A 57,671-nucleotide genomic window follows, 5' to 3' on the forward strand; every position below is an offset into this window, starting at 1 on the left:
CTTTCGTCCGCAAGCGGCCGAGTTACTTTCTTTTGGCAGCGCGCCAAAAGAAAGTAACCAAAGAAAAACGCTGGTCTAAGGTCACGAGCCACTAAGTCCAGCGCCGGGCGCGGGGCTGCGCCATAAGGGACATCCTGTCCCATGGCGCACGCGCGCATCCATGCGCGCGCCCTTCGGGGCTGCGGAACATGGTCCCCGGGCGGGGTTGCGTCCGAGCGAACGGCAAAGGCTAACGGCAACGGCAATAGCGATCGCCAGATCGCAATGGAGTCCGGCTCTCGCCGGAACGACGGCCGGGGATTTACGAATTCGAAGCGCCGCGCCCGAACGGCCCGGCCCCGACCACCGTCACCAGCGCAACGGCCGCCCCGCCAACGAACCCGCCAGGCGTTCGTAAAGCCGCCGCGCCTCGTCCACCGGCAGGAACCGGATCCGCAACGGCGGGCTCAACGCGCCGGCCCCGGCCGTGTCCAGCCACAGGGTCGCCGTGCCGCAGCGCCGGTCCAGCGGCGAGCGGGTGAGCTGCAGCGCCTGCAGTTTGTCGAGTTCGGCGAAACGCCAATGCCGGCGCCACCAGCCCTCGCGCACCGCGATCAGTTCGGCGTCCATCGCATAGCCCATGCGCTGCGCGCGCCGCTGCGCCTTGAACGCCGACCACGGCAGCCACAGCAGCGCCAGCAGGCTCCAGCCGCCTAGGTGCCAGTACAGCGCGGACGCCGCCAGCACGGTCCACGGCACATCCGGCAGGAACAGCCGCCACCAGGCCGCGTTCGGCAGCGCGCGCCAGTCCAGCGCGTCCCAGCGCGCGTGCGGCAGCAGGTGCGCGATCAGCCGGTCGCAGGTCTGCGGCGACGCGATCGGCGCCAGTTCCTTGAGCGCGCGGCCTTCGTCGTGTTCGTCCGCGCCGACCGTGTCCACCGCCAGCCGGCGGCGCTTGAGCAGGCGGTGCAGCACGCCTTCTTCCAGGGTCCAGGCCTGGATCCGCCGGCGCGGCACGGTGGTGCGCCAGCGCGCCAGCAGGCCGCGCTCGGCGGTCAGCCGGCGGCCCTGCTCGCTGAGGTCGAAGCCGTAGTAGCGCAGCAGCGCCAGGGTCACCGACAGGGTTTTCAGCGCCACCGCCACCAGCGCGATCGTGGCCGCGGCCAGCAAGGCGTAGCCGGCGGCGTCGAGGTGGTAGCCCTCGACCCGGCCGAACAGCCAGTGCATGCCGCCGCGCAGCACCCGCTCGGGCACGCGGCCGTTGAAGTCGGGCACGGTCTGCAGCGCCGCGGCGATGCCGGCGCCGACCAGCACCAGGCCGCCGTTGGAGACCAGGCCGAGCCGCAGCACTTCGGCGGGCGACAGGCGCAGCAGGGAATCGGCGCGCTCTTCCACCGCCAGCGCCGGGTCGGCGCCGCGGCGGCGCACCAGGGTCTCCAGCGCCATCGCGTCGGCCAGGGTGAGCACGCGCATCTGCGCTTCGGGCTCCTTGCCCGCGGCCGACTCCATGCGCACTTCGGCCACGCCGAACAGCCGGTGCAGCACGGTCTGGTGCACGGCCACGTTCTGGATGCGCACGAACGGGATCACCCGCAGGCTGCGGTTGAGCAGGCCGCTGCGCACCACCAGCCCGTTCGGCCCGACCCCGTAGCGGTAGGTGAAATAGCGCCACAGCGCCGCCAGCACCAGCAGGCCGACGCCGATCAGCGAGTACAGCTCGTTGCGGTCGCCGCGGCCGGCGAAGACCAGGATCAGCAGCGGCACGATGAACTGCTTGAGGTGCTGGATCAGCACGAACAGCCACGACATCGGGTGCAGGCGGCGGTCGGCGACGGGCTCGCCGGTTGCGCCCGGCGTCGTCGTCGCTGCGGCGTCCGCCGCGGCGACGGATGCGGATCGCTGCGGCGGCGCGGGCGCGGGGCCGGGCGCGCTCATCGGGCCTCGTCGTCCTCGTGGTCGAGCTGGCGGCCCAGGCGCTCGCGCAGGCGCTGGGCGTCGCCGGCGTCGAGGTGGTCGATCGCCACCGAGCTGTGGCGGGTGCCGGCGGTGTGCACCACCAGCGTCGCCAGCCGGCGCATGCGCTGCAGCGGGCCGTGCTTGAGGTCCAGGTGCTGGACCCGGGTCAGCGGCACCGTAGTCTCGCGCTGCCAGGCCACGCCGCGGCGCACCGCGAAGCCGTGTTCGTCGAGCCGCCACAGGGTGTTGCGGTAGCGGCGGAAACCGATCCACATGCCGATGCCGGCGCCGAACAGGGCGCCGGTGAGGCCGCTGGCGAGCCCGGCGTGGCGGCCGACGGTCAGCACGCCGCCGATCACCGCGGCGATCGCGAACACCACCGCCAGCGACAGGCTGATGTCGATCGTGCACAGCGGGATCGCGCGCGCCGGCAGGCGCTGCCAGCCGTCGCGCGGCTGCGCCAGCCCGAACGCGTCGGCAGGCGCGGACGCCGCATCGGGTTGGGGTGCGGGCGCCGCCGCGGGCGCCGCATCGGGCTGGGTTGCGGACGGTGCCGCCAGCGCTGCATCGGGCTGCGCGGCGGACGGCGTCGCGGACACCGCATCGGGCGGTGCCGCGGACGTCGCCGCGATGGGCTCGTCGGCGGTCTGGGCCGGCGCGGCGGGCGCGGCCCCGGGGGCCGTGGCCTCGTCGGTGGCCGCGGCCGAGGCGTCGGCGCGATCGGCCCGCGCCGGATCGTCCGCGCCGCCGTCCCCGGCCACGGAATGCGGTTCCTCGCGCTCGCGCGCGCCGTCGGCGGAAGTGGGGGCGGGGAAGGCGGAGCCGGGCGGAATGGGCGTCATCGTGCGGGCAGGGCGAGGTTCTTCCGCAGTGTAGCCGGGCGCGCGCGGTTCGGTCGGTGCGTTCGCAGACGCCGGTGGCGCTGCGCGCGCGAGGTCGCGGCCGCTCAGTGGCGGTCGGTCTCGATCGCGCGGTAGGGGTTGTCGCGCCCGTCGCCGGACGGCCGCAGGGTGTAGCGCTTGTAGGTCCACTGGTACTGCGCCGGATCGCGCCGGGCGATGCGTTCCACCGCCTGGTTGAGCGCGGCGCAGGCGCGGCGCGGGTCGGGATCGGCGATGCCCGGCGGCGCGGCTTCCACGCGCAGGGCGAAGCCGGGGCCGTCGGGGTGCTGGTCGATGCGCTCGCAGTAGCAGAACAGCACCGGCGCGCCGGTGCGTTCGGCGAGCCGGCCGAGCAGGGTCATGGTCAACGCCTCGACCCCGAAGAACGGGGCGAACTCGCCGTCGCCGGCCTTGGGCTGCTGGTCGGGCAGGATGCCGACCACGCCGCCGGCGTTGAGCCGCTTCCACAGCTGGCGCACCGCGGCGCCTTCGGCGCGCACCTGGGTCACGCGCCCGGCGTCGGTGTCGGCGCGCACGAGGTTCAGGAACGCCTCGCCGACCGGCGATTCCGGCGGCTTGTACAGGATCGCCAGCGGGGTGCGCGCGGCCAGCCACTGGTTCAGCAGCTCCCAATTGCCGTAGTGCGGTGCGGCCACGATCAGGCCCTTGCCGGCGGCCAGGGCGGCGTCGAACAGTTCGGTGCCGTGCTGCTCGCGCAGCAGGTTGAGGTTTTCGGCGTGCGGGCGGGTCCACAGGCGCAGGGTCTCGACCGCCTGGCGCGCGGTGGTGCGCACGATCGCCTGCTGCCACTGCTCGCGCTCGGCCGGCAGCAGCTCGGGATAGGCCAGGCGCAGGTTGACCCGGGCGACCCGGGCCTCGCGCCCGTCGCGGCGCTGCCAGGCCGTGGCCACGGCGTCGCCCAGGCGGCGCTGCCAGGCCCCGGGCAGGCGGCCGATCAGGCTGGCGAAGAAGTAGAGGACGCGGGCGGCGAACTGGGTCATGCCGGCGAGTGTAGCCGCGGCCACGGCCGCCGCCGTCGCGTCGCCAGGCCCCGGGCCCGCGCGAACGCCGCCATAGCCGGCATGTTGCAGGCCGTACACTGGCGATCCTCGAAATCGACGCGGTGCGCGATGCTCAGCCTGATCCAGCGGGTGACCCAGGCCAGGGTGACGGTCGACGGCGAAACGGTCGGGGAAATCGGGCCGGGCCTGCTGGCCCTGGTCGGGATCGAGCCCGGCGACGGCGAGGCGCAGATCGCGCGCATGGCCGATCGGCTGCTCGGATACCGTGTATTCGCCGATGAGGCCGGACGCATGAACCGTGGCCTGGCCGACACCGGCGGCGGGTTGCTGCTGGTCAGCCAGTTCACCCTGGCCGCCGATACCAGCAGCGGCATGCGTCCGGGCTTCAGCACCGCGGCCGCGCCGGGGCTGGCTGAACCGCTATTCAACCGTTTGCTCGAAACCTGCCGACAACGCCACGGCGGAGGGGTGGAAACCGGCAGGTTCGGCGCCCATATGGTGGTCAGCCTGGTCAACGACGGCCCGGTCACCTTCCTCCTCCGGTCCTGATCCGGCCCGCCGCCCCGCCTTGTCCGGGTCGGGCGCGCCGGACCTGATATACTGGAGCGTTCCCTACCCTCAATAGCGCGGTGGCGCAGCCCATGGCCAACGAACGTCAGCCCCCTCCGTCCGATATCAAGCTCCTGATCTCCAAGGGCTTGGAGCAGGGCTATCTGACCTATGCCGAGGTCAACGATCACCTGCCCGACGATCTGGTCGACGCCGAACAGATCGAAGACATCATCGGCATGATCAACGGCATGGGCATCGAAGTGCACGAAGTTGCGCCCGATGCCGAAACGCTGCTGCTCGCCGACGGCAACACCGGTAACCGCGAAGTCGACGACACCGCGGCCGAAGAAGCCGCCGCAGCGCTGACCGCGCTCGACGGCGAAGGCGGCCGCACCACCGATCCCGTGCGCATGTACATGCGCGAGATGGGTACGGTCGAGCTGCTCACCCGCGAAGGCGAGATCGCCATCGCCAAGCGCATCGAGGAGGGCCTGAACCAGGTCCAGGCCTCGCTCGCGCTGTACCCGGGCACGATCCAGCTGATCCTCGAAGACTACGAGCAGCACAAGGCCGGCAAGAAGCGCCTGGCCGAGATCGTGGTCGGCTTCAACGACCACCTCGACGAAGAGCCCGAGCCCGCCGCTCCGCCGGCGCCGCCGGCCGACGTCGCCGACGCGGATTCCGACGAGGACGAGGACGAAGAGGCCGCCGGCGACGGCGAGGAGACCGAGGAGACCGTGTCCGGTCCCGATCCGGTCGAAGTCGCCTCGCGCATGGAGACCATCGCCGACCTGCACGGCAAGTTCCTCAAGGCGCATGCGAAGTACGGCTCGGCGCACAAGAACGCGACCAAGCTGCGCGAGGAAATCGCGGCGGTGTTCATCACCCTCAAGCTGCCGCTGGCGCTGACCGACTCGCTGATGCGCAACCTGCGCGAAGTGGTCGGCTCGATCAAGGACCGCGAGCGCAAGATCCTCGATCTGGCCACCCGCGTGGCCAAGATGCCGCGCAAGGACTTCATCCGCGCCTGGGAAGGTAACCAGACCAACCTGGAGTGGGTGGACGAGCTGCTCAAGCGCAAGCAGAAGTGGTCCTCGGGCCTGCGCGACGTCAAGGACCAGATCGTCGCCGAACAGCAGACCACCATCGAGCTGGAAACCCGCTCGCTGCTGACCCTGGACGAGCTCAAGGAAATCAGCCGCGCGGTCGCCTACGGCGAAGCCAAGGCGCGCAAGGCCAAGAAGGAGATGGTCGAGGCCAACCTGCGCCTGGTGATCTCCATCGCCAAGAAGTACACCAACCGCGGCCTGCAGTTCCTCGACCTGATCCAGGAAGGCAACATCGGCCTGATGAAGGCGGTGGACAAGTTCGAGTTCCGCCGCGGCTTCAAGTTCTCGACCTACGCGACGTGGTGGATCCGCCAGGCCATCACCCGTTCGATCGCCGATCAGGCGCGCACCATCCGCATCCCGGTGCACATGATCGAGACGATCAACAAGCTCAACCGTATCTCTCGCCAGATGCTCCAGCAGTACGGCCGCGAGGCCACGCCGGAAGAGCTGGCGAAAGAAATGGACATGCCCGAGGACAAGATCCGCAAGGTCATGAAGATCGCCAAGGAGCCCATCTCGATGGAGACTCCGATCGGCGACGACGAGGACTCGCACCTGGGCGACTTCATCGAGGACACCAACGTGGAGTCCCCGGTGGAAGCGACCACCAACATCAACCTCTCCGAGACGGTCCGCGACGTGCTCGCCGGCCTGACCCCGCGCGAGGCCAAGGTGTTGCGCATGCGCTTCGGCATCGACATGAACACCGATCACACGCTGGAAGAAGTCGGCAAGCAGTTCGACGTCACCCGCGAGCGCATCCGTCAGATCGAAGCCAAGGCGCTGCGCAAGCTGCGTCATCCGAGCCGTTCGGAACAACTGCGCAGCTTCCTCGACATCGACTGATACGTCGGGCGAGTCCGCGCACGCAGAAACAGGCCCCGCTCGCGGGGCCTGTTTCGTTTCCGGCCCGATGCCGCGGATGCCTCCGGCGCGCGATGTCGCGGATGCCCCCTGTAGGAGCGGCGCAAGCCGCGACCGCGAAACCGCGCCTACGACGCAAGCGAGGTTTCGCGGTCGCGACTCGCGCCGCTCTTGGAAGTGGCTCGGGTCGCAGGACGACGAGGCGGCTACGCGCGCTAAGATCGTTGCGACTCCACGCAGGGAAGGCCATGGACGAGGACAACGTCTGGAGCGCGCCCAAGGCCGCGGTCGGCGCGGACCCGCGCCGCGAGGCCTGGTTCGGCCTCGGCGCGATGCTATGGGGTAGCGCGCTGGCCACCACCGTCGCCGGGCTGTTGATGATGGCGATGAACTACCGCGCCCAGGGCCGGCCGCGGCTGGCCTGGGCGGTCGTGGCCGGCATCGTGCTGGTGGTCGTGCCCGGCCTGTGCTGGGCTTTCATCTATCTGCTGATGTCGGTGATGCCACACCCCGTGGGTCAGGTGCTGGCGCTGGTCGGCTGGATCGCGGCGCAACCGTTGGCGACGCTGACCATGCTGGGCACCTCGCACCGTCGCGCGATTGCACAACGCCTGCGCACCGGCCAGCCGATGCGGCCGGCCGCGCACGCGGCGCTGGTGGTGATCGTGGTGTGGATGGCGCCGGTCCTGCTGTTCTTGTTGCTGTCGGCGCTCGCAGGCTTGTTCGTGGTCGGCTGAAGCGCCGCTGCCCTTGTAGGAGCGGCGCGAGCCGAGACCGCGAAACCTCGCTTGCGTCGTAGGTCGGGTTTCGCGGTCGCGGCTTGCGCCGCTCCTACAAAGCGGCGGGCGGCTTAGGCGCCGCGCAGCCAGCGGATCACTTCGTAGCACGCGCCCATGGTGTGGTAATCGGTCTTGCCGGCCGGGCTCTTCTCGTCGCTGTACTTGCCGTTGCGGCGGTCGAGGATGCGGTACCACGCGCCGTAGCGATGATCGACCATGTGCTGCCACGCGTAGGCCCACAGCTTGTCGTACCACTGCCAGTAAAGGTTCTCGCCGGTGCGCACGGCCAGCAGCGCCGCGGTCGCCAGCGATTCGGCCTGGACCCAGAAGTATTTGTCGTCGTCGCAGACCGCGCCGTCGGGGGCGAAGCCGTAGGCGAGGCCGCCGAATTCGTCGTCCCAGGAGCGCGCGATCGCGGTGTCGAACAGGTGGCGCGCGGTCGGCACCAGCCAGGCCGGCGCGTCGCCGCGCGCGGACAGGTGGCGGTCGAGGATCAGCAGCAGCTTGGCCCACTCGGTCTGGTGGCCCGGCTGGAAGCCCCAGGGGCGGAACAGGTGCTTGGGATCGTCGCGGTGGTAGTCCCAGTCGATGTTCCAGTCGCGGTCGTAGTGCTCCCACACCAGGCCGTCGGCCTGCGCCGCCTGGCGCTGGGTCATGTTCTGCGCCAGGGTCAGCGCGCGCTCGAGATAGCGCGCATCGCCCGACGCTTCGTACGCCGCCAGCATCGCCTCGCACATGTGCATGTTGGCGTTCTGGCCGCGGTAGCCGGTGAAGTTCCAGTCGGCATCGGCTTCGTCGCGGTACAGGCCGAACTGCGGTTCCCAGAAGCGCGCTTCGAGCAGGTTCCAGGTTTCGTCCATCCACGCCGCCGCTTCGGCGATGCCGGCCTTGACCCCGCACGAGTACGCCAGCAGCACGAAGGCCACGCCGTAGCAGTGGTTCATGCGGTCGTCCGGGCGGCCGTCGCGGATCGTCCAGGCGTAGCCGCCGGTGTCGGGATTGCGATGCACCTCGCGCAGGTAGCGCAGGCCGTGGCGCGCGCGTTCGCGGTAGTCGTCGCGGCCGAACTCCACCGCCGCCATCGCGTAGTTGAAGACGAAGCGGGTCGAGCTGACCAGGTGCCGGTGCGAGGCGTCGTAGACCGAGCCGTCGTCGCGGAAGTAGTGGAAGAAGCCGCCGTCGGCGTCGAGCGCGACCGGATCGTAGAACGCCAGGGTGTCGCGGATGTGCGCCAGCAGGGTGTCGGCGTCGCGGAAGTCCGGCAGCGGGTTCGAGGGGAGGTTCATGCGGGTTCCTGGGCTTGTTCCTGCATCAGGCGTTCGACGTCCGCGGCGCTGGGCATGGCCGCGAACGCGCCGTGGCGGGTGGTGGCGAGCGCGCCGGCGGCGGCGGCGTAGCGCAGCGCGTCGATGAGTTCGTGTTCGCGCTGGAGGAAGTCGCTGAAGTTCGCCGCGCCGACGCCGAGCGCGACCAGCCGGCGCAGCAGGCCGCCGACGAAGGCGTCGCCGGCGCCGGTGGTGTCGCTGGGCGCGACCTTGTAGGTGGCGACCGAACCGTGGCGGGTGCGCGTGTACCAGCGGATCGGGGTGGCGCCGTCGGTGATCAGCACGCAGGTCGCGTAGCCGTGCCACAGCCGCTGCAGCGCGGCCTCTTCGCCGCCGAGGTGGCGGGCGAGGAATTCGAACTCGCTGCCGCACAGCTTGATCAGGTCCGCTTCCAGCAGCGCCGCCAGCAGCCGCGGCGCCGGGTCGAAGCCGGCCGGCCACAGCGACGGGCGCAGGTTCATGTCCATGCTCACCAGCGCGTCGGCCAGGCGCGCGCGGCGCATGCCGGCCAGCGTCGCCGCGGCGATGGCTTCCTCGGTGAGGCTGTTGGAGCAGACGTGGAACACGCCGGCGTCGGCGAAGCCGTCCGGGCTGAAGTCGGCGTCGCGGAACAGCAGGTCGGCGGCCGGCGGGCGGTAGAAGCTGAAGCTGCGTTCGCCATCGCCGTCGAGCGAGACGAAGGCCAGCGCGGTCTTGGCCGCGTCGGTGCGGCGCACGTCGCGGGTGTCGACGCCGTAGCCGCTGAGCTGGTCGGCGATGAAGTCGCCGAACATGTCGCGGCCGAGCATGCCGACGAAGCGCGCGTGCGCACCCAGGCGCGCGGCGGCGACGGCGACGTTGGCTGGCGCGCCGCCGGCGTATTCGACGAAGTGGCGCGGTTCGCCCGGGCTCGCGGCCGGACGCGCGAGGAAGTCGATCAAGGCTTCGCCGAAGCAGACGATCGCGGCGTTCGCGCCGCTGGCGCCGGACGAAAGGGGTACGGCGGACATCAATGCATCACTCCCGAAGCTTGCGCGCTGGCGTGCTGGCCTTGGCCGGCGCGGATGCGCGAACCGGACAGGCCGTACCAGACGATGAAGGCGTAGCACACCGCCGGAATCACGAACGAATGCTGGATGCCGATGTTGTCGGACAACAGGCCCTGCAGCAGCGGCACCACCGCGCCGCCGACGATGGCCATGATCAGCAGGCTCGAGGCTTTGCTGGTCATCGGCCCGAGCCGCTCGATGGCGATGGTGAAGATGGTCGGGAACATCACCGAGTTGAACAGGCCGATCGCCAGCACCGTCCACATCGCCACCGTGCCCTGGGTGCTCATGGTCAGCGCCAGCAGCGCGATCGCCGCGACCGCGGCCAGCGCCAGCAGCTTGCGCGCGTCGACGCTGCGCAGCAGCGCCGCGCCGATGAAGCGCCCGACCATCGCGCCGCCCCAGTAGTAGCCAAGGTAGGTGCTGGCGGTGGCATGGTCGAAGCCGGCGATGTTCGGCTCGGACAGGTAGTTGACCAGGAAGCTGCCGATCGAGACCTCGGCGCCGACGTAGACGAAGATCGCGATCACGCCGAACAGCAGATGGCGCTGGCCCAGCACCTCGGCGAAGCTGTGGCGGGTCGGGTCGGCGCTTTCGGTGGACTCGGTCAGCGGCGGGATGCGCATGGCGTAGACGAACACCGCCAGCAGCACCAGACAGCCGGCGATGACCATGTACGGCATCTGCACCGCCGCGGCTTCGTGGGCGCGGTAGGCGGCTTTTTCGGCGACCGACATCGCGCCCAGCTGGGCGTCGGTGAGCACCGCCGCGGACAGGATCAGCGGGCCGATGAAGGTCGGGAACACCGTGGTGCCCAGCGAGTTCAGCGCCTGCGCCAGGTTGAGCCGGCTCGGCGCGCCGGCCGGGTCGCCGAGCAGGCTGATGTAGGGATTGGCCGAGACCTGCAGCACGGTGATGCCGCTGGCGAGCACGAACAGCGCGCCGAGGAACAGCGGGTACGAGGGCACGCGCGCGGCCGGGAAGAACATCGCCGCGCCGATCGCCGCGACGATCAGGCCGATGACGATGCTGTTCTTGTAGCCGAACTTCGCCACCACCCGGCTGGCCGGCAGCGACATCAGGAAGTAAGCGCCGAAGAAGGTCGACTGAATCAGCATCGACTGGGCGTAGTTCATCTCGAACACGGCCTTGAGATGCGGGATCAGCACGTCGTTGAGGCTGGTCAGGCCGCCCCAGGTGAAGAAGATCGTGGTCACCACCGCCAGCGCGGCGGTGTAGGACATGACGCTGCGGCTCATGCGGGCTCTCCGGGCGGGGTCAGGTGCACCTCGCTGCTGCTGCGGGCCAGCAGGCGCACGGGAGCGATGGTGTGGGCCGGCGCCAGCTCGGGCTCGCGCAGGCGCTTGAGGATCAGTTCGGCGGCCTGGCGGCCGCGCGCGCGCGGATCGACCGCGATCGTGGTCAGCGGCGGCGAGGCGACCGCGGCTTCGGGAATGTCGTCGAAGCCGACCACGGCGAAATCGCCGCCGGCGCGGCGGCCGCGCGCGACCAGCCCGGCCATCAGGCCGAGCGCGACCGCGTCGTTGTAGCAGACCGCCGCGGTCGGCGCGGGGTCGCGCACGAACAGCGCGCCGGTCTGCTGCGCCGCTTCCAGGCGGGTCGGCGCGCATTCGATCAGCCACTGCGGCTCCGGCTCGATCCCGGCCTCGGCCAGCGCCTCGCGGTAGCCCTGGCGGCGCTGCCGGCACGAGGACGAATCGCGGTGGCCGCCGAAGAAGGCGATGCGGCGGTGGCCGCGGTCGAGCAGGTGGCGGGTGGCCAGGCGCGCGCCGTGGGTGTTGTCCAGGGCCAGGAAATCCCAGGCGGTGCCGTCGAGCTCGCGGTTGAACACCAGCACCGGCGTGCGCTCGCCGACCTGCGCGCGGACCCGCGCGCCGTCGCTGCCTTCGGCCGGCGACAGGATGATCCCGGCCGGGTCGTGCTCCATCAGCGAGTTGAGCACTGCCTGCTGGCGCTCGACCGATTCGTTGGTGCTGCCCAGCAGGGTGACGAAGCCGGCGGTGGCCAGCCATTCGTCCACGCCGGCGGCGAATTCGGCGAAGAACGGGTTGGACAGGTCGTTGATGACCAGGGCCACGCCGGTGGACACCTTGCGCCGCAGGTTGGCCGCGCCGCGGTGGTAGACGTAGCCTTGGCGCTTGAGCTCGGCCTCGACCCGGGCGCGGGTGTCGGCGTGGACCAGCGGGCTGCCGCGCAGCACCAGCGACACGGTCGCGCGCGACAGGCCGCAGGCGCGGGCGATATCGGCCAGGGTGACCCGGCCGCGGGGAGCGGGCGCGTCGTTCATCTTGGGCACCTCGCGGAGAGTGGACAGGCGGAACTCATGGCCGGGTTACGGAGGGATGGAAGGCTTTTGGATCGTTCTAAATGCCGCCATCCTGCGGCCTGGGCCCCGCCGCTGCATTCTGCAATGCAGCATGAACGGGTCTGGGCCGCGTGTTAGCTTGCCGATATTTAGAACGATCTAAAAGTGGCGCCCGGCCTCGCGGCCGACCGCCGTCCCCATCGAGCCATTCCCGCCGCACCGGTTCGAACGCGCCAGGGCGCGAACGTTCCGGTCCGGCCCCAGACGGAGTACCCCGGATGACCCGGCCGGTCCAGTCCCGCACGTCCCGTTCCCGTCCCGCCTGGCCGCTGGCCGCCGTCGCCGTGGCGCTGGCCGCGGGCGTCCTCGTCGCCCCGGCCGCGGCCGCGGCCGGTACCGACGCCGGCCGCCGCGCGTTCGAGGCGGTCGACCCGTTCATCGGCACCGGCGGCGAGGGCCACACCTTCCCCGGCGCGACGGTGCCGTTCGGCATGATCCAGCTCAGCCCCGACACCGAGATCAAGCCGCGCAAGGAGGCCTACGGCTGGGCCGCCGGCTATCGCCACGGCGACAAGACCATCGTCGGCTTCTCCCACACCCACTTCTCCGGCACCGGCCATTCCGACCTCGGCGACGTGCTGGTGATGCCGATCGCCGGCGAGGTCAAGCTCGAACGCGGCGACTCGACGATCCCGCGCAGCGGTTACCGCTCGGCGTTCGGCCACGACGACGAAGTGGCCCAGCCGGGCTATTACGCGGTCACCCTCGACGACTACAAGATCCGCGCCGAACTGACCGCGAGCGAGCGCGTCGGCGTGCACCGCTACCGTTTTCCCAAGGGCCAGTCCGCGCACGTGCTGCTGGACCTGCGCACCAGCCTGTACGACTACCCCGGCAAGGTGCTGTGGTCGCGCGTGCGCCTGCGTCCCGACGGCACCGTCACCGGCTTTCGCGAGACCCGCGGCTGGGCGCCGGGCCGGCAGCTGTACTTCGCAATGCGCTTCTCGCGCCCGGTCAGCGGCCATGCCTTCCACGACACCGAGGCCGACGTGGCCTACAAGGGCTTCCCGCCGCCGGGCGAGAAGGACCCGACCCGGCGCGCGCAGATCGAAGGCCGCCAGCTCGTCGCCAGCCTCGACTTCAAGGACGCGCCGGGCCAGGAGCTGATCGTCAAGGTCGCGATCTCGCCGGTCGGCGAAGACAGCGCCATCGCCAACCTCGACGCCGAAGTGCCCGGCTTCGATTTCGACGGCGTGCGCGCGCAGGCGCGCGAGCGCTGGAGCCAGGCGCTGTCGGCGATCGACGCCGACGGCGACGAGGCCGCGCGCAAGAGCTTCTACACCGCGCTCTACCACACGCTGATGGGGCCGAGCCTGTTCATGGACAGCGACGGCCGCTATCGCGGTCCGGACAACGCGGTGCACGAGGCCAAGGGTTTTCGCTATCACTCCACGTTCTCGCTGTGGGACACCTACCGCGCGTTGCATCCGTTGCTGACCCTGGTGCAGCCGGAGCAGCGCAACAACGACTTCGTCAATTCGCTGCTTGCCTCGCGCAAGCACAGCCCGTACGGCGTGCTGCCGGTGTGGGCGTTCCACGGCCAGGAGACGTGGTGCATGATCGGCTACCACGCGGTGCCGGTGATCGCGGACGCCTATATGAAGGGCATTCGCGGCTTCGATGCGGACGAAGCGCTGGAGGCGATGGTCGCCAGCGCCGACTACGGCCCCTACGACGGCATCGCCCAGTACAAGGAACTGGGCTACGTGCCGATCGACGAGGAAGGCGAGGCGGCGTCGAAGACGCTTGAATACGCGTTCGACGACTGGACCATCGCGCGCATGGCCGGGGCGATGGGGCGCAAGGACGTCGCCGCGCGCTTCGAAAAACGTGCCGGCAACTGGAAGCACGCGTTCGACGCGAAGACCGGATTCATGCGCGCACGCAAGCGCGACGGCAGCTTCCGCGAACCGTTCGACCCCAGCGCCAGCGGCTACGGCAGCGACTACACCGAAGGCAATGCCTGGCAGTACTCGTGGTACGTGCCGCAGGACGTAGCGGGATTGGCCAAGGCGCACGGCGGCGGCGACAAGCTGATCGCGCGGCTCGACCAGGTGTTCGAGGCCAAGGTCGATCCGAAGATCTTCGCCCACATGGAAGACATCACCGGCCTGATCGGCTGGTACGCGCACGGCAACGAACCCAGCCACCACGTCGCCTACCTGTACGGCTACGCCGGCCAGCCCTGGCGCACCCAGGAGCGGCTCAAGCAGATCATGGCCAGCCAGTACGCGCCGCGGCCCGACGGCCTGGCCGGCAACGACGACCTCGGCCAGATGTCGGCCTGGTACGTGTTCACTGCGCTGGGCTTCTATCCGGTGGCGCCGGCCAGCAACGAATACATCATCGGCCGGCCGTTCCTGCCCAAGGCCACGCTCAACCTGCCCAACGGCAAGCGCTTCAGCGTGATCGCCGACGGGCTCGACGAGGCGCACACCTACATCGGCAGCGCCACGCTCAACGGCCAGCCGCTGGATCGCGCGTTCCTGCGCCACGAGGAGATCCTTGCCGGCGGCGAGCTGCGCTTCGTCATGCAGGCGCAGCCGAACCGCGAATGGGCGAGCCATCCCAAGCAGTTGCCGTATTCGATGAGCGCCGCGCGCTGAGCACGGCACCGCGTGCGTCGGCGCCTGCGCCGACGCACGCCGGGCGCGATCAGGATCAGAAGTCGTCGCGCCCGTGGGTCGCCGCCGACCAGCCGATGAACTCGGCGGCGTTGCCGTCCGGCCGCCCACGCTTGGTCGCGTTCTGGAAATTCGGAATCGGCGTACCGCGATTCATGTAGCCGTTGACCGCGATTTCGCTATAGCCCGGATACAGCCCGTTGGAACGGCAATCGCGCACGCCCTCGCCGTACAGGATCGACTTGGCCATGTACTCCAGCCCGCGCGAGAACCGCGGCTGCGGCTCGTTGCCGACCTTGAGCAGCCACACGCTGGTGTCGCCCTGGATCGTCGCCATCTCCGCCGCCTGGGCGATGCCGGCCAGCGAATACTGCGGATGGTGGCAATCGCGCGCCGCCAGCTCCTGCACTTCGCCGCTGCTGTAGACGATCAGCGGGATCAACTGCTTCATCCGGTTGAGCCCGGCGTTGTAGCGATTGGCGTCGTCCTGGTAGACGCCGGTCGCCATGGTCGCCAACGCGCCCGACACGCCCCAGTTGTTGGTCCGTGCGGAGGCTTGGTTCGCATACCCGTAAAGCCGGTTGAGATACCCGTTGAACCGATCCTGCGACGCCTGCGGCCAGCCGGCCGCGCCGCCGTCGTGATGGCGCAGGATCTCCGCCGCGCTGGCCCACACCGGCAGCCCCCACGCCGCCTCCAGCCACGCCTGCGGCGCGTCCGTGCCCGGCGCCAAAGTGAATCCGGTGAACTTCGCCGACCACGCATCGATGATCTGGATCGCCTTGTCGCGATTGCGCGTATCGCCGGTCACCGCCCAGCGCAGCGCGTTCAAGTACGCCGCGAACCCGTCGTTCTTCCAGCGCCCCTCCTGCGGCCCGCCGGCCGCGCGCACCACGTCCACCGTCGTCAGCGCCTGATGCGCGTAGGTGTGCGAACCGCGGCCGTCCTGCAGCAGACGGTTGAAGCCGGTCTTCATCGCGCCGGCGTTGCCCGATTGCACCGCGGCGCGGATCGAGGCGAGGCGGTTCTGGGTCATCAGCAGGCCGGGGTGTTTGAACGGCGGCACGGCGGCCGGCGCGGCGGCGGCCGCAACATCGGGAGCGGCGGCGCCGTATTCGGCGGCTCGAACGGAACCGGCGGCACCGGCCAGCAACGCCAAGGCCAGGACATGGAAGCGGAACGCAGTCGTGCGCAGCATAGAAACCTCGTTGAAGGGTGAGGCGGCACCGGACGCCCGCCGACACCGCGGCGAGTCCGGAACGTGAGCCCCCATCAGTGCGCGGCGCGCCGGCGCTGCCGCCGCCGCGTTCCGCAACGCCGGGCGGCCTGGAAAGCCGCCGGCGCAGGCACGCGTCTGGCGCGCGTGTCGAGGTCATGCTGCCCGAGGTCGGTGCGCGAAAAATGCGACTGGCGCTAGGCAAGTCGGGTGGCGGGAATCGTATAAAGGCGAGCGGATTCGCAGTTCTGCGGGGCAGGGTGCGAACCGCCGGGTTGGCTTGGCCGAGGCGATTGGGGCCTCGAGCGGCCGCGGGACGACGACGGCCCGGGCTGACTGGACCGCGGCGCTGCATTAGAATCGCGGCTCTCGCGGGCCTATAGCTCAATGGTTAGAGCAGAGGACTCATAATCGGCCTCGGCGGCGTTTCCGGCGGTTTCCACGGAATGCAGGAGTGCCGAAAAACAGGCGCTTCCATGCCTCTCCGCCGTTGTCAGTTTTTCTCCTGATCGTCGGATTTTCCCCTGTTTTTCCGTCACGCTTACACCGGAATTACACAGAAGCCTTGAGGGCGCAGCTTGCGGCTCATGACACCTAACGCCTGGGCCGAAAAGTACTTCGCTGATGGCAGCCGTCCTTCCGAAGCGACCCTTCGCCGTTGGCTGAGCAGCGGGCAGGTGCCTGGCCGAAAGGTTGGCGGCTCTTGGTACGTCGACGAGCATGCATGGCTCGCTGATGGAGACCCACTGGTTGAGCATGCCCTGCGTACCTTCGACCTGCAGTGATGCTCCTGATTCTGAGCAAGCCAAAGGGGGTGTTGGCATTCGTGTTCAATTCTGATGCCAACGCAATTGTGCGTCATCTGCTCCCGTGTACCGGCCCGGTTCCTGTCCCGCCACTCGACGACATCTCCTGCCTTCCAGGTCGCCGGCTTCCGGGTGACGCGAACCGGGAAGTCTGGCTTGCACGCGATCGCCGCAAGAAAATGCTCAGGCGAGAGGCCCATCGCTCAGCGCAGTCCGCGGCACGGAGGTAAGCTGGCTAGAGTAGGTGGTCGCACATCTTCGGCGCCTGGAAGATGACATGATGAGACAATCTGGCTGGCCACGCAGAGCACCTCCTGACCTGCATCCTTACGAACTTGCTCTGGCGAGGCGATCAGCTACCGAGTTGGGAACTCTCCATTCTTCTCATAGTTGAGTTCGGCACTGGCCAAATTCCGGTGGAACGTTGCACTCACTATTTTGGCTTGGGCGAGCATCAGGCAAAGCAGGCTGCATCCAAGCAGCAATTGCCCGTGCCGGCGTTTCGCCTTGGGTCTCAGAAATCGCCCTGGCTCATCTCTGCAATTGAGCTGGCGGCGTTGATCGACAAACGGGCCGGACGGGCCCGTAAGGAATGGGCGCGCTTGCAGAACGTTCCTTAGCCAGCCGCATTGGCCTTGTCGCTTGGCCCTCAGCAGTGTCTGCCCTCAATGCACGTGATCTGAGGGCCTGCGACATTCGGACCGCGGCTAGTCGTGCTGGATGCAGGAGCCAGCGCAATCATGCGTCGGTTGTTCCCGTGTGCCGGCTGGGTTCTCAGCCTGTTGGCGCTGCGCAATCTTACGCAGTGCTTCTGGGGCAGGGCATATCAACTATTCTCCGGTGGCCTCCGGCCGTCTGCCTCTCCGTTTTCCCATGAACTACAGGAGGGATAGATATGGCTGGCAAACCGCACTTTGAGATCTATCGGGAAGGCTTGAAGGTTGGTGAAACCGAGTTCGGCGTTAACGCACTTCTGGTCGCTGGTACGTCACGCACGCATGGTCAGTGGCGCTGGCGACTGGTGGGAGGAAACGGCGAGCCAATGGCGTATGGCGAGGCCTACACTACCCGTGCAGCCATGATGGAAACTCTAGAGGCAATCGTGAGTCTCGGGCCCACCGAGTTCCGTGAAGTCAATGGCCGATAAAGTGCCGGTTCGAAAATGTGCGCTCACCTGGTTCAGACTTGGCTATCAATCCATGCCCCGGCGTGAGACGCCAAGCGGAATTCACGTAGCGAGCCGGGTTTATCTAGGGGCAGTCGGCCGTTTGACGCATCGTTGCCAGTTCCTGGCTAACCACTTGAGGCGCTCCACCTGTCCGGCTTCCTGCTCGCTCCTCGATGACAGCCGCGATTCGACTAGCCCTAACAGTCCGATGAGTCGTAGGCCGTAAGCACCCTGGTCATGGATGGCCGGATCAGCACCTTTTTTGCGTTGTGGGACGCTGGGCATTGCTGTTCATCGCATGCTTAGACAGCATTAGGCTGGCACATGCTCTACACAACCGCAGGACGCGAGAATGGCAGATAATCAAAAAACTGTTGATCGATTCGCTCACGCAAAGCGAGTTCGATTCAAGGATCGGCTAAAGAAGGCGATAGTCGTCTACCCTCCCATTGAATCTCTCCTGCTGGAAATCATGGAGAACGCACCGCAATGGAAGGACCGGATTGTCCCAACCTATTCAGACGAAAATAGTCATCCGCCCGGTACTGTATGCGCCTACCTCCGGAGCGCGCGTCCGCGAGTGGGCAAAGACGGCAAAGGCGTCTACTTCGAAATCGGCACCTATACGGTTCAGGCTGCGCACGATGTGACAGTGCTCAACTATACAGCGCCTGTCCCGGACACGCTCACAGCTACGCTTCCCAAAAGAGACGATAACGATCAGGCACTTACAGCAACCATCCGCGGCGTCGCGCTTGGCGAGACGGTCTTGCTCGAAAGTTCCCGTGGCACGGGAGGATACAAGTTGGCGGAAATCGTGCTGGGGCGATTAATCAGCCGATGGTGCCCACGACCAGCGCCAAAGGCCGGCGAAAAGCCACTCGCAAGTCCGAATTGGCCATCGATCGAATTAATGGATGTAGTCTCTCAAGGGCTTAAAGATGCAATTCAGAGTGGCGGCGGCGTAACTAGAATATCCCTTCGCGTTTCGGCCGGCTCTGAAAATGAAGATGAAGATTCGTTTGAGTTCAGGCTTCGCGACCAACTCGGTGAGTTTCAAAACTCAATAAAATTTCATGCTCGTTGGGACGCTGGAACTGATCCGCTCGATGAAGAATCTATTCTTGCGGTCGCAATGGAGGCCCTGGAAGATGGTTCAGGTATTGATCAAATAGTTCTTGATCTTAAAAATGCCACCAAGATCACTTCTCTCAGTAAGTATAAAATGCGAGATGTTCTGAAGGTTAGGGTCGACAAGTCAAATGGGACGCTCTACGCAACTGATGTTGTGGACGGATTGTGGGGCTACTTGGACGATCTGCGAGTGGCAAATAAGGCGATGTGGAGACTGATCAATGACGACGGTTACTTCACAAACAATGGAACGGTTTCTCTCAAAATTAAGTCATAGCCCTCGTCTTCGCCGGATCATGCCGGCGGAGTGGGTTGGGGCGGCTGACATTTTGGAGGAGATGGCCGAGCTTGACACCAAGCGCCCGCGGGAAACCAGAAACTCGAGGGTCTTCACCTTTGCGCAGTTTCTGCTGGGTATGATGCCGGGAAGCTATCTCGCGTTTTTGATGGCAAAGCTCGACGCGTCGATACCCGGCATGTTCATTGCGGCAATCCTTGCGATGAGCGCAATTCTAACTGGGTTTGTAGTCACTTTGATGCTCTTTGCAGGCACAGTGGGAAAGCCAGAGCTACTACCGTTAGAAAAGCTCAAGTCTCATATCTCAAGGCTGAAGTATCTGCTTTCATCTCAAACTACCACGCTTATGGCGTCTGTTTTGATGGCGGTTGCGTCAGTTGCGTGGATGGCTCTTTATATATTGAAAGTGGACGGAATATACCAGGGGATGGTTGGGGGTGTCTGCCTAGGGCTGTTGGTAATTAGCCTCATTAGATCCGTTCTTCTTCCTTTTCAGATTTTCGAGCTGCATAACGCGGTATTTTTTGATTTGCTTAAAGCGGCTGCAGAGCGAACTCGCGAATATCGCGAGTAGCAAAGGATGGAGTTAGGCGCTCCTTGGGGAAATCAAGGACAGAATAGTTTTGCACCGGTTGAGTGTAGGCCCGGGGGAGCTATTGATTTACTGTTGATCCTCTGCGTAGATGCCCGCCGAAAGGATCGCGCCGCCAGTCCACACGCCCTTGCCGTCGTGGCCGGGGCCGTACAGCAGCGGCACGGCCGCGCCCTGCGCCTGCGTGTTCACGATGCCGCTGAACATGTAGCTGGGCTGGTTCTCCGGCCGCTCCCTAGTATTCAGGCCTTTGGGCTGCGGCGACAGCAACTGCACCACGCCGCCGGCGATCATTGACCAGCCGAACTTTCCCAGCATGAGGGATGCGCCACCGGTGAACGGGGCCAAGGCGTAACCGGCGGCGATCAGCGCGGCGCCCGCTATGATCTGGACCAAGCCGCCCCGCTTGGACCCGATAAGGATTGGCGCGATCCGGATTGCCTGATCACCAGGCGGGTCGTTGAGCTGAGATTCCGCCAGGTTGCGCCGGCCCAGGAACACCGCGAATCCCAGGCCCCGCGCCTTGGCCTCCTGCAGGTAGGCTCGGAAGCCGGGGATCTGGATGCTGAGCGCCTGGATCGCCTCCGCGGCGTTTGATACCACCATGCGGTACTCGCGGCCGAACCGGGCACCCAGTGACCCGTACAGGCGGATGGTGCGGAGCTTGTCAGTCATGACTGTCCTTGGGGTTGTTTGTGGCGGCGCCTGCGTTGCGAGCGCCGCCATTCGGCGAGGTGGGCGAGCAGCGCGCGTACATCGCCCGATTTGGCCCGTTCGCAGAGAGAGTCGAGCCGCACATCCTGATCCGCGCGGCGCGCTGCTGGTCGGTGCTGGCGCAGGCGATGAACTCGTCATGGCTCTCTGGCGCTGCCAATGCAGCGCAGATGTGCCCGGATTTGGCTAGACGGGAAGCAGCCTGCGCAGCGATGTGTGGGCTATAGCCGGCGTCCACGGCCGTGGCTTTGTCACTCAGGCCCGGGCGTACGGCGCCGGACGCAGCGACGATCCAGGAAATGGGTGGGTGGAAGACGAGAGCGATGGCCGAGCGATATACTCACGCCGCTTCGATGCGGGTCGCGATGTCGGCGCTGCAGAAGCGCTTGGAGCCCAAGAAGGCCCGCCGAGTTACACTGAAATTACACGGGCGATCTCGGGAAAAGCGCTGAAACCCCTTAAGGGCCTATAGCTCAATGGTTAGAGCAGAGGACTCATAATCCTTTGGTTCCAGGTTCGAGTCCTGGTGGGCCCACCATAAAACAAGGAGTTTCGTGATACCCTGCGCGATCCAGCCATGTTTGGCCAATTCGGCCAAACCTCGATGGATGTCCAGCAAGTTTGGCCATTTTGCGAACGCGAGTGTTTAGGCAGGAAACCTTGCGGGTGAAGGCCGGTGTGGAGTGGCAGAGAGCTTGTCTAGATGGACGCTTTTCGGCGTCGGGTGGCTTCCCGTCTGCCGAATTGCTTTTTGAGGGCGACGCCCACGGCAATTCTGGCTATCCGTACCCCAACTCCAAGCTCCTGTACCGCCGCCTCGGCCAGATGGTCGAGGCTTGGGAACTTGCCAGAGGGGTACTGCGCGATGGGGCCGCTAAGTAGAAAATGGGTGGAGCGCTCAATTTCGGCCCCGGCTTTTTTGTTCCTGCATCCAGTGCGATGGCGTGCATACTTTGCGCAAAGGTCGCCATGGTGGTAGTTCAAGAAGCCTTTGGATACACCAAGCTGGTGCGCGATCTCAGTCAGTGATGGAAGCTGGTCATAGTCGGATTTAGAGAGTTCCGACTGCAGGCGATCCAGCGCTAATCCAACTAGTTCGACCGACTTCCGTGGCTTGATGTCAGCGGGAAGATCTAGTCGCGCAAATTCCAGTAAGCATGCGGATTTCGCCGCCCCGACGGGATCCAGGAAAAGATCCGAAGGATCGATACCGAATGCCACGCATCTTCTCAACAATGTCATGAACCTCGGGCGAGTGACCTCTCTGGCGTTCTGAGGTCGCCTGGGAGCACGGTAGGTATGTCGACTAATCTTCAACCCAATGGGAGAAAGATAGTCAGCAAAGTCCTTGATAAACACTCCATACGCGTCATCGACCGCAGATGTAAGGTCTCCAGCCGAAATTTGTTTCACCAGCCGAATGCATTCCTTTTCATAAGGGGCTGGATGAAATGCGACTTCCCACCTGGAAGGTTCGCTGAGCAATGGCCTTTTGCACACGCAGCACAGCTCCATGTGCCCAAGATGGTGATAGTGGGCCTGCGAGTATCCGCACTGGGGACACTTTGACTCCAACGCAACTTTGTGTGCGGGACAATTCTTAATGGCTGGGATTGCCCAAATAAGACGGTCGTAGAACGGGCTTTTGCTCTCCATACTCTCTGCCATGCAGGCAGGGCACCAGGCACGGCCCTTACGAACCAGGGCGTGGCCATTCTGGGATATGGCGGGCCTGAGTGACAGCAGGGTGGTTCTCTCGAGAATAGTGCATCCAGTTGCATCGCCGACAATGTTTGTGAAGGTCGCAACATTTGGACCTATGCTGCGAAGCATGGGGTTCATAGCGTTCGTGACATTCTTCTTTGCACTGTCGTCATCTGGGTGCTTCTGCCTCCACCAAGTGCGTAGATGAGTGGTCAGGACATAGATGGATACCGAGTGCGCGCGAGCCATGCGGCAATAAAAAGATCCAAACGCTTCAATTTCCCAGTTTCCGACACCAATCGGCGAAAGAGGAAAATACTCAGTCATCGTCATGGAGGACGATCTCCACAGCAACATTTCGATTGGGCTTGCGCTGGAACGGCGGGGTTCCCTGTTTATGGCCATCCTTGCTTACGTCAGGCTGATCTTTCTTCTGCGGCGGCTGTGACGCAGGAGGAACGGCGAACTGCGAACTTGGTTGGAGGGCTTCTTTGCCCTTCCTGATGTCCTCTGCGACTGCCTTTCTTTCTTTTTCGGGAGGGGCACACGCTCGAAGAATCGTCTTATCTATTGGTTGATGGCGGGCTTTGGCTTGAATGCTGCAGGACCAGAGGTGCTTGTCGAGTAAGCCAACCGTTCCATTGTTCCAGTGCAGAAGGTTGATAGCCTCGTCCAAGAGTAGGGACTTGGGCTTCAGGTCAAGCTTGCTGCTGTAGGTTTTAAGTATGCGCGCCCATGATTTGATGTCATCCGGGCTACTCACGGAGTAGTGACCAAAATCGAAGCTGATCACGCGCCCGCAGAAGTGGGCAGACTCGAATAGTCCCTTGTAGGCCATCTCGTAGCCCCCGCAAGCAATGAGAGACCGATCTATTGCGCATGTTGATTTGATGGACTCAAGGATCGCAGCGCGGAGTTCTGGATCTTTGGTTCGAGTAAGGAGGTGCGCTTCATCCAAACAGGTGCGACGAGTGAACCTATTAGTAAACGCCTCTTTCAGCGCAATGCGAATTGTGGATTCATCTCTGCCCTTTGATGGGAAGTAGTGCTCATTCTCCTCGAAGCTTCCTATGTGCTTGTATATCGGATGGTTCAGGGCCTTCAGTAGCTCAATCCCAATCCATTTCGGCTTTGTCCGCCCCTCGCTCACCGTCTCAATTTGCAAATCAACGATAGGGATCGCGCCGGGACGCTTGTCTTGGAAGGAATTCTTCAGTATTGGGACGATCTCGTGGAAGATTATTGACTTGGCGCACTGCGTCGGTCCTAGGAGAAGCAATACAATTCCGTCGGTTGCATCGCGACAGAGGGGGATGAACATGTCCCTTGCTCTTTCAAGAAGTGGGTGTTTGATTACGCCGTTGGTAACTCGCGATACGCGATTCATTTATGGCGTCTCATTCTCGTAAGGTTCGATATCATCGAAATTGAAGGGCACGAAAGTAGATAGCTCCGGCGAATCGTCGGAATTGACATCAGGGCCGGTCGGCTGAGAACTGCCCGACTCCTTGCGTCCTGCAATCTCGCGAAGCTTCTCGTTGACGATTTCGGCTACGCAACGATTCATGTCGTTAGTAAGTTCCGCCCGGAGTGCAGAAAGATCGTGGCGTTCAGCACTTCTGAACAGCAAGCTGGTTTCGCTCATGGCTAGCTGCAGGGGCGCTTCGGAATTCCTGCATTCCAGCCATTTGCCCTCGATGCAAACGTAGATGACGGAATCTGCGTAGGGTTCAAGTCGCACAGAGATGTCCTTCTTGTACCCGCGGTACACCAACAGTCGCGGCGAGCTATACCACTTGTCATATACGTGGATGCCCCTGCCAGTCCAAAGCTTGTAGTGGTCGTCGGGCGATTCGATTGATGTCGCGATTAGGAATTTAATATCCCACGAGACCTTGCGGCCGCCGTGCGGATACGACCTCTCGGCCTTCTGGCGGATGGCGTAGCGTGACGATGTCTCGCCAGGTTTTGGGCTATTGTTATAGCCATGGAACGCAAATGCCTCTATGGCTTCAAAGGCCTCAAGGAGCGTCAAGCTGGAGCTCTCAGCAGCTTTGAATGCAGCTGAAACTGCGCGAGAACGTTCGATACTGATGCCAAATCCTGGAAGGCCCCGCGCGAACCGGTCTTTGAAATCCTTGAAGAGACGTTCGACTTGCTGTCCGAAGCGGGGGTCTTCTGGCGGCCGTTCACAGCGCACGACCTTCAACGTTGCAAGCATGACGAAGAAGTGGCTACTTCTGAAGTCGCTACTGCCATCGACGATGATCATCTCAGGCAACCGGCCATGACGCCGGGCGCAGTCACGAATCACCATCGTGCAAGACTTTTTGCTCGGATCAGCGAAAGAAAGCCAGATCGCAAGTACTTCGCCATTAAAGGCGTCGACCATGGCAGTCAGCCAAGCGCGTTTGGTGATTTTCGCTCCATTGATGTAGCCGACCACTAGGTGTAGATCGGTCTTCCAGTGATCGATATGGGCAACCGCGAAAGGTCTGGTTGCAATGATCGTCTTCTTTTCCGGGTCAAACGAGTCCGCCTGCTGATTCTCCAAGCGACGGCCGCCCTTATTGAATGAGTCTTCATTCTTTAGCGATATGCGATCCCAGTACGTGTAGAAGGTGGATCGGCACACGGGTCGGTCATCGAAGAACCCAAGATCAACTTTGGCCTGTGGAAACGCCTTTTCGTAGGCGATAAAGCATGAGCTGGTGGAGGGGTCGTTTTTGTCGCCTTTCCTTGCGCGGATAAAAACCTCCAGAAAAGACAGGTGGACCGTTCCGATCAGGGGGTCTTTGTTTCCGCAGTTTCCCCACAGCGGAACTAGACCGCGCGGATCACCATCGGCTTCTCGAAAAGCCTTGCGATACCGGCGGATGGTTCGCTCTGAGACTTCCTCTCCATTGCTATTCGTGCGCTTAGTTCCTTGGATAATCGCGAGCCGAGTTGCAACTTCAAGCTCGTATCGAGGATCAATGACATCGTTGGTATCGATCGCAGTAGAGCGGAGCAAGTTTGCAAGATTGCTGCTTGCTTCTTGAGCAATCTTGGCGAATTCCGGACGAGTTGAAATCCAAACACTACTTGGATCAGAGAGCGTTACGCGGTCCAGATCGGCAAATACTTCTCCCGAATCTAGGAGCTGAAGAATTGGGGTTTCATCAAATTCTCCGATTCGTTCAAGCAGGTCGGAGACGCGCATGGTTGACTCATGCTTGAGCAGGTCTCGGATACCTCGGCGTGCTTTCCGGTACTTCTTAGTGTCCGGTGCCTCCCGAGCGCTGGTGAGCAGTCGCAGATTGTCAGCGCGGAGCGAGGTCAATGAACTGATCGGAACGATGACATGTTCTATACCCATCGAATTGAAATGCTTCGATACCGGGAGATAGTGATAGCCATCTTTGTCGAGGATCCAATCCTCAGGTCGTTCGCGGATCAGCCTCTCGAGTTCGGAGTCCGCTTTGATCTCGTAGACGCAAAATCTTTGCCGGTCGATCGCCAGATAGTCAGCGGTGTAAGTGGTTCGGGTGCGACGTCCTATGTTGTCTGTGATCCCAACTTTGATGGTGATCGGTTGGTCAAAGACCGCAAGCAGATCACTGCGTCGATCGAGTTCGACGAGGAAATTGAATTCCCCTGTCATTGACTCGGCTTGGAGTACCACGCCCGGGATGCTTTTTAGAGGAACGTCGAAGATCAGATTTCGGCGCTGCTTGCGCCCTACCTTCCTGGCTGGCGGCGAAATTCCGGTCTCAATAACGTATGAGAGCCCTTCGGGCGAGAGGCCGTGGCGTGTAAGAGCCTCTTCCGTCAGCCTTTGAGCGGCCGGCCCTGCTTCGGCGAGGGCCTCGTACAACTCTGATGACGTCTGAGCCATGGCAAAGTGGGCTCCGAGTCGGGGATTCTTTAAAATTTAAGGCAATGAGCGAAAAAAGACAAGAAAATCGACTTTTTGGAAAGAATCTCAAGATTGAGAGGCTTCGTCTTGGGCTCAATCAGTCTGAGCTCGCCCAGATTGGCGGGGTCAGCAAGGCCACCCAGGTCGCTTACGAAGCTGACAGCACCCGGCCGGACGCTGCCTATTTGGCCCGGGTATCCGAAGCAGGGGTCGATGTGCATTGGCTGTTGACCGGGCGTCGTGCGGCGCCTGGTGTGCAGTGGGAACTACTATTCGAGATCTCGGCCTTGGTCGATGAATGGATAGGCGAGCGAGGTAAGCCCACCCCTCCAGCGGAGCGAAACGATCTGCTTCGCAATCTCTACGCGCAATTTTGCGCTGACAACCGCATCGATATCGAGCAGATGCGAGCAACTTTTCGGTTAGTCAAATGAGCAAAAGCCAGAAAGCTGGACTTACCAAGGAACAGGTTCAGCAGATTCGTAAGCAGTTGCGTGAGCTGAATGATGAGCCGGAGTCTTTGAGTGCCCGAATCGGTAGGATCATCTCTTATCCACCGACCCCAACCGGCAACGTGAAGCGCTACAGGTTTGGCATAGCGCTAATGCTGCTGGCAGTTTTCCTGATGCTGCTCGTTATCGTGCTGCCTGACGACGACCGTCGCTGGATATTTGCAGGCTTTGCCTTTTTGATGGTGGCGGTCGCCGCATGGCAGATAGATCTCGCGAAGAAAAGGTAGGCGAGGGATTCTCTGAAGGATGTAGGGAATAGAGTCGGCATTGGGGGGACGGGGATGGAAGTTTTTTCGCTACGGGAACAGCTGATCGCGGATTACAGTCGGTTCGCTCGGTCCTTCACGACAATCTTGGCCGATGATCTGCGAAGTTGCGTCCATGATGCCCATTCCAATGGCCGGCAACCAATGAATGCTCAGGGGGAGCAAGGCAAGTGACTACTGGAACCAGCGAAGCTAATTCGGCGGAAAGAATTTCTTTTCCAGCGATTGCGTGGGTAAGGTTCCTGCGTAGCTATGGCCCAACGCCGCAAAACCTGACGATGTTCGACGAGTATGTATCCGGTGCCGTTGGCCGGGCCAAAGTCCAGCCGATCAGGCTCGCGACGCCGCTGCTCGAAGATATGGTCAAGCACATCGAGTCTAAGGCGCCGGGCTCGATGCTAATCGCCGGGACTGCGGGCGACGGCAAGACCTACCACTGCCGGGCCCTGTGGCTGCGTCTGGGCGGCGATCCCAAGGCTTGGACTGCCAAGGGCAACGTCAAGGAACTGCGGCTCGCTGACGGTCGCTTGGCCGTCTTCATCAAGGACCTCTCTGAGTTCAACGGTCAAGAAAGTGACCTTCCGCTGCAGCGGTTAGAAAGGTCGGTGCTGGGCGGCGACGATTCCGAGGTGCTTATCATTGCGGCCAATCATGGCCAGATCCTCGATCGCCTGCGCGACCTCGGCAAACGCCAAGGCCTCCGGCATCCGCTGCGCACGCCGCTCCAGGAGTGCTTCTTGCAGGCCGGCCCGGCTCCTGATCGCTTGGCGGTGTTCGACCTTAGCCGCACGACGACGCGCAAGACTCTTGAAGAGGTCGCCAGGGCGGTGGCAGGGCACCCCGAATGGGACAACTGCTCCCGCTGCTCACTTAATGCTGACGGGAAGGTCTGCCCGATCGACGAGAACCGTCGCCGGCTGCTCGGCGATGCCGACGGTGGCCAGCTCGCGAGCCGAATTGGTGACCTGGTAGAGATCGCCCGTCTCAACGGTCTGCATCTGCCGGTGCGCGACCTGCTTGCACTGTGCGCGAACATGGTCCTCGGGTATTCCGACGCCAAGGAGGCGAAGGAGAACCTCATGACCTGCGCCGATGTGGCGAAGATCCAAGAGGCGGATCACGTCAGCAAAGCCAACATCTACGCCAACGCCTTCGGGGCGAACCTTCCCAAGCGCAGAGCGTCCGACCGGCCGGTTTTCAAGGCCATGGCAAGCTTCGGCGTCGGCGAGGAGACCACCAATGGGGCCGATGGCCTGTTGGTCTACGGCAAAGACGATTCGAGACTGCAAGCCGACTTCCAGCGCTTAGTGGCGAGCGACCCCATCTACGGCGGAACGGCGAGCTATCTCGCGGCCCAAAACGACTACCTGGAAGGGCATGAGGGCGCTCGGCTTGAGGCCGCCGCGGGGTTCACGGAGATGCTGGAGGACCAGCGTCGCAGACTCTATTTCACGCTGCCCAAGGACGAGCTCGGCTATTCGCGCTGGGCCATGACGGTCTTCCGCTACGCGGGCGACTACCTCGGGATCATCGACACATTGACCGAGAAGAAGACGCAGGTCAGCGAGGCCGTCCGCGCGCGGATCGCCAAGGGTCTCAACCGCGTTTTGACGGGGCTTCTGTTGGAGAACTCAGACCGGATCTTCATCGCGAGTTCCGGCGGTTTTACGCAGAGCCGCGTGAGCGTGCTTTGCGACCACGAAACTGCTGCACGGCGGCAGCAGGGGGTCGGAATGGCAATCAAGCTCAACACCATGACGGGGCGACCCTTCTTGGAGGTTCAGCTCGCCCCGGGCGCGGCCAACAGGGTGATTTTCGATTTAACGCCCATCCGCCATGAGTTCCTCTCTCGGGTCGCGGAAGGATCGCTGCCAGCTAGCTTCTCCAACGAATGCCTCGAAGACTTGATGGCGTTCAAGGCCAAGCTTCTGCGTAAAGCGGAGACCGTCCGGAAGGACGGCATCGCCGATGATGACGAGGTCAGCGGCGAAGACTCGGCCATGACGCTCAACTTCATTGATATCGAACCAGGCGGGCGCGGCTCCACCCGCCCCGTTACTGTGAGGGCCCCGGCATGAGCGAGGTCATCAAGCGGCCCGAGATCAGGAGCGTCGACTTCTGCGTGGATGAGAACATCTGGGGGCACCGCCTCTACGACGAGCAGCTGCCGCATCTGACTGTGCTGGAGTTCCTAGGCGTCTTGGGCTCGAACCTGGACAAGCCATTGCGACCCCACGACAGCCTTGGGGGCGCAGTCAAATTCAAGCCGCAGCGCCAGATGCGCTTGCGAGGGCTTCTCTTCAACAACCCCTACGTCGAGTCAATCGCCGAAAGCAAACTCGCCGACGAAGAGAAATGGCGCCAGTGGTTCGAAAAGTTCGACCACGGGAAGACCGGCAATGGCGATTCGGCCAGCGACGTGGCCTACCTGCGCCAGTCTTTCACCAGCTTCGACGACTTCTCCAAGGCAATAGAACTGCTTCGCTCCTCATCGTTCGAGTCGCGTAGCAACAAACGTTGGAGCTCGAAGTTCGTCTTCCCCTTCGGCCCTGACGCCCTCTACGAGGACTTACAGATCAATGCCAAGGGCAACATGAGCAACGATCGGCGTTTTTTCGCGCGCACTGGTGAGTTGCTCTACTTAATGCTCACCCGTGCCAAGCGCGGCGCAGAGCTTGGAGACCTATTAGCCAATCGCTTGTTCGAGCGCTCCGCCCCGATGAATCGGTTGGCCCATGCGCTGCAGGGCACGCCACAATTGCCAGAAGAAGCGCGCCTGTCCGGCTACCTACCGGAGGTATCCAACCCGCGATTTGACCAGATTTGCGAGGACTGGCTTGCGATTCTGTCGAGAGACATGCCGGTCTATGACGCGTTAGAACACCTGATCGCTATCACGGGCCTCAACATGTTGCTCTACTTCCTGGAGCGCGCGAAGCGCGTCGCGGGGCATGACGAGCCGGTCGAGTTCGTTTGCGAGATCGTCTCAAAGGATGGGCGCAAGGTGAGGGCGCTATCCGGAGACAGCTACTTGGCGAATCAGGGTTACCCCGAAAAGGCAATACGGGCGCACATCGAATCGATCCGTAGCGAGAAGGCGTGGTTTGACGCAGCCGAAGTGGAATTTCCCGACGCCGAGCGCGTGACGCTCTTGAGGGAGGCTTTCCAGTGGCCTCCTGCCGATGACAAGGACGACGAGGGTTATTCGAGCCGCAACCCCGACGACTTGGTCTCCAAGCTGGTGGACCTCGCGCTGCCTCGGCATGCCCAGCATGTCGGCAAGATCCATGCATCGTGGTCGCGCGCGATCGGCCTGAGCTCCCGCAGGCTCTCGCGGCGGTATCGCTATGCGCCCAACGACCGGCTGCTCAAATCCATCGTGATCGCAATCGTCGGCGACCGCATGCAGTTCGATGAGTTCCTCCTCGAGGCCAAGCGCCGTTATGGCTTGGTGATCGGCGACGCCGAAGGCTCGCGCCTGGTGGAGGCCAAGTCCATCGACCAAGCCGAGCTCAGCGAAAACCGCGACAACCTGGAAGCCCGGCTTGTCGGCCTGGGTTTAGTGCGCCGGCTCTCAGATTCCTGCTCCTTTGTTGAAAACCCGTTTGCGTTTGAGGTGGAGGCCGCGTGCTGACCGATCGCATCATCGGGCGCGTCGGCGCGGACATCCTCGCCAAGCGCCTCGCCAACCCTTCCCAAGCGGGGGATTCCGTCGCGCTCTTCCGGCTCGACAAGCTCTCGGCTGGCCAGATCGCCGCTGTCGCGCGCTCGGTCATGGGGAAGCCCGACCTCTCCGCTCGGATGGATCTGATGATCCCCGAGGCACTCGTGGAGGGTCAAGACTTACCGCCGGAAATCCTGATCCAGCAGAACGCCGGCTACGTGCGCAACAACGCCGAGACCGACAAGGAGGCGATTCTCACGGCCAGTGGTAGCGAGCACAACCTCTCGGACACACTTGCGCACGTCACGCCCATAGGTGCCAAGGAGATGCGCTCCGATGCTCAGTCTTGGGTGGACGCGGCACTCCATACCGGTGGCCTCTCACCCGTGGTGGACGATCGCGCGGTCTTTCAAGCCGCCATCGGTGGCCTGCTCAACGCATCCGAGCTCTCCCTCGTGCAGCTCGGCGAGTTCTGCTCCGAGATCGTCGAGGCCATCTCCACGCGCGGTCTGCCGATTCGCGATGCAGTGGGCTATGCGCTGCCGAGGGCGGGGCTGCCCAGGGACAGTGGATATTTCTCGAACGCGAGGACGTTCGGGACAGTGCGCGGCCCATGGCAGAAGGCCTTCGCGAAACTTTTCGCCCAGCGGGCGCCGCTGCTCAAGAAGCTCCGTCAGAACGGTCAACCGCTCGACGCGGAGGAATTGATTGAGCGAATCGAGGCCAACGCCGCTGAGATCGACGAAGGCGTGCGACAAGCGTTGCAGGCCTTCGCGGTGGCGCCGTTGGGCGACCAAGTGACCGCGGCATCGCTTGCCCAGTTCGAATGGGAGTCGGAGGGTGTCTATCTGGCCTTCGACAAGCCTAAGGAGAAGCAGCAGGGCTTGGCGGAAACGACACTGCGCTTCTTCGACCACGATTGCGACGAAGAAGACGCGCTGGAGCCGGAGGGCCGTAAGCTTCTTGAAGACTTGAAATCGCGCGAGCGGCGCGCCGAGTTCACCCCCGAGGACGAAGAGTTCTTCGCCACGCACCGCCGCTTTCTGGAGCGCGACGCCAAGCTCATGTCGCGGTGGGAGAAGGCGCTATTCGGCAAACCCATCGAATGTAACGACTTCTTCGATGGGTTCGCGCGGGTGGTCAACAATCTGCATGCGGGTCTCGAAGATGCCTCAGGCGAGCGAATCCTGCGCTTCACCGTCAATAAGGGCCGGACCGAATGGCGCGAGCGTTTCAACCACGACGCCGGCTGCTTCTTCTCTGCCATGTATCGCGGACTGCGGGACCTGATGGGGGCAAAGGTGGATTGGAAGGTCACGCGTATGACCGCGGCCGATCTTCCAGATCCTCTGTTTGACTTCGAACGCTTCATCGCCAAAGAGCGCGAGATAGCCGAGAGTCGGAACAAGAAGTTCAAGGCCGTCACATCACTCGGGCGCCAGGCTTTGCAGATCAAGTTCGATGTCGAGCTGCTGAAAGTGGCTTCCGGCACCGAGATCAAGGTCAGCAAGACGCAGCTCCTATGGAGCTACAGGCCCGCGTCGATCGGCCTGTCGATGGTCGCGGACATGCGCCGCCTCTTGGACAAGGGCGCGGTCGGCTGCTCGGAAGTGCCGCGGCGCTTGGTCAGCAAGAAGGGAGGGGTGCAAAACGTGTCGCTGCTGGACACTGGCACCTTGGAGGCAACCTACTCCACCGACGCCGGCTCGCTCATTCCTGCGGTCAACAAGCTCCGCAGCTTGCGGCATGAGATCAAGTCGCGGATCAAGGACCTCGCGGACGAGGGCCGGCTGAGCCCGACGCAGCGCGATGAAGTCAGGGGGGCGTGGGACTCGTTCGAACTGGACTATATCAAGGCGATGGAGGACTTTGTCTCCACCGGGCTGCATGGCGAGGCCGTCATGCGGCAGGCCGAGTCCTTCAGCGCGTTGCTGAACACGCTGATGGCGCATGCCCGTGGCGATGTCTGCCGTTCGCGCTTGGTCTCCGAAGTTCTATCGGTCGGCACGGCCCGAGTAGCTGGCGACAACCCGACGCTGATCATCCCGCCCTGGCACCCCGAGCGCATGAAGGCGCTGGCGGTGAAGACCCGCCGCGTTGCGGGTTTCGCCACCCACTTGCTCTCCAGCGGCAGCATCCTCTACGGCGACCGCGAGATCTTCATGCGCGAGCTCTCCGACGAGATCGCCCATCCGTTCTATCCAGAGATCGCGGTCCTGAACAAGGGCGGTTCGCCGAAGTTGGTCAGTGAGAGCAGCACCGTCAACGGCTACAGCCTCTTGGAGGCACCCATCCGCGGCGACGAAGACGCGATGAGCGACGTGGATCCCGCCGCCGCGGCCAAGCAGGCGAGAGAGCTTTTGGAGCGCTACGTCGGCTTGCAGCCCCATGAGGCGTCGAACCTCAGTGTCGTGCTCTACGACGCCGACGCGGCCGAGCTACCGCTGGCGACGGTGCGCGAGCTGTCTTCGATCCAGGAGGGCGGCAAGTTCCAATGCAGCGTGTCGGTGCGCCACGCCGACCAGGCGAAGCTTCGCAGCGTCTACGGCGAGCTGGTCAACAAGGCCGGCGATGATCCGGATCTGCCCGTGGTCAGTGAGACCAGCGACAACTTCATCTCGAAGCTGCGAATCGCCGTCACGCCTATCTCGTCGACTCCCAGCGAGAGCGCGCATGGTTTCAAAGCGTTCGATGTGGCCTTCCTGCATGACGTGGTCGCCCGCTCCGCCAAGGAGGAGTGGCTGCCTGTCGCCTGGACCAACGATCGCCCAAGCCTTGAGCACGCGCCTTCGCGCTGGTCCTATCGCAGCGTGTCAGGCGAAGACGAGCTCAAATCAACCACGTTCCTGACCTGCCCATGGCAAACCGCATCGGGATGGGCCTATGTGACCGCCGTGGCCGCGGTCTGCAACCAGACCGATGCGGTCCCCGACAAGCGATTCTTGCCCGCCCGGCGCATCTCCCTGCAAAGTCAGGAGCTGGCCGCGTTGATCAAGGACGCACACGAGCTGGCGGAATGGGTCGCCACCTACGACGAGCTACTCGACAAGCGGCAGCTGCAGCACAACGGCATCACCGTCGTCCGCTACCGTCGCGGCTCCACCAACGGCCGCAACATGATCGTGAGCTCCACCTCCGAGCTTCGACTTCTAGGCGTATTGGTGCGCCGCCGGCTCGACGAGCTCAAGCTCCAGCTCACCCCGGACGAGATCAACGCTACCGCTGACAAGGCCAAACGCGATGCGCTCTCTGTCTCTGGCGACATCGTCCTGCGCGCGGCCAAGCGTGGCGTCTCCACCGGTGAAATGATTGGCCTGGTGCTCAGCCGCCATCTGCTGGCCGAGGAGTTCAAGGCGCTCGCCAGCAGTGGCCAAGTATTGACGGCTTACTTCTTGCTCGACGACTACGCGAGCTGGCTTTCGCAGCCGGAGAGCCGTATCGCCGACATTCTTGCCATCAATGTAGAAGAGAGAGAAGAGGGGATCCGTGTTGCCATTTCGATCGTCGAGTCGAAATATGTCGGTGCCGACGGCCTAGCCGCGGCGCGCCGCAGCTCAAAGGACCAGTTGCTGCAGACGCTGGACAAATTCCGGGAAGCGCTCTTTGGTGACCCCGGCCGGCTCGACCGCGACGTGTGGCTCGCTCGGCTTGCTGACATGCTCATCGATGCCGATATCCCGCCGGGTATGGCCAGCCTGATGGAGCGTGCCCGCTCGAAGCTTCGCGAGGGAGATGTGGAGATCTCACTGCGTGGCTACTCTCAGGTCTACGTCCATACTTCGGATGCAGGCTTTGGATCAGCCTCCGAGCAGGAGCTCCTGTTGGACGAGAGCGGCGTCAAGGCTTGGCAAGAAGTCTTCGATCGGGAGGATCTGAGAAAGCTTGCCGAAGCCTACGCCAAGAACGCGGGAAGCCTGGCGGCGCGAGCCGGCCTCGGCCCCCACGAGCCCTGGATGGGCCACAGTTTCAAGAAGCCCGCCCCTCGCGTACCGTGGCTTTCGTCGGTGGATCAGCTCGCCAATAGTGCGGGTGAGGCCACGATGGAGGTTGTTGCGGAGGAATCCCTAGTTTTGGGAGAGGCCGATGCCCCGGCTCAACAGCCTCCGACTTCTGCGCAAAGCCTGCCTAAGGACAATGCCGAGCCAACAGCTGCAGCCCCAGCTCCTGCGCCCGCTGCATACCTCGACTCCGCTCTTGCTGAACTCGTCGCTTCCAAGTTCGCAGTTGGCGCGCAATCCGATGCCGAACGGGAGGAGTGGGCCCAGGATGTCACCAAGAAGCTCAAGGCCGCTCTCAACAGCTATGGTCTGCAGGCGGCGGTCCTCGGCACGCGTCTGACGCCCAATGGCTGTCTGGTGCGCCTGGCTGGTTCCGACCGGCTGCGCGTTGAGGACATCGAGAACAAGCGCACGCAGCTTCTGACCACTCACGCGATCAATCTCGTCACGGTACAGCCCAAGCCCGGTGAGATCGTGGTGACGGTCGCCGGCTCCAAGCGCCAAGCAGTGTCGCTCTGGGAGCTCTGGTCGCGCCGTGAGCTCAATCGCAATGTCGCCGGCATCAACACCTCTTTTCTCTTGGGCCTCCAAGAGATCAACGGTGCGCTGCTGTACCTCAACCTGGGTGCGGAGTTTGGCGGGCTTTCGTCCCACGAGCCGCATTCGCTGGTGGCTGGCGCCACCGGCAGTGGCAAGTCAGTACTGATTCAAGCCTTGCTTCTGGACATCGCAGCGACCAACCCCAAGGACTTGGCGCAGATCATCTTAATCGACCCCAAGATGGGCGTTGACTACGCTCCTTTGGCGGACTTGCCGCACATGCGCGACGAGATCGTCACTACTAAGGAGAAGGCCAGCGAGGTTCTCGAAGCGTTGGTGCAGGAAATGGAGGATCGCTATCGTGCGTTCGCCAAAGCCCGCGCCCGCGACCTTCCCACCTACAACTCCAAAGTTTCGGCAGAAGAGCGCTTGCCGATGGTGTTCCTGATTCACGACGAGTTCGCGGACTGGATGCTCGATGACGCCTATAAGGGCGCTGTGGGCGCGGCAGTGCAGCGCTTGGGCGTGAAAGCCCGTGCGGCCGGTATCCACTTGATCTTTGCTGCTCAGCGCCCCGACAAGGACGTGATGCCGATGCAGCTTCGCGAGAACCTGGGAAACCGCCTGATCTTGAAGGTATCCAGCGAGGCGACTTCCAAGATCGCTCTCGACCGGCCCGGAGCCGAGCTGCTGCTAGGCCGTGGGCACTTGGCAGCCAAGCTCAATGGCGAGCAGGGCCTAGTCTTCGCGCAGGCTCCGTTCCTGTCGGATCAGGACATCGAAGCCGCAGTGGCTGCAATCGCCACTGACATCGCGGATGGAGGCACTCAATGAAGGTTGAAGAAGCGGCAGACACGATAGCCAAGTTTTTTAACGACTTGATCGGCGCGTGGGTGCCCGGCGCTGTCTTGGCGGTCGGCTTGGCGCTCATGCATCTAGGCCCAGTTCAACTGCAATCGATGTTTAAGCTCGGCGATACGATCTCGGCTTCCCTCACATTCGCCGGCGTCCTCTTCGCGGTCGGGCACGCGCTGCTTGCTCTTCACGAGCAGATCTTGAAGAAGCTGCTCTCTAAATTCGGACTCGCCACACCCTTCGATGAGGCGGGGGCGAAGATGCGACAGTCTTATGAGTGGTTCGCCGAGCTAGTCAAAGTCCACCAGACAGGGGCTGGCGCGAAGGACTGGGAGTACAAAGACCTGCGGAGCGTGGCCCTCTCGGTTTCAACAGAGGCTGCCTCGTTGGGCCGTAGGTTCATGTTCATCTCGCTGCTTTGCAATGGCGTGGGGACTGCCCTAGCGATCCTTGCGTTCGACTTTGCAGCTTGCTCCTTGCTCTTTCCCCAGTTGCTGTTTGCTTACGATCACGCGGCCCCTTGGCTCATTCAGGCAATTTTGCTCTTGGGCATTGCGTTGGCGCTCTTCAAGCACGGCGAAGTATTCTACAGTCGCGCGATGGCGACTCCCTTTTCGGTCGCGGCCGCTGAGTTGAAATTCAAGAGGGACGCCAATGCTAACTGAGCCGTTGCTTAGAAAGATTTATCTGGCCGGCGGGTTCAGATCGAATTGGCAGGCTCAGGTTATGGCGCGCTTGGCCGGAGCGTTTGAGCTGCTCGACCCGAGCGCACACAACATCCAAGATCCCGCCGAGTACACGCGATGGGACTTGGAGGCCGTTCGCCAATCCGACATCGTTTTGGCGAACATGGAGGCCTCCAATCCGGGCGGCTATTCGCTGGCGTTGGAAGTCGGATTTGCGAAGGCCTTGGGCAAGAGGGTCTTTATGGTCGATCAGGTCGAAGATCCGTCGGTGAAGCACTACTTTGAAATGGTCCGCCAGTGCTCCGAGCGCACTTTCCCGACGCTCGATGAAGCCCTCGATCACTTGTTGTTACTGGAGTAAGGAGATTCGTTGATGTCCTGCTACTCCCGAAAACTAGGAATCGCGCCCCCGCTAGGTCCGTAGGTCGGATGCCCCAATGACTAAACGCCGCGGCGAAAGGGCATCCACTTCGTCTCACTCCGTGCGATATTGACCCGATAAGCTGAGCGCTTAAGTTAGAGTGATCGGCTTAAGTGTCTGATTTTTCAGAAAATTCAGTGTGACGCTCCAATCGGTGTCAACTGCGCCAACTGGACAGCTTGTCCAGCCCGGGGTAGCCGCTGGTGGACCTCGCCAGTTAGAATGTTTCATGGCTACCGCTCGGCTACCGGACAAGCTCCAATTTTCAGGTCATGAGACCTTTCCGCTGCGACAGCTTTGGCTTCGCAAGGCTTATTTCGCAGTTGCCGAGGGCACCTCAGGGAACGTCTTCGGCGAAGAGGCCGCCATACGCCGCTTTGGTGTGGGCAAGAACATGGTGTCGGCGATCCGGCATTGGGCACTTGCCTCCGAGGTGCTCGAAGAGGGCGCCGGTAATACTGTGCAGACGGCGCCGCTCGGCGAGATGCTCTTCGGCAAGCATGCCGTAGACCCCTACCTTGAACGACCTGCCACCGCTTGGCTTGTGCATTGGATGCTGGCAGGCATGGCTACGCGCTCCACGACGTGGTATTGGGTCTTCAACCGCATCACTTCGCAGAGCTTCGATCGCAACGCGATCGTGCTCGCTTTGTCAGAGGTTGTGAGCGAGAAGCGGAGCCGGGTCTCACTGATAACGCTCAAGCGCGATGTTGAAGTGTGTCTGCGTTGCTATCTCACGCGGCGGGACGGCAAAGAGGTCGATGATGCTGCTGAGCCACTATTGGCCGAGCTCTCATTGATCACCGAAGGGCCCACCGGCACCTTCCAATTCCGCCGCGGACCCAAGCCCAACTTGCCCGACGCCTTGTTCGCTTTCGCGTTGAGTCAGTTCTGGGATCGCTGGGAAGAGACGACGGGGTCGTCGCAGAACACGCTATCATTTGAAGCCATCGCGCACGACTTCGGCTCGCCGGGGCGGGTTTTCAAGTTGGATGAAGCCGCGGTCGCAGAGCGACTGATGGGCCTCGAAGAAGTGTCTGATGGCGCGATGATCTGGACAGACAGTGCAGGCTTGCGTCAAGTCAGTCGTCCGCATGGTCGCTTGGATCCGCGTTCCGCTATGAAGTTGCTGCGGAGGGCGTATGTACGCTGATCTGGCCGCACAGGTTCGAGTTAAAGCAAAATTCCAGCGCTCGGTGCGCCTGGATACGGACTTCGATCAATCCGATGCTCTCGATGGTTACGTCTTGCAGGCGAGTCCGCGTCATGCATTGGAAGTAGTGGCAAAGCACGTTGCCCAGACTCAGCAGCGGGCTTTTACCTGGACGGGTCCTTATGGCGGCGGCAAGTCCTCCTTGGCCTTGGCCGTGGCGGCGCTTGCGGGTGGTGATACCTCCGGACGCCGCAAAGCAAAAGAGATCCTTCGGGTCCATCCCAACGAGCCAATTGCACACGTCTTTGGCAGCCGCAAGCCCTGGCTGGTGCTTCCCGTCGTCGGTCGCCGTGCCTCAGTAGAAGACGCTATTGGTAATGCTCTGGACACGCACGCGCCCGTGCGTGGTCGACGCCCTATGCGCGATGGTCGGCGCGACGTCATCGCTGAGCTGGCACGGCGCGCAGAGACAGGCGAGCATGGCGGCGTGCTGCTGATCCTCGATGAACTGGGAAAGTTCTTGGAGGCGGCCGCTTCAGCGGGCGATGACATCTTCTTCTATCAGGAGTTAGCCGAAGCGGCGAGCCGAAGCGACGGCAGGCTCGTAGTCGTAGGCGTGCTCCATCAAGCCTTCGAGCAGTATGCCTCTCGGCTGGGACGTGAGGTGCGCGAAGAGTGGGCCAAGGTCCAAGGTCGCTATGTTGATATCCCGATTGTAGCGGGCACTGATGAAGTGCTGGATCTGATTGGGCGCGCGATCGAGACAAAAGTTGCGCATCCGAAAACGCAGCGAGTGTCCAAACACATCGCCGCTTCCATCCAGCACCGCCGCCCCTCTTCACCGCCCAATCTGGCTGAGGCTCTGGATAAGTGCTGGCCGCTGCACCCAATCACGGCTGCGTTGCTGGGGCCCAGTTCGCGTCGCAAGTTCGGCCAGAACGAGCGCAGTGTTTTCGGCTTCCTCACTTCCGCTGAACCTCTTGGATTTCGTGAATTCCTAGCTAGTGGGGAGGGGGATATCGCCGAGGTCTATTACACCCCCGCGATGTTCTGGAATTACCTACGAGCCAACCTCGAAAGCGCAATTCTGAATTCGCCTGACGGACATCGTTGGGCGATTACTGCCGAGGCAGTTGAGCGCGTCGAAGCACGTTTTGATGAGCCGCATGTTTCGTTGGTCAAAACCGCTGGACTCATCGAGTTGTTCCGTAATGGGTCCGGTGTCGCGGCTGATACGGACGTCCTGGCCGACTGCGTGCCTGGTTGGACCAAGAAGGAAGTTGAAAGCGCGCTGGATGAGCTGGCCCGAGCGAGTGTGCTGATCTACCGCAAGCACACTGGTGCTTGGGGCGTATTCGCGGGTAGTGATTTCGACATCGAGGCCTCTGTCTCTGCGGCACTGCAAACGATTGGCTCAGTTGACTTCGAGCAGCTCAAAGCCATTGCTCCGCTTCCTGCGGTTTCGGCTCGTCGCCACTACGTCGAGACGGGCACTCTCAGATGGTTTGAGCGAGAAGTCGTGCCGGCATCTGACGCAAAACGCTTTATGCGCGATCGCAAGAGTAGCGCGCGGGCTGGTCGGTTCGTGCTGCTCCTCCCCACAGCAGAGATGTCCGATGTCAAGGCCGGCAAGCTTGCGGCAGAGCTCTCGCAGCAAGCCGATAACGGAGAGATCATCTTCTACGGCGTTCCGCATGGTCAGAGCGGCATCATGGAGCGTGCCGCGGAATTGGCCGCATTAGAGCACGTAGCCAAGAACAAGCCTGAGCTGGAAGGCGACTCTGTGGCTCGCCGTGAAGTCGAGGCACGCCTGCGGCAGGTGCGTTCCGACCTGGCCGGCGACCTGTCCGAGGCCTTCGGAGACGCGCACTGGTATTGCGCTGGTCGTCGCTTCAAGTCGGATGCTTCGCACGGGCTCTCGCCATTGGCCAGTGCAGTGTGTGGTGAGGTGTTCGGGGAAACCCCGGTCATCCACAGCGAATTGGTCAACCGCGACGTGCTCTCGTCCAGCGCAGCCAAGGCGCAGCGGAACTTGCTCCACCGCATGCTGGACTTCGGCTCCGAAGCGCGGCTGGGATATGAAGGCTTCCCAGCGGATGCGGGTCTTTACTACACCATCGTGGCTGAGCTTGGTATGCATGCCAAGGTGGGCGCGAATTGGGGCTTCCACTCGCCTGAGCGAAATAAGGGCACTCGTTCGGAGTCGCTCGTTGCGCTCTGGGCGGCCACCAATGAAATGCTTGAGCAGACAAGTGATGCTATATCGCTTGCTGACATCTATTCGCTATGGCGCAAGGCACCCTTTGGCTTAAAACATGGCGTGATGCCCATCATCGCGCTGAGCTTTTTATTGGCCAATCGCAGCCGGGTTGCGGTCTATGTCGAAGGCACGTTCACGGCCGAGCTGACCGATGCCAATGTGGATGAGTGGTTGCAAGATCCCAAGCGCATTTCCTGGAAATGGGTGCGGATAGATGCATCGGCCAAGCGCTTGCTTGTGCGGCTGGCTGATCAGCTCGAAGTTGCCGTGGGTCGCTCCGTGGCGGCTGATCCATTGGACTCGGCGCGCGCGCTGGTATCCCAGGCCCTTGCGTTGCCGGCCTGGACTCAACGCACTGCACGCGTGTCAGAGCGGGCGCGCGCGGTCCGCACGCTGCTGTTGCGTGCTTCTGACCCGATCAAGGTCATCTTCTCTGACCTGCCTGAGATGCTGGGGACACGTGATGCCGATTTGCTCGTCTCTCGCATCGGCGAAGTGGTTAAGGAGTTGGAGGGTGCTTATCCGACGTCGCTACGCACATTGGAAGGGCAACTGTTCACCTCCCTCGATCACCAGGGTGACTTGAAGCACCTGGCACAGCGGGCTTCTGTCGTGCAAGGCATAACGGGTAACTTCCAGCTCGACGCCTTTGCGGGACGCTTGAAGACCTACAACGGCACCTTGCCTGACATCGAAGGAATGATCTCGCTTGCCGTGAGCAAGCCGCCCATGGGTTTCACCGATCACGATCTGGACGGTGCTGTTATTCAGCTCGCCAAGTGGGCATTCGAGTTCCGACAGGTCGAAGCGCTCGCCATGGTGCAAGGACGTGATGCGTCCCGCCAGGCGCTCGCCGTGGTCCTCGGTGGTGGCCAGACGGTCTCGCATGTTTTTGATGTGAGCGTGCAGGAGAAGAAGGAGGTCTCAGCACTGGCCAAGAGGCTGTTGGAAGCCTCAGACGGCAAAATCAAGCCCGACATCTTCCTGGCGGCGTTGGTGGAGGCAGGCACAGAGTTGCTTCGGCAGCGGGGAGGCAGTCATGACTGAGCGGCACGTATTGGGCCTGTCAGGTGGCAAAGACAGCGCGGCGTTGGCTGTCTATATGCGACTGCATCGCCCTGAGTTGGACATCCAGTATTTCTTCACCGACACCGGCAAGGAACTCAAAGAGGTTCATGAGTTCCTTGGAAAGCTCGAAGGCTTTCTGGGACGTCCCATCCAGCGCCTCAACCCGGATCGAGACTTTGATTTCTGGCTGCGGGAGTATGGGAATTTCCTGCCATCTCCCCGCACCCGTTGGTGCACTCGGCAGCTCAAACTGGCGCCCTTCCGGGACTGGATCAAGCCTTGGCTAGCTGCGGGCGACACGGTGCATAGCTATGTCGCTATCCGTGCGGATGAGCCTCATCGCGAGGGCTATGACTCAGGTCACGACAACCTAACGGTGCATCTGCCATTCCGTGCTGCGGCGATCGACCATGCGGGCGTCATTGAGCTCCTAGAAGGTGCGGGCATTGGGTTGCCTCGTTATTACGACTGGCGTTCGCGTAGTGGCTGCACCTTCTGCTTTTTCCAGCAAAAAATCGAATGGGTCAGGCTCAAAGAGCGGCATCCAGAGGCGTTTGAAGAAGCCAAGCGCTATGAGAAGAGTGCCTTAGAGCACGGATCACCGTTCACTTGGAGTGACCGGGAGTCGCTGACCGAGTTGGAACAACCTGAGCGCATTGCGGCCATCGAAAAAGAGCATGAGCGCCGCAAGGCGCGGGCAAGAGCGCGCGTGAAGCCCAATCCGTTGCGGCCTGCTGGATGTCAGCCCGAGGGCTTGGAGTTTGAAGAAACGTTCTCGGCCAGCAAGGCTTGCTTGGTGTGCCACAAGTGAATACCTAAGTCGAGAAATTTACCTGGAGGCAGTGTGGGCGGTCGACGTCCCCTATATCTCGATCACAATGCAAGCACGCCTCCCTACCCAGAAGTTGTGGAGGCGATGTTGCCCTGGCTTCGAGACCAGCACGCCAACCCCCATTCGGATCACTTCCACGGGCGCCTAGCTGCGAATGCAGTCGAGCAAGCCAGGCACTCTGTCGCTCAGCTCATTGGGGCTTCGCCGGAGGAGATCATCTTCACCTCGGGGGCGACGGAGGCAAGCAATCTTGCATTGCAGGGATATCTACGCGAGCACGGGGACGTGGGCGCGCTCATTTACAGCGCGATAGAGCATCCTTGCGTCAGAGAAGTCGCGCTCGCCCTGGGTGGGCTTGGCACGCGGCTTCGAGAGGTTGAGGTCGACCGTCAAGGGCAGATCGATCCTTTGGCGATTGGCCAGGCGATCATAGTGGCGAGGCGAATGCGCTCGCTGGTATCAGTCATCCACGCCAGCAATGAAATTGGCACAGTTCAAGCGATTGCGCCTCTGGCCGCCGCAGCGCATGCGAATAGCGCACGGTTCCACCTGGACGTCAGCCAGAGCTTGGCATGGGTCGACATCGATGTGGGCGAGGGGATAGACCTCGCCACGCTCTCCTCCCATAAGATCGGTGGGCCAGCAGGTATCGGTGCGCTGTTCGTAGCCGATGGCTTGAAGAATGAGCTGACTCCGCTTGTCCGTGGCGGTGGTCAGCAAGGCGGGCTACGCCCAGGCACCATTCCGGTCTTCCTAGCGGTGGGCTTTGGCGCGGCGTGCGACCTGGTGTCCGTTGAACGAGCGAAGCGCACCTTGGCTGCAGAGAACGCTGCTAACGCCTTCTTGCGTGTGCTGGCTGACAGCGGAGCGGCTTTCGAGATAATGGGATCAACGCAGAGCAGCCTACCAGGGCTCAGGAGCATCCGCTTTCCTGGCACAGAGGCGCGGGATCTTCTGGATCGCCTGCAAACCGATGTCTCTGCATCGCCCTCCTCAGCTTGTGCCTCTGGCGACTTCAAGGCGTCTCATGTGCTGAGGGCAATTGGTCTTAATGAGGTAGAAGCGATGCAGGTCGTGCGCTTTGGGTTTGGCGGCGCGACGTCGGTTCAAGATGCCGAGCTAGCCGCTCAGCATGTCAGCAGTGCTTTGATGTCTGCGTCCGGGGCCGAAGCCGATAGATATTCTCAGCCTTCTTCGTGAGACGCGACAATTGACGTGCAGTTGCCATATGCCGTTCGAACCAGCACACGGCCGCGACGCCCAGCGATGACTGCACGGGCAGGGTCTGGTCAACGAATCTGCGGGCGTTCTCCAAGTCGTTTCCTCGCCGCTTGACAGCCATAGCAGCCGAATCAGCTGACTATCCAGGGCATCGGCAGGGAACTCGGTCCAAGAAAGGGCTGTCCCGTCAAAGGTCAGCCCTGTTCGTTTCTGCGGGTAATTGATGGCAGTGCGGCGGGGTCTGTCGATCACTTCTTCTGTGCTCGTTGGCGAAAATCGGCTTCCGTCGCGGGGTGCAAGCGAATGAAGTCGGCTTCAGGAAGTGAGTGGAATTCTTCTGTGAATGGCAAGTAGACGCGGATTCGCCAGCCCTCGGCAGCAGGCTCGGCAGCAAATGGGTGCAGGATCTCGCCGGCGGTGTCCACCCGGTCGAATCGGAACAGGCGTCGATACGGATATCGAGATGAAGGGCTTTCAATTTCCGCTTGAATTATGGTCGAGACGACTTCGTTGGGGAAACCAGGATGCGGATCGCCATCAACTACCTTAAGCCTCGACAATATGGCTTCTTCGGTCGACCTGTAAGCCCGCTCGATTTCGATTTCGTCGAAGACTACTTCTGGCACGACAAACGGCGGGCCGGCCAGCCATGCTTCGTCTAGGTGCGGGTCGAATTCGATGGCCAGAATTGTTCGGCGGCCGATATCGGTGCAGCGCCAGCGCTGCCCGGTATTTATCTGGAATTCCGTGCCAATGTCGAAGTCGTTGATGTTCACGTGACCAGTCCTCTTCCTGCTCAATAGAAGTCGGCGGAGCCGCGCCGGTAGGTCTCGAAAGCCTGGCGGTAGGCCGCATCGTTGATTTCGGCTGCAGTAACAAATCCATGCTTGGCGATTTTCAGCGCGACGAGATACCAGGCGCGGAACTCGCCATAGGTCAGGCCACCGCAGTTCCGGGCTGCGTCGTGCTCGGGACCAGAGAAGGCAGTGTCATCGGGGTTCAACGCCCGAAGTTCGAGAACAGTCTTGTCGGCCTGCCGCGCCGCTTCCCTGACTTTCCCCATGGAGCGGGTGAAGGCTGCGCTCCACACGTGTTGCTCGCGGCCGGTCATCTGATGTCACGGAATGTATTCGCTCATGTCGATGATCTCCTCGCCGCCGAGATGGGGTTATGCAACCTTGCCAAGGCGCAGTTGCGCATACCGCGACAGTTGCGTGAAGGGGGTTGAGGTCAGCGTCGCTCGACCTGTCGCTCGGGCTGCGAACGTTGCCTTGTTTTGAGCCAGGTTATGCTTTCCTGCTGTTGCGGTGGACAATTCATGGTTTCACGCACACAGCTAGCTATCTCGGTTTTAAGGCGTCGGACTGGTTTGGTGTGAATGGCGTCAATTGTCCTCCCGGTCGAGGCTGGTTCGGCCAAACTTTGCTGGATAGGGGCGGTCGAACTTTGCTGGATCGCGCACCTGCGTCCACTGATCTCGGATTATTCCACGCAGTAGGCCGTTATTTTGGTTACTGACGTCCGTGGGTGTCCGCTTGCATCCGTATCTAAGGTCAATAAGAGTGTGAGTACGGTCCCGATGGGATCTATTGATTACTCACAAGACATTACTCACCATGCTGACGGACACCAAGCTACGTTCGCTCAAGCCCAGAGCCAGCGTTTATCGGATGGCCGACTGCACCGGCTTGGCTATCGAAGTGCGCCCTACGGGGTCCAAGCAGTGGCGCTGTCGCTATCGCTTCGCCGGCAAGGCCAACATGGCTGCACTGGGTGAGTACCCGTCCATGTCGCTGCAGCAGGCGCGAGCAGAGCGCGACCGCCTCCGCGCCCTGCTGAAGGGTGGCTGATCCGTCGCAGGTCACCCGTGCCGAGAAGGTCGCCCTGGTTGAGCGTTCGGCCAACACCTTCGGTTTCGTGGCTAATGAACTGCTCGATAAGCGGGCCAAGGAGGGGCTTGGTGCTGGCTCGGTCAAGCGCGAGCGCCGGCTGATCGAGAAGGACTTGGCAGTCATTGCGGATCTGCCGGTAGCCGACATCACGGCGCCGGTCCTCTTGGCTGCCTTACGCAAGATCGAGAAGCGCGGCATCGTGGAAACGGCACACAGGGCTCGATCTCTGTCTGGGCGCGTGTTCCGCTACGCGATCGCGACGGGTCTGCGCGGAGCGCGCCCCCTGCCTGGTATGCCGTCCAGCTTCGTACGAGAGGGCGTGTCGCCCAAATCGCGCCGAGCCCACAAGAAGGATTGAGCCGACCGGTGCCGCAATGGGGGCGGTCGCCGTGCCTCAACATGCAAGGCAATGAGACTCGAGTCGCCGGCTCGGTGAATCAGAGTGACTTAACGGCCAACTGCAAGCTCAGGGACCCCATCAATTTGGCGGACTAGTAGTCGCGCCCCAATTGAGTCCAGAAATCCCCGAATATCGCGCTGCATTCGCTTGACGGATTCGATGTTGTCCAAAGCAGGCTGTAGATCGCCTTGGTGAAGCGAATAAATCGCGTTACCCAGGACCTCTGGTAGGGATATCGAAGCCTTCTTGACGCTGGCGATTCCCAGAGGCGACTGCAGGCGGTGTCGCGATAGTTTCAGGCGGTACGACTTGCCACGGCGTTCGTCCTGAATTTCCATCGAAAATGATGAGGACGAGAAGTACGGGGTCACCGCATTCAAGCGAACGGCCCGGTCGTGGAAATCCAGCAGCGGCAGCCCTGCTGCGTCCACCTTGGCGGCAAGCGTCCTCAATCCAGTGAGGATATGATCGTCTTCGATGAGAACCCAGCCAGTGCCGCTAGCTATCGACACGCCAACCGCCAACTCTTCGATGTCATCCCCACGGCGTACGGCCACAAGCCAGTTCAGAAGGTCGATTTCGTCAGCATCTAGGCCGACATGGACTTGCCGCTCTCGGCCTGTGGTGCCGACAAAAAAAGGTTCCGATGGCTTGCCGGGAGTGTCGATGGGATCCTTCAACGGAGAGGCGGTGCCGATCGGAGTCGTGAATGCATCCGGGTCGAGCGCCGGACCGCCTTGTCGAATGGCATCGACGAAGGCCTTGGCTCCCGCCGCATTGACGCCAGCGGCCAACTCTTCGGACGTAAACCAGGCAAATCGTTCGGGATGTGCAGCCATGCAGCGCAGCAGACCTGTCTTACCTGCATCGTTCAGGGCAACGCTAAAGGGCTGTATGTGATACTCGGTAGCGGAGTACGCACTCTTCGCACCTTCTAGGGCGATGTAGTGGATGGGTTCCCCCAAGGGAATCTCGGCCTCGAAGGCGTTGCCGGAAATCTCAAGTTCTTCTCGTAGCTCCCGCCTCACAGTTTGTGAGAAGGCGTAACGGATGTGACGGGGGTCGATCTCCACGTTGGGATCGAAGAAGTCAAGGCATCGGGAAGCGGTCAGCCTCACTGGCTTAGGCAGATCCTCGTTAGACACGCGACCGCCAGGAAATACGAATTGGCCCCGGCTGCCGTCCCGAAAGAGTGCGGGATCTTCCCGGCGGACCATCAGGAATTTCTCATCCAGTGCGATCCATGCCCAGGAAACCCAGACCCGCCGGATAGGCACCAACCCAGCCGGCAACGCCGCTCGGAACTCCTCTGATTGTTTGATGAGCGCCCGCTGCCGATCCACCAGGTACTCACTGGCATTCCAGAAGCCTGGTTCCAGCAGCCGGAACTCCGCTTCGCCTAAGCCACCCAGCACGCTGCGGGCTAGGAGAGACGCTGGGAAGGAGACGAAGGCCCATACCCCGGTACCCAAACGCGCCTCATCGAGCACAGACAGGGCTTGGAGCAGGCGCCGGACCACGCCGAGTGCGGAGCCGGCCTCCTCCACCACGATGCCCGTGGCGTTGACCAGGCGTTCGAGGAGGTCGGTCTCGGGGATCTCCTCCCGGTCGCTGCTCTCCTCGGCGATCCGGGGGAGGATTCGGGAGACCTCGGCCAGTAATTTGTTGGAAGGGTGCATTCACCTATTGTGACCGCACTTGCCGCGGCGGCACTAATGCTGATCCTCCGCCTCCGCTCCTCCCGGTTGGAAGCCATAGAGGACAAACTGGGCGACTTGGTGGGGTGACCCCTTTAAAGTATTGAGGTTTAGGCGCCAAGGCGCCAAACCCGGGCCCCTGTTCCGGGGACACTCTCCCAACAGCGGAAACTGCCCTAAAGGCATTCAAATGACACGGAACGAGCGACTAACCTGCAAAGAAGTCATCGAGCCCCAATTGGCGGCGCTCGGCTGGGCGCTGCAGGAGCAGCTGCGTATTGGCCCGGGGCGGGTCAATCTCACCGGCGAGGCGATGTACGACGAGACGCAGTCGATCATCGCCGACTACCTGCTGCGCTTCAAAGGCGTGCCTCTGGCTATTGTCGAGGCGAAGTCGGAGGCCGAAAGTGCGGCTGATGGCATGCAGCAGGCGTCTCGCTATGCCCGTCGCCTCTCCCTGCGATTCTCAATTGCCTCAAACGGCAGTGATTGGATCCTGACCGACAATGACACCGGCGAGTTCGAGTCGCGGAGCGCGCCGCCCTCTCCAGAAGAGCTTGTCGCCCGCATGGGGGCTGCTGTCGATTGGTCGCGTTGGGAAGGGGCATTTTCCGCCGGCTACCACATGGATCAGGTGTCGCGCAAGGCCGTGCGTCCCTACCAGGATGTAGCTATCAACAAAGCCTTGTGGCAATTCGCGCAAGGCGACGATCGCGTGTTGCTGCTCATGGCCACGGGCACTGGCAAGACCTTCACCATCTTCCAGCTGGTATGGAAGCTGTTGAATGGCAAGGCCCTTAAGCGCGAGCACGTCCTGTTCCTGACCGACCGGAACAGCCTCAAGGATCAGGCCTACCGCGCCTTCAGCGCCTTTTCCGGTGCCGAGCGCGTGCAGATCGACAAAGACACCGTCGCCCAAGGCCAGCATCTGGTGGGGAAAGTGTTCTTTGCCAACTACCAAAGCCTCGACGAGGAGTTGGAGGGCAAGAAGGTCTACGAACACTACGACCCTGATTTCTTCGATCTTGTTGTTGTTGACGAGTGCCACCGCTCCGGCTTTGGTGACTGGTTCGGCGTGCTCAAGCATTTTGGAGGCGCCCTACAGCTCGGTCTGACAGCTACGCCGCGCGAGCTAGAGGAGGGTGAGCGCGCGCTTACCACCGAGGAGAAGCGCCGCGACACCCAGCACTATTTTGGCGATCCGGTCTTCACCTATACGCTCAAGCAAGCCATCGAGGATGGCTACTTGGTGCCCTACCTGTTGGAAGAGCGCATTACGAATGTCGACGAGGAGGGCTATACCGGCCCAGACGGCAAGCGCTATACCACCGCCAACTTTGAGCGCGACATCCGCATGCCGGACCGTACGCGCGCCATCGCCGAGGATCTCTGGGAGGTGCTGGGCAAGTATGAGCTACGCGACGAGAAGACGATTGTCTTCTGTGTGGATGACACCCACGCGGCGTTCATGGCGCAAGAGCTACGCCGCCTCTCTGGCAACGGCGATTACGCTGCGCGCATCACACGTGCTGAGCGCAACAGCCACCAACTAGAACGCAACTTTGCGGTCGTCGGTCCCAGCAATCCGCGCGTTGCTGTAACCGTCGACCTGCTGACCACGGGATTTGACGCTCCAGACGTCAAGAATGTGGTGTTCATGCGCCCGCTGCGCAGTGCCATCCTCTACAAACAAATGAAGGGGCGAGGCACCCGATTGTGTGAGGACATCAACAAGCGCTACTTCACCATTTTCGACTATTCGGGCGCCAGCGCGCTGGAAGACACCGAGTTCGATGGCCATCCTGCAAACCGCCAAAAGGCCCCTTCCGGCAGCAAGCCCAAGAAGAAGAGTGGAGATGACACCCTGCCTAAGCCGATCGGCGAGGGCGTGTCCGTCATTATCTCCGCCGAGAACCGCTACGTTTGCCTAGCCGATGGCAGCAAGATTCCGTTCGAGGAGTACGCCGAACAGTCGCGCGAGTTCATCCTGGACGTCAGCCATAAGGGCATGGATGAGCTGCTGCGCATCTGGATTGACAAGGGCAGTCGTCAGGAACTTCGCGAAGCGCTGCGCGACCGCGATATCTATCCCTCCGCATTCCGGCATTACCTGGATCTCCCGGATGCCGACGACGTAGACATCCTCGCCAAGATCGGATTCCAGCTACCGCGGGTGCCCAACAGGGCCGATCGCGCCAACCGCCTTTGGGACGAGGATCAGATCTGGTTGCTGGCCCATCTGGGCGAAGCCGCGCTGCCTGAAAGCGAGCGCTTCAAATCCCGTCTGTGGCAGACCGCGCTCGATCACTACCGGCTGTTCGGCATCGACGACCTGGAGCAGGCTCGCACCTACAGCGCTCCGCAGTTTTACGAGCAGTTCGGCAGCTTCACCACGCTTACCAATCGCTACGGCGGTCCGGTTCTGCTGAAAACTGATCTCGAACTGGTGAAGCAGCACCTTTACGTGCCCATGGCTGCTTAACGCGCTGGGGCTCAATAGCAAAAGAAGGACAGAACGTGAATAAGAACAAGGCCGACCACCGCCGCACCGAGGTGCAGCAAATCGTTAAGAACGCCTGCGACCAGCTCAATTCGGAGGGCGTGGACGCCCGCAACTACGTGGAGCAACTCGCCTGGCTCTTCTTTCTGAAGGCCTTTGACGAAACCGAGACACGCAAGGAGCAAGAGGCCGCCTTCGACGACACACCTTACGAGCGTCGCCTAACGGGTGATTACGCCTGGAGCCATTGGGCCAAAGACACCGACCACCCCGACGAGATGCTCGAGTTCGTCGACGGGAAGCTGTGGATCAAGCTCACCAGCCCGGACCCCGCCAAAGGCCTGGGCGACGACGCGCTGGCGCAGCGCTTTCGCCGCATCTTCGACAACGTGCGCAACTACAGCCGCCGGGGCGTGAGCTTTGCCAAGGTAGTGCAGCAGGTGGACAAGCTGCACTTCTCCAGCGAGACCGACGTCATCGTGCTGTCGGAAATCTACGAGGACCTGCTCAAGCGCGTTGCGGCCGACTCGGCCGGCTACGCTGGTGAGTTCTACACCCAGCGCCACATCATTCGCGCCATGGTGCAAGTGGTGCAGCCACAGCCCAGCGAGCATGTGTACGACCCCTGCTTTGGCACGGCCGGGTTCCTGGGTGAAGCTGCGGACTACTTGCGCCACAACAGTACCCTCAGCGGCAAGCAACTCGACGACCTGCAGCATAAGACCCTCTACGGCCTGGAGCTCAAGCCGCTGACCTACCTGCTGGGATCGATGAACATGATCCTGCACGGCATCGAGGGCGCCAGCCTGGAACTGGCCAACACACTGGAAGTGCACAGCCAGAACGTTGCTGAGAAAGACAAATACCAGGTCATCCTTGCCAACCCTCCCTACGGCGGGAAGATGGCGCAGGAACTGCAAACCAACTTCCGTGTCCGCTCCGGCGCCACAGAGTGTCTGTTCCTGCAGCACATCATGGCCAACTTGGCCAAGGGCGGTCGCGCGGCGGTGGTCATTCCCGAAGGCGTGCTGTTCCGTGGCGGCCCGGATCAAAAGGTGCGCAGAGAGCTTCTGGAACAGTTCAAAGTGCACACCATTCTGTCGCTGCCAGCAGGCTGTTTCCTGCCCTACACAGGCGTCAAGACCAACGTGATCTTCTTTGATCGTGCGCAAGACGGTTCGGGTACGGAGTCTGTCTGGTATTACGACCTGACCAACGACGGCTACGAGCTCAAGCAGACGCGCAAGCCGATTGCAGGCAACCAACTGCCCGACTTCCTGGCCAAGTGGCAAGGCCGCGTGGAGAGCGACAACTCCTGGTCCGTACCGCTGGCCGCCATCGTGGCCAAGGGTTACGACCTCTCGGCCAAGAATCCGAACAAGGTGGATGACTACGAGCACCAGCCAGCGCTTGGGTTGGTGCAGGCAATAAAGGCAAAGGAAGCGCGCATCTCTGAGCTCCTGGATGAACTCGAATCTTTGCTGGAAGGTGACAAGTGAAGCCGATAGGTTGGAAAACTAGAAAGCTCGGTGAGCTTCTAGATGTTCAGAATGGCTTCGCCTTCGATTCCGCTCTTTTCTCAGAATCTGCGGGGATGTCGCTTATCCGGATCCGCGACCTGAAGAACGGCTCAGCAACTGTTATCCGCTACAACGGGGCCTATGACGAACGCTTTGTTGTCCGGGAAGGGGACCGCCTTATAGGCATGGATGGCGAGTTCCGCTGCTATGAGTGGCGTGGAGGTGAGGCGCTGTTGAATCAGCGAGTCTGTCGTTTGGTCGATTTCTCCGACGAGATAGACCCTGAGTTCGTTGGATTTGGAATCAACACTCACCTCAAGGAAATCGAAGAAGCCACGCCGTTCGTAACGGTCAAGCACCTGTCTGCCAAGTCGATTCGTGGCATCGAGTTCTCTTATCCAGAGCTTCCAGAGCAGCGACGCATCGTCGCCCGCATTAAGGAATGCATGGAGCGGGTGGGGGAGGTTGAAGAACTGAAGAGTTCCTCACGGGTTCAGCAGCAATGCTTGTCTGCCTCATTGATCGAGTCGGAGTTACATCCCGACGTGACGTGCATCGAAGGCTGGGCAACGCGCACTGTTGGCGAACTTGTCACCACAGTTCGAAATGGAAGATCCATTGCTCAGGATACTGAAGGCCTAGCCGATGGTGCGGTGTTGACCTTGACAGCGGTGCGAGGCATCGACCTGGGGATCGAATTTCAAAAAGCCATCGCGCTGCCCAAGGAGGTTGCCAAGCAGTTCGGCATCGATGCGGGCGACGTTTTTGTGTCGCGTGCGAACACCATCGAGTTGGTAGGGCTATCTGCGGTAGCAATGGATGCGCCGACGGAGCGGCTAATCTATCCAGATTTGCTCATCAAGCTTAAGGTCAACCCTTCGATGATCCTTCCGCGCTATATGGCCTACGCCTTGCGTAGCGCCAGTTCCAGGAAACAGATCAAAGCGCGCGCGCTTGGGTCGAGCCAGACGATGGTGAAGATCTCGGGTGAACGACTCCGGGAAGTGAGTATCCCGGTTCCGTCCTTGGCCGAGCAAGAAAGGATTGTCAGCCGGCTGGACGCAGCACACGATGTGATGCGCCAACTGGCAACCGAGTCTTTGCCCGGTGAGATCGAAGTGCTTCGCAGGGCTGTCCTCCGCAAAGCCTTCGCCGGGGAGCTGTGAGCATCGTGGTGAATAAGTCGCTACGTGACGGTGCCGCACATTGGGTAGCGGCCTTGGATTCGCTCAGAGGTAAGTTGGGCGAGCCCAAGTCGTTCATCCGTGAGGTCTTCGCGGCGTTCCTGCTACTGCGCTTGACCGACCTGCGAGACGCCGAGCAGGAGGCGATGGCGACGTTCGAGGATCGCTCGCACCACCCGTTGTTGCCACTGGCGCTTCAATGGCGCCACTGGTCCCGTCTCGAACAACCGCAGTCCATCGCCGATCGGCTGAGCCAGCTTGCTCGCTACGTAACAGGGTTGCGCGGTGACGCAGGTGATCCGATGGCGGCCTACTTGCACGCCTTAGCAGGCCCTTTGCATCGTGTGCTGAAGGTGGACTTCGTTTATCTACTCGACCTAGTTCGATGGGTGGGCGAAGTCCCCTTCGAGACGCCGAGCGAGCGGCGCGCCCTACTTGAGGTATTTGACCAGGTAATGGCCGAAACGGGTGATGCCCGCGATGGCGAGTTTTCCACGCCAATCGACATTGCCCGCCTGGTTGCGGCGTTAGCGAACCCGCAACCTGGGGACCGTGTGTATGACCCGTGCTTCGGGTCCGGCAATTTTCTGGTGGCCGCCTGGCAGCAAGCCGAGCGCAGCCGCACGGAACTGCGCCGACCGGGTGCTTTGCTGGAGGTGGCGGGGATCGAGAAGAATGCCGGCGCCTTCCTGATTGGCTTGACGCGCATGCTGCTCGCAGGCATTGAAAGCCCGAATCTTGAACTCGGCAACAGCCTGGAACGCGAGTCGCTTAGTAGTCCCAGCCGGCAGGGCTTTAATGTGGTGGTGGCGAATCCGCCCATCGGCGTCAAGATCAGCCGTGAGCCATGGCGCTATCAACACTTTGCAATCCCGACTAGCGACAGCACAGGGCTGTTTGTGCAGCACGCGTTGTCGCAGCTAAGGCCGCATGGCCGCGCCGTCATTGCAGTTCCGGAGGGCTTTTTGTTTCGGAGCGGCGGAGACCGTAACCTCCGGCGCCACTTATTGGAGCGGGGTCACGTAGAGGCAGTAATCGGCCTGCCAGCAGGAGCGATCGCGCCATACACCAGCGTCAAGGGCAGTCTGCTCGTGCTGAGCAAGCAAGGTGGTGCCAGCCGGGTGCGGATGGTCGATGCCAGCGCCTTGTTTGTGCCCGGGTCCGGACACAAGGGGCCGGGACAGCGGTCCGGTCCATTGGGACAAGTGATTCCAAGTCTACTGGCCGAGCAACTGGCCAGCGAAGTGTTTCGCGGCGAGCTGCGTCAGCCGCGTGAGCTGCCTCCCGGCATCTCTGAAGGTGCGCCGGGTACTGGCGTATTGTCACGTTCCGTTTGGGAGGTAAGTGTTGATGAACTCGCCGCCGCCGATTGGGACTTGTCACCCCGGCGACGCGAAAAGGGTGGGCTGGATGAACTGCTGGGCAGCCTCAAAGAGACATCGGGCAGTTCGAGTGCGCTAGTGTCGCTGTCGGAAGTGGCCGAGGTGTTCGGGGGACGCTCAATCAAGTCTGCGGACTTAATTGATGAGCCGCCCTTCGAGCGGGCTGCGGGGTATGTACGCATCAAGGATCTGGGCCAAGGCAAGGTTGGTCGCGTTTCTAACTGGCTGACGCCGGAGTTGGCTAGTCAGGAGCAGCGCTGGGCGCTGTTGCCCGGTGACGTACTGTTGTCCAAGTCAGGCACCATCGGTAAGTCCGCCTTGGTGCGAAATGGCGCGGTCGGCTCGATCGCAGCAAGCGGCCTTTACGTACTACGTGTAGATCAAGAAAGGCTGGATGCTGGGTTCTTGCTGGCCTACCTGGCCAGTCCCGCTTGCCAGAACTGGTTAGCGGCGCAATCGCGCGGCGCAGTAATCCAGCACCTCAATCGAGCGGTGCTGAATAACTTGCCCGTCCCGTTGCCGCCATTGCAATTGCAGGCCCGTGCCGCTGCGCAGTTCCGCGAATTCGGCACCGATGCGCTTACCTTCCTGTCGCAGGCAACTGAAAGCAACGAATCGGACCGCCTGACAAGGTGGCTCGCTGATTTAGACGGCAAAGTGCCCAAGTTTGTGGGTGGACTGGACGATACCCCGGCACTTAGCCACTTCGAGTCTATTGTGGTCTTGGCCGGCAGGGCACGACGCTGGCTGGATCAGGAACAAGTGGGCAGCCAGGCGGTGCGTTGGCTGAAGCCGCTTACAGAGACCCTGCTACCGCTGGTGGGAGTTGCCCAGATACCGCCCGGACCTGGACTGTTGAACGTATTGCAGGAGGCCGAGCGCGGTGTGCAGACCGTGCTGGAGCAGACCACTGGTCACCTGCCTACGGAATCCCAAGCGCGAGCTATCGGCGAGCGATTGCGCGAATGGCTGCGCGCGGCCGTGGCCGACTTGGTCAACGCTGTTGGGTTGCGGGTGCGCATCTCTCCCGACTCCCTGGTTGCGGGCACCTTTGCCGAGTTCTCAGTCGAACTAGAGAACGCGGGCGCGTTGCCGCTTCGTAATGTTCGCGTGGCGACCCAGCCTGACTGGGGCGTCGCGGAAGTCGCCTATCTCACCGAGCGCGGGGCGTTTGCGGTCCATTTGCGGGGTGACGTGCCCAAGCGAGGCGGTAGGCTGTCGTTGCGGCTGCTGTGGCAGGCCCGTGCATTGTCGGGACAACTGGTAGAGGATGAAATCGAACTGGCGATCCGCGTCAAAGAGACCGAGCAAATCGCAGGCGCACCTGCTCCCGAATTGGGCGGTAGTCCCTATGTGACCGGCAGCCCACTAGAGCCGCAGCACGGGCACAGCGTCTTCTATGGTCGTGAGGAGTTGATTGCCACGATCAGTCGCCAGATCTCAACCCATGGCAATGTCGTGCTGCTAGAAGGCAATCGACGCGCGGGTAAGACCTCCATCCTTAAACACTTGGAGGGGCGATCAGCAATCCCGGGCTGGTTGGCCGTCTATTGCAGCCTGCAGGGAGCTGAAGGCGATTTGCACGCGGTCGGCGTGCCTACGGCGGAGGTATTCCGTGAGGTCGCCCGCAGCATTGCCACGCCGTTGACCAAGTTGCGTATCGAAGTGCCGCTACCCAACGGGCAGATCCTTGCCGCCGGCAAGCCGGCGCTCGGGGTTGCGCGAGCCTGTCGCGAAGGCATCGGTACCGAGTCACCCTTTGCCGACTTCCGCGACTATCTGGAAGGGGTTCTGGCCGCGCTGGAGCCTCTGAACCTGGGTCTGGTGCTGATGCTCGACGAGTTCGACAAGCTTCAGGAGGGCATCGATAACGGTGTTACGTCACCGCAGGTGCCTGAGAATATCCGATTCCTAATTCAGAGCTACCCGAAGTTCTCGGCCATCCTGACTGGATCACGCCGTCTCAAGCGCCTGCGAGAGGAGTACTGGTCCGCGTTGTATGGCTTGGGAACTAGCATTCCGGTGACCGCCCTGGATCCCGAAAGCGCGCGCAAAGTGGTAGTGGAGCCCGTCCTAGATCGTTTGACGTTCTCCCAGGAGGCCGTCGATCGGGTGATCGAGGTGACGGCGCGACATCCATACCTGATGCAATGTTTGTGCAACCGGGTGTTCGACTACGCGGTGCAGGCTAAGAGCCGATCGATCACAGTGAGCGTGGTCAACGCTGCAGCGTCCAATCTGGTGCGCGACAACGAGCATTTCGCAAGCCTATGGGACTACGCCGCCCTAGGCCCGGAGACTGGCCGTCATCGCCGGCAGATGATTCTGCTGCTTTGCGCGCGGAGCCTCAAGCAAGGAACTCATATCGGCTTCGGTACCCTTCAAGAGCAGTTGGCGCAGGTGGGTGTTGATGTCGATGACGAGGCGCTGGATGCCGATCTGACCTATCTGCGCGAGTTGGAGCTAATTGACCTTTCCGGCGAGATCGGCGATGGCGAGTATCGCCTGACCATTCCGCTGATGGCGGATTGGATCGAACAACAACAGGATGCCGACGTGGTTGCCAGTCGCGTTCGCACAGAAGCCGAGGAAGAAAATGCCTGACAGCCAATTTCCGATCTTGGGCACGATAGTTCCACCTATGCTTGGGCGAGCAGCTATTCTGGAGAGGATAATTGGATCGCTGACGAAGGCGACCCCGGATCATTTGCAGATGGTTGGCCCTCGATTCGCAGGCAAGACAGTCGTTCTACATGAACTTGCGAACCAACTGCGAAGGATCGGTTCGCCTTACTCGGCGATTGTACTGTGGGATCTTGGGCATCAGACGCCGCGTTCTGACGAGATCTTCATGCAGAACCTCGCGAGGGAGTTGTCTGCTGCGCTGGCGGGTAGCTTCTCCGTCTATGCGGATCATCTCAAGAACCCGCAGGGCAATCCCTATCAGGAAATAGCCGAAGTCCTGGATTTGCTCAAGGATGAAGATGTCAAAGTTCTCTTGATCATGGACGGCTTTGACAAGCCGCTATCCAATGGTCAACTGACTCGCAATCTGTGGGATCAGTTGCGGGAACTTGCGCTCAAATCAAGCTTGCGACTGATCACTGCCAGTCGGCGCACCCTGCGTGACCTTATCCGCAATCCCGATGCACAGACTAGCGATTTCTGGAACATATTTGATCCAACCCCAGTTCGTGTAGGTTGCTTCGATGACAGAGACTTAGGGGCCATTTTGGCGACAGTACCTGCGCAGAAACTCGGCCCAGGTGCTGAGACCGAGCTTTGGAACGCGAGCAATGGATTCCCCGTCTTGATGCTAGGCGTCTTGAACGCGACTTATGGAGCCGTCACGAAGGAAGCCATTGGTCCAGAAGTGATTAATGCTGCGTGTAATTCCGCATTTCCAGCGCTGCTCGACAAACTGGACGCACTCTGGCTTGATTGTTCGCCCTCTTCGCAAGATCTTCTGAGGCGTGTTCTGGACGAGGATGTCGTTAGTCGTGCCGGCATTGCCAGCGGAGATGCCGAGACGCTGCTTGAGCGAGGATTTGTTCGCTCGGCGGGGAATAAGCTCCAAGGGCC

The 57,671-nt window shown here is 62.1% G+C and carries 40 protein-coding genes and 1 tRNA gene (1 of these 41 running past the window's edge); 26 read left to right on the forward strand and 15 right to left on the reverse strand.

Going from position 1 to position 57,671, the window contains the following annotated elements:
- Nucleotides 1-348: 348 nt before the first annotated feature.
- The 3 genes from BLV01_RS20830 to BLV01_RS20840 all read right to left on the reverse strand — a co-directional run bounded on the left by BLV01_RS20830 (nt 349) and on the right by BLV01_RS20840 (nt 3,817).
- Nucleotides 349-1,788: a PH domain-containing protein gene (locus tag BLV01_RS20830; protein WP_254782718.1), complete on the reverse strand. Its 1,440-nt coding sequence runs from the start codon at nt 1,786-1,788 to the stop codon at nt 349-351.
- Nucleotides 1,789-1,910: 122 nt separating this feature from the next.
- On the reverse strand, nt 1,911-2,696 hold the full coding sequence (locus BLV01_RS20835) for a PH domain-containing protein (protein WP_254782713.1): 786 nt from the start codon (nt 2,694-2,696) through the stop codon (nt 1,911-1,913).
- Between the two features lie 185 nt (nt 2,697-2,881).
- A complete protein-coding gene (locus tag BLV01_RS20840; protein ID WP_091804651.1) occupies nt 2,882-3,817 on the reverse strand; it encodes a lauroyl acyltransferase in 936 nt (311 codons plus the stop codon).
- Between the two features lie 129 nt (nt 3,818-3,946).
- Between BLV01_RS20840 and dtd the strand changes: the two genes are divergently transcribed.
- The 3 genes from dtd to BLV01_RS20855 all read left to right on the forward strand — a co-directional run bounded on the left by dtd (nt 3,947) and on the right by BLV01_RS20855 (nt 7,103).
- A complete protein-coding gene (dtd, locus tag BLV01_RS20845; protein ID WP_091804653.1) occupies nt 3,947-4,387 on the forward strand; it encodes a D-aminoacyl-tRNA deacylase in 441 nt (146 codons plus the stop codon).
- 92 nt (nt 4,388-4,479) lie between these two features.
- Nucleotides 4,480-6,348 carry an RNA polymerase sigma factor RpoD gene (rpoD, locus tag BLV01_RS20850; protein WP_091804656.1) on the forward strand — a complete coding sequence of 623 codons (1,869 nt, stop codon included), beginning with the start codon at nt 4,480-4,482 and terminating at the stop codon, nt 6,346-6,348.
- A 266-nt stretch (nt 6,349-6,614) separates the two neighbouring features.
- Nucleotides 6,615-7,103, forward strand: coding sequence for a hypothetical protein (locus BLV01_RS20855; protein ID WP_091804658.1), 489 nt, complete (start codon nt 6,615-6,617; stop codon nt 7,101-7,103).
- A 113-nt stretch (nt 7,104-7,216) separates the two neighbouring features.
- Here BLV01_RS20855 and BLV01_RS20860 read toward each other — a convergent pair whose 3' ends face one another.
- The 4 genes from BLV01_RS20860 to BLV01_RS20875 are packed head-to-tail and all read right to left on the reverse strand — an operon-like array spanning nt 7,217 to nt 11,806.
- The gene (locus tag BLV01_RS20860; RefSeq protein WP_091804661.1) at nt 7,217-8,431 is read right to left on the reverse strand and encodes an AGE family epimerase/isomerase; all 1,215 of its coding nucleotides are present in this window, start codon (nt 8,429-8,431) and stop codon (nt 7,217-7,219) included.
- The gene (locus BLV01_RS20865) at nt 8,428-9,459 is read right to left on the reverse strand and encodes a carbohydrate kinase family protein (RefSeq protein WP_091804664.1); all 1,032 of its coding nucleotides are present in this window, start codon (nt 9,457-9,459) and stop codon (nt 8,428-8,430) included. Before BLV01_RS20865 ends, BLV01_RS20860 begins: the two co-directional genes overlap by 4 nt.
- The gene (locus BLV01_RS20870) at nt 9,459-10,757 is read right to left on the reverse strand and encodes a sugar MFS transporter (RefSeq protein ID WP_091804666.1); all 1,299 of its coding nucleotides are present in this window, start codon (nt 10,755-10,757) and stop codon (nt 9,459-9,461) included. The genes BLV01_RS20865 and BLV01_RS20870 overlap by 1 nt, the downstream gene beginning before the upstream one ends.
- Nucleotides 10,754-11,806, reverse strand: a complete 1,053-nt coding sequence (locus BLV01_RS20875) for a LacI family DNA-binding transcriptional regulator (protein WP_091804669.1) — start codon at nt 11,804-11,806, stop codon at nt 10,754-10,756. Before BLV01_RS20875 ends, BLV01_RS20870 begins: the two co-directional genes overlap by 4 nt.
- Nucleotides 11,807-12,102: 296 nt before the next feature.
- Between BLV01_RS20875 and BLV01_RS20880 the strand changes: the two genes are divergently transcribed.
- On the forward strand, nt 12,103-14,490 hold the full coding sequence (locus BLV01_RS20880) for a GH92 family glycosyl hydrolase (protein WP_091804671.1): 2,388 nt from the start codon (nt 12,103-12,105) through the stop codon (nt 14,488-14,490).
- A gap of 55 nt (nt 14,491-14,545) precedes the next feature.
- On the opposite strand, the gene BLV01_RS20885 is transcribed toward BLV01_RS20880, so the two are convergent.
- On the reverse strand, nt 14,546-15,706 hold the full coding sequence (locus BLV01_RS20885) for an alginate lyase family protein (RefSeq protein WP_175486160.1): 1,161 nt from the start codon (nt 15,704-15,706) through the stop codon (nt 14,546-14,548).
- Nucleotides 15,707-17,425: 1,719 nt separating this feature from the next.
- Here BLV01_RS20885 and BLV01_RS20900 point away from each other — a divergent pair.
- From BLV01_RS20900 to BLV01_RS20905, 3 genes are all read left to right on the forward strand, one after another.
- Entirely contained in the window at nt 17,426-17,677 is a 252-nt protein-coding gene (locus tag BLV01_RS20900) for a YegP family protein (protein ID WP_078996843.1), read from the forward strand.
- Nucleotides 17,678-18,050: 373 nt separating this feature from the next.
- Complete coding sequence (locus BLV01_RS25765; protein ID WP_139178957.1) at nt 18,051-19,109, forward strand: hypothetical protein; 1,059 nt, start codon at nt 18,051-18,053, stop codon at nt 19,107-19,109.
- A complete protein-coding gene (locus BLV01_RS20905) occupies nt 19,054-19,704 on the forward strand; it encodes a hypothetical protein (protein ID WP_139178960.1) in 651 nt (216 codons plus the stop codon). The genes BLV01_RS25765 and BLV01_RS20905 overlap by 56 nt, the downstream gene beginning before the upstream one ends.
- A gap of 87 nt (nt 19,705-19,791) precedes the next feature.
- On the opposite strand, the gene BLV01_RS20910 is transcribed toward BLV01_RS20905, so the two are convergent.
- A complete protein-coding gene (locus BLV01_RS20910) occupies nt 19,792-20,397 on the reverse strand; it encodes a tail assembly protein (RefSeq protein ID WP_091804681.1) in 606 nt (201 codons plus the stop codon).
- 501 nt (nt 20,398-20,898) lie between these two features.
- On the opposite strand from BLV01_RS20910, the gene BLV01_RS20915 reads away from it, so the two are divergent.
- Nucleotides 20,899-20,974 (forward strand) — tRNA-Ile (locus BLV01_RS20915).
- 161 nt (nt 20,975-21,135) lie between these two features.
- On the opposite strand, the gene BLV01_RS20920 is transcribed toward BLV01_RS20915, so the two are convergent.
- The 3 genes from BLV01_RS20920 to BLV01_RS20925 all read right to left on the reverse strand — a co-directional run bounded on the left by BLV01_RS20920 (nt 21,136) and on the right by BLV01_RS20925 (nt 26,017).
- The gene (locus BLV01_RS20920) at nt 21,136-22,473 is read right to left on the reverse strand and encodes a TniQ family protein (protein ID WP_175486165.1); all 1,338 of its coding nucleotides are present in this window, start codon (nt 22,471-22,473) and stop codon (nt 21,136-21,138) included.
- Entirely contained in the window at nt 22,460-23,461 is a 1,002-nt protein-coding gene (locus BLV01_RS25770) for a hypothetical protein (RefSeq protein WP_139178963.1), read from the reverse strand. The genes BLV01_RS20920 and BLV01_RS25770 overlap by 14 nt, the downstream gene beginning before the upstream one ends.
- A gap of 66 nt (nt 23,462-23,527) precedes the next feature.
- Complete coding sequence (locus BLV01_RS20925) at nt 23,528-26,017, reverse strand: DDE-type integrase/transposase/recombinase (protein WP_091804687.1); 2,490 nt, start codon at nt 26,015-26,017, stop codon at nt 23,528-23,530.
- Nucleotides 26,018-26,061: 44 nt separating this feature from the next.
- Here BLV01_RS20925 and BLV01_RS25775 point away from each other — a divergent pair, with 44 nt between their 5' ends.
- The 11 genes from BLV01_RS25775 (at nt 26,062) to BLV01_RS20975 (ending at nt 43,493) form a co-directional block, all read left to right on the forward strand.
- Nucleotides 26,062-26,472 (forward strand): helix-turn-helix domain-containing protein, encoded by a 411-nt coding sequence (locus BLV01_RS25775; protein ID WP_175486167.1) that lies wholly within the window; start codon nt 26,062-26,064, stop codon nt 26,470-26,472.
- Nucleotides 26,469-26,777, forward strand: a complete 309-nt coding sequence (locus tag BLV01_RS25780; protein ID WP_139178969.1) for a hypothetical protein — start codon at nt 26,469-26,471, stop codon at nt 26,775-26,777. The genes BLV01_RS25775 and BLV01_RS25780 overlap by 4 nt, the downstream gene beginning before the upstream one ends.
- A 317-nt stretch (nt 26,778-27,094) precedes the next feature.
- Nucleotides 27,095-28,894, forward strand: a complete 1,800-nt coding sequence (locus BLV01_RS20930; RefSeq protein ID WP_091804690.1) for a hypothetical protein — start codon at nt 27,095-27,097, stop codon at nt 28,892-28,894.
- The gene (locus BLV01_RS20935) at nt 28,891-30,450 is read left to right on the forward strand and encodes a hypothetical protein (protein ID WP_091804693.1); all 1,560 of its coding nucleotides are present in this window, start codon (nt 28,891-28,893) and stop codon (nt 30,448-30,450) included. Before BLV01_RS20930 ends, BLV01_RS20935 begins: the two co-directional genes overlap by 4 nt.
- A complete protein-coding gene (locus BLV01_RS20940) occupies nt 30,444-35,852 on the forward strand; it encodes an FtsK/SpoIIIE domain-containing protein (RefSeq protein WP_091804696.1) in 5,409 nt (1,802 codons plus the stop codon). Before BLV01_RS20935 ends, BLV01_RS20940 begins: the two co-directional genes overlap by 7 nt.
- On the forward strand, nt 35,849-36,538 hold the full coding sequence (locus tag BLV01_RS20945; protein ID WP_091804699.1) for a hypothetical protein: 690 nt from the start codon (nt 35,849-35,851) through the stop codon (nt 36,536-36,538). The genes BLV01_RS20940 and BLV01_RS20945 overlap by 4 nt, the downstream gene beginning before the upstream one ends.
- Entirely contained in the window at nt 36,528-36,920 is a 393-nt protein-coding gene (locus BLV01_RS20950) for a nucleoside 2-deoxyribosyltransferase domain-containing protein (protein ID WP_091804702.1), read from the forward strand. Before BLV01_RS20945 ends, BLV01_RS20950 begins: the two co-directional genes overlap by 11 nt.
- 289 nt (nt 36,921-37,209) lie before the next feature.
- On the forward strand, nt 37,210-38,133 hold the full coding sequence (locus tag BLV01_RS20955) for a DUF4007 family protein (RefSeq protein WP_091804705.1): 924 nt from the start codon (nt 37,210-37,212) through the stop codon (nt 38,131-38,133).
- Complete coding sequence (locus BLV01_RS25785) at nt 38,123-41,440, forward strand: ATP-binding protein (protein WP_139178972.1); 3,318 nt, start codon at nt 38,123-38,125, stop codon at nt 41,438-41,440. Before BLV01_RS20955 ends, BLV01_RS25785 begins: the two co-directional genes overlap by 11 nt.
- A complete protein-coding gene (locus tag BLV01_RS20970; RefSeq protein WP_091804713.1) occupies nt 41,433-42,272 on the forward strand; it encodes a phosphoadenosine phosphosulfate reductase family protein in 840 nt (279 codons plus the stop codon). The genes BLV01_RS25785 and BLV01_RS20970 overlap by 8 nt, the downstream gene beginning before the upstream one ends.
- Before the next feature lie 33 nt (nt 42,273-42,305).
- The gene (locus BLV01_RS20975; protein WP_175486169.1) at nt 42,306-43,493 is read left to right on the forward strand and encodes a cysteine desulfurase family protein; all 1,188 of its coding nucleotides are present in this window, start codon (nt 42,306-42,308) and stop codon (nt 43,491-43,493) included.
- Between the two features lie 269 nt (nt 43,494-43,762).
- On the opposite strand, the gene BLV01_RS26445 is transcribed toward BLV01_RS20975, so the two are convergent.
- Nucleotides 43,763-44,290: a hypothetical protein gene (locus tag BLV01_RS26445; RefSeq protein WP_175486171.1), complete on the reverse strand. Its 528-nt coding sequence runs from the start codon at nt 44,288-44,290 to the stop codon at nt 43,763-43,765.
- Between the two features lie 20 nt (nt 44,291-44,310).
- The gene (locus BLV01_RS20985) at nt 44,311-44,625 is read right to left on the reverse strand and encodes a hypothetical protein (RefSeq protein ID WP_091804722.1); all 315 of its coding nucleotides are present in this window, start codon (nt 44,623-44,625) and stop codon (nt 44,311-44,313) included.
- A 505-nt stretch (nt 44,626-45,130) separates the two neighbouring features.
- Between BLV01_RS20985 and BLV01_RS26965 the strand changes: the two genes are divergently transcribed.
- Entirely contained in the window at nt 45,131-45,364 is a 234-nt protein-coding gene (locus tag BLV01_RS26965; protein WP_254782716.1) for an Arm DNA-binding domain-containing protein, read from the forward strand.
- On the forward strand, nt 45,357-45,764 hold the full coding sequence (locus BLV01_RS26970; RefSeq protein WP_254782717.1) for a tyrosine-type recombinase/integrase: 408 nt from the start codon (nt 45,357-45,359) through the stop codon (nt 45,762-45,764). Before BLV01_RS26965 ends, BLV01_RS26970 begins: the two co-directional genes overlap by 8 nt.
- A gap of 89 nt (nt 45,765-45,853) precedes the next feature.
- Here BLV01_RS26970 and BLV01_RS25790 read toward each other — a convergent pair whose 3' ends face one another.
- Nucleotides 45,854-47,485: a hypothetical protein gene (locus BLV01_RS25790; protein ID WP_139178975.1), complete on the reverse strand. Its 1,632-nt coding sequence runs from the start codon at nt 47,483-47,485 to the stop codon at nt 45,854-45,856.
- A 208-nt stretch (nt 47,486-47,693) separates the two neighbouring features.
- Here BLV01_RS25790 and BLV01_RS20995 point away from each other — a divergent pair, with 208 nt between their 5' ends.
- From BLV01_RS20995 to BLV01_RS21015, 5 genes are all read left to right on the forward strand, one after another.
- On the forward strand, nt 47,694-49,985 hold the full coding sequence (locus BLV01_RS20995) for a DEAD/DEAH box helicase family protein (RefSeq protein WP_091804724.1): 2,292 nt from the start codon (nt 47,694-47,696) through the stop codon (nt 49,983-49,985).
- A gap of 35 nt (nt 49,986-50,020) precedes the next feature.
- On the forward strand, nt 50,021-51,502 hold the full coding sequence (locus tag BLV01_RS21000) for a type I restriction-modification system subunit M (protein ID WP_091804727.1): 1,482 nt from the start codon (nt 50,021-50,023) through the stop codon (nt 51,500-51,502).
- Nucleotides 51,499-52,689 (forward strand): restriction endonuclease subunit S, encoded by a 1,191-nt coding sequence (locus tag BLV01_RS21005; protein WP_091804730.1) that lies wholly within the window; start codon nt 51,499-51,501, stop codon nt 52,687-52,689. Before BLV01_RS21000 ends, BLV01_RS21005 begins: the two co-directional genes overlap by 4 nt.
- Before the next feature lie 74 nt (nt 52,690-52,763).
- Nucleotides 52,764-56,693 carry an N-6 DNA methylase gene (locus tag BLV01_RS21010; RefSeq protein ID WP_091804737.1) on the forward strand — a complete coding sequence of 1,310 codons (3,930 nt, stop codon included), beginning with the start codon at nt 52,764-52,766 and terminating at the stop codon, nt 56,691-56,693.
- Nucleotides 56,686-57,671, forward strand: the 5' portion of a protein-coding gene (locus tag BLV01_RS21015; protein WP_091804743.1) for a P-loop NTPase family protein. 586 nt of this gene lie beyond the right edge of the window; 986 of the gene's 1,572 nt are visible here — the first part of the coding sequence; its start codon is at nt 56,686-56,688; its stop codon lies off the right edge, out of view. The genes BLV01_RS21010 and BLV01_RS21015 overlap by 8 nt, the downstream gene beginning before the upstream one ends.

Source organism: Lysobacter sp. yr284, assembly GCF_900107375.1.
Lineage (GTDB): Bacteria > Pseudomonadota > Gammaproteobacteria > Xanthomonadales > Xanthomonadaceae > Lysobacter.

What these genes read in the sequence shown, in the direction of transcription:
- BLV01_RS20840 (WP_091804651.1), bottom strand. Translation starts at nt 3,817, where the DNA reads ATGACCCAGTTCGCCGCCCGCGTCCTCTACTTCTTCGCCAGCCTGATC.
- BLV01_RS20880 (WP_091804671.1), top strand. Translation starts at nt 12,103, where the DNA reads ATGACCCGGCCGGTCCAGTCCCGCACGTCCCGTTCCCGTCCCGCCTGG.
- BLV01_RS20885 (WP_175486160.1), bottom strand. Translation starts at nt 15,706, where the DNA reads ATGCTGCGCACGACTGCGTTCCGCTTCCATGTCCTGGCCTTGGCGTTG.
- BLV01_RS25775 (WP_175486167.1), top strand. Translation starts at nt 26,062, where the DNA reads ATGAGCGAAAAAAGACAAGAAAATCGACTTTTTGGAAAGAATCTCAAG.
- BLV01_RS20985 (WP_091804722.1), bottom strand. Translation starts at nt 44,625, where the DNA reads ATGACCGGCCGCGAGCAACACGTGTGGAGCGCAGCCTTCACCCGCTCC.
- BLV01_RS20860 (WP_091804661.1), bottom strand. Translation starts at nt 8,431, where the DNA reads ATGAACCTCCCCTCGAACCCGCTGCCGGACTTCCGCGACGCCGACACC.
- BLV01_RS20900 (WP_078996843.1), top strand. Translation starts at nt 17,426, where the DNA reads ATGGCTGGCAAACCGCACTTTGAGATCTATCGGGAAGGCTTGAAGGTT.
- BLV01_RS20995 (WP_091804724.1), top strand. Translation starts at nt 47,694, where the DNA reads ATGACACGGAACGAGCGACTAACCTGCAAAGAAGTCATCGAGCCCCAA.
- BLV01_RS20970 (WP_091804713.1), top strand. Translation starts at nt 41,433, where the DNA reads ATGACTGAGCGGCACGTATTGGGCCTGTCAGGTGGCAAAGACAGCGCG.
- BLV01_RS20925 (WP_091804687.1), bottom strand. Translation starts at nt 26,017, where the DNA reads ATGGCTCAGACGTCATCAGAGTTGTACGAGGCCCTCGCCGAAGCAGGG.
- BLV01_RS20855 (WP_091804658.1), top strand. Translation starts at nt 6,615, where the DNA reads ATGGACGAGGACAACGTCTGGAGCGCGCCCAAGGCCGCGGTCGGCGCG.
- BLV01_RS20870 (WP_091804666.1), bottom strand. Translation starts at nt 10,757, where the DNA reads ATGAGCCGCAGCGTCATGTCCTACACCGCCGCGCTGGCGGTGGTGACC.
- BLV01_RS20945 (WP_091804699.1), top strand. Translation starts at nt 35,849, where the DNA reads ATGAAGGTTGAAGAAGCGGCAGACACGATAGCCAAGTTTTTTAACGAC.
- rpoD (WP_091804656.1), top strand. Translation starts at nt 4,480, where the DNA reads ATGGCCAACGAACGTCAGCCCCCTCCGTCCGATATCAAGCTCCTGATC.
- BLV01_RS25780 (WP_139178969.1), top strand. Translation starts at nt 26,469, where the DNA reads ATGAGCAAAAGCCAGAAAGCTGGACTTACCAAGGAACAGGTTCAGCAG.
- BLV01_RS26965 (WP_254782716.1), top strand. Translation starts at nt 45,131, where the DNA reads ATGCTGACGGACACCAAGCTACGTTCGCTCAAGCCCAGAGCCAGCGTT.
- BLV01_RS20910 (WP_091804681.1), bottom strand. Translation starts at nt 20,397, where the DNA reads ATGACTGACAAGCTCCGCACCATCCGCCTGTACGGGTCACTGGGTGCC.
- dtd (WP_091804653.1), top strand. Translation starts at nt 3,947, where the DNA reads ATGCTCAGCCTGATCCAGCGGGTGACCCAGGCCAGGGTGACGGTCGAC.
- BLV01_RS25785 (WP_139178972.1), top strand. Translation starts at nt 38,123, where the DNA reads ATGTACGCTGATCTGGCCGCACAGGTTCGAGTTAAAGCAAAATTCCAG.
- BLV01_RS25770 (WP_139178963.1), bottom strand. Translation starts at nt 23,461, where the DNA reads ATGTTCATCCCCCTCTGTCGCGATGCAACCGACGGAATTGTATTGCTT.
- BLV01_RS20935 (WP_091804693.1), top strand. Translation starts at nt 28,891, where the DNA reads ATGAGCGAGGTCATCAAGCGGCCCGAGATCAGGAGCGTCGACTTCTGC.
- BLV01_RS20875 (WP_091804669.1), bottom strand. Translation starts at nt 11,806, where the DNA reads ATGAACGACGCGCCCGCTCCCCGCGGCCGGGTCACCCTGGCCGATATC.
- BLV01_RS20905 (WP_139178960.1), top strand. Translation starts at nt 19,054, where the DNA reads ATGACGACGGTTACTTCACAAACAATGGAACGGTTTCTCTCAAAATTA.
- BLV01_RS25765 (WP_139178957.1), top strand. Translation starts at nt 18,051, where the DNA reads ATGGCAGATAATCAAAAAACTGTTGATCGATTCGCTCACGCAAAGCGA.
- BLV01_RS20955 (WP_091804705.1), top strand. Translation starts at nt 37,210, where the DNA reads ATGGCTACCGCTCGGCTACCGGACAAGCTCCAATTTTCAGGTCATGAG.
- BLV01_RS20950 (WP_091804702.1), top strand. Translation starts at nt 36,528, where the DNA reads ATGCTAACTGAGCCGTTGCTTAGAAAGATTTATCTGGCCGGCGGGTTC.
- BLV01_RS20920 (WP_175486165.1), bottom strand. Translation starts at nt 22,473, where the DNA reads ATGACGATGACTGAGTATTTTCCTCTTTCGCCGATTGGTGTCGGAAAC.
- BLV01_RS20930 (WP_091804690.1), top strand. Translation starts at nt 27,095, where the DNA reads ATGTTCGACGAGTATGTATCCGGTGCCGTTGGCCGGGCCAAAGTCCAG.
- BLV01_RS20865 (WP_091804664.1), bottom strand. Translation starts at nt 9,459, where the DNA reads ATGTCCGCCGTACCCCTTTCGTCCGGCGCCAGCGGCGCGAACGCCGCG.
- BLV01_RS25790 (WP_139178975.1), bottom strand. Translation starts at nt 47,485, where the DNA reads ATGCACCCTTCCAACAAATTACTGGCCGAGGTCTCCCGAATCCTCCCC.
- BLV01_RS20830 (WP_254782718.1), bottom strand. Translation starts at nt 1,788, where the DNA reads ATGTCGTGGCTGTTCGTGCTGATCCAGCACCTCAAGCAGTTCATCGTG.